This is a genomic window from Desulfotomaculum sp. (assembly GCA_003513005.1).
GTDB lineage: Bacteria > Bacillota > Desulfotomaculia > Desulfotomaculales > Nap2-2B > 46-80.
Genome location: DOTD01000014.1, coordinates 1 through 57,671, shown reverse-complemented (window position 1 = coordinate 57,671; position 57,671 = coordinate 1). Strand labels below are relative to the sequence as shown.

Sequence of the window (57,671 nt, the reverse complement as noted above, 5' to 3'; positions counted from 1 at the left end):
TTCGTCCAGCCGATATTTCCATTTAAAAATAACTGTGTCAGCGTTGACTTCATCAATATATTGGTTAATACGCAGCTTTAATTCTTCTTTTGTGCCGACTCGCAAAGACCGAAGAAAAGAGCGTGTCATTTTATTAAAAAACATTTCAATCATATTGAGCCATGAGCCATGTTTTGGAGTAAATACAAATTCGAACCTGTTGGGATATTGCTTTAGCCATTGCAGGGCTTCCTTTGATACATGAGCAGAATGATTATCAAGAATAACCCGTATTTGCCAAGCCGGGTCATAGTGTTCGTGTAAGGCTTGCAGAAATTCGGTAAATTACTCCTATGGCGCTCGCGTATTATTATAGATAGAATGAAACCATCATGTAGATCTATTCCAGCCAGCAGGGATAATGTGCCGAGTCTACGGTACTCATAATCTCTACCCCAACTCCTATATTTACCTGGCTCGGGCGGGAGATCTTTGGCTATCCCAGCGATCGCTTGGATTCCCGGTTTTTCATCATAACTAACAGTTACCTTTTTATGTTCAGAGTATAAATTGACATCATCATTGAATTGATTTACTTCTTGGTAAACCACAAGTAACGTTATTTGTGATACTACATACTAGTGAAGCAGATAGGTACGGCAACGTTCGCCATTACTCTGATGCTTAAGCGCTGACAGCAGTATGTTCTCCAATATCCTGTACAGCCCATCTTTCCTCTCAGAACTCATCTTCCATCCATTTCATTGATTACGGCTGGAACTCTCATCGAAACGAGCACACAACCCTTTGCTGATTGCTGCCGGCTTTGCCGACCGGTTCATTACTGTTCCTTGGCTGGAGAATAAACTTCTTAACATTAAATTTGTCTGAATGAGCAACCCATTGGATACCACATTTTACTAAATGTTAGCCCAATTAAGGGACCGTGGAAATCGAGGCTAGTACATAAAAAGGCAATCGGTATTTAACTAAATGGTGTATGTTACGTAACCAATGAGTATAGTTGCAGGAAGGACTTATCAGGGTCCTTCCTGCTTTGTTTATTACAAATAAAAGCTTCATTAAAAACCACCCTGACAGTCAGTGAAGGGGCGTTGTTTGACAATTTACTGCGGCCGCAACGCCGTTTAGAGGGCCAGAGGACGGTTCATTAGCTCGGAAAAGCTTATTCTTTAAATCGGTTCCTGGTAGCCATGGTTATATGAATTAAGATCAAGCCACAGTCATTAATTTAATTCACTAACTAATGTCAATATCTGGATTTGACGGACAAACCGTGCCATGCTACAATTTACTAAGAATGGAACAACGCAACCGGGACTTGTTATTTTGAGTTGTCTTTAAATAGTACTAAGGTGATCATTATTTTTTAGCTTAATTGCGCCGACTTACTTATTATGTATAGATGTATCCCTCTATACAAAATAAGTAAAGAAAGGAGGGATAGTATGAAAAAAGAATGGTCCACGCCACGGCTGAACGAAATCGAAATCAAAATGACTGAAACCACTAAGGGTTATACTGGGAACGATGGTATGGGTTGCGGAGCAGGGCAAGGATGCGACCACCCTGGCTGGACTCCTCCTGCTTATTGTTGTTGTTCGTAGCAAACTACTAAACATACGGTTTAAGGTGCAGAAATAAATATGAGTTCAGTATGTGGAATCTATTTTCTCGATGGCAGGCCGGTTACCGCTGAAACAGGTGAAGCTATGATGCGGGAATTAGGCGCCTGCCACGCAGATTATGCTGGGACATGGTATCGGGGGCAGGTGTTTCTTGGTTGCCATGTCCTTTTTTTTACACCGGAGTCAATGCTTGAGGTTCTGCCATCCTATGATTCTGCCACCGGTCTGACAATTACGGCGGACGCAGTAATTGATAACCGTGCTGAGCTGTATGATCAGTTGAGTATTGAACCTGTCCGCAGAGAGAACGTTACTGACAGCCAGTTGATTTTACTGGCCTATCAAAAATGGGGACGGGACTGCCCAAAATACCTTTTAGGGGATTTTGCCTTCGCCATCTGGAATGACCGTTGCCGGACGCTTTTTTGCGCAGTAGACCACACCGGGACAAAATCTTTTTACTATTACCAGTCGGGCGGTTTTTTTGCCTTCTCTTCACTGCTCAGGCCGCTTTTTGTTCTTTCCGGGATTTCTAAAAAATACAATGAAACCTGGATTGCAGATTTTCTGGCTTTACCCACAGTTATGCATCAACTGGATCCCGAACTGACTATATATAAGGATGTTTATCTTTTACCAGCCGGGCATACCTTGACAGTTAAATCTGAAAGAGTAGATAAACAGCTTTACTGGCAAGTTGAACGGCAGGCTGAACTCAAGCTGCCCTCGGATAACGAATACGAAGAAGCATTCCGGGAAGTGCTGGGTGAAGCAGTACGCTGCCGTCTGCGTAATATCCGCCGCGTCGGGGCAATGATGAGCGGTGGGCTGGATTCCACCTCGGTTGCCTGTCTGGCTGCACGGGAACTAAAGTCCAGGAACGATCAGCGGCTGATATCCTTCAGTTCGATACCGAAACATGGTTACCGGAACTGGCTTGCAGACAAATGGATCGCTGACGAAACACCCTATATCGAAGCAGTAAGGCAACATAATGGGTACATTGATGTTGTTTACTGCCGCGCGGAAGGTAAACATCCGCTAAACGGTACAAGCCGCCTGCTGACAATATTAGAACAACCTTATAAAATTATTGAAAACCTGTTCTGGATCGACGACATCATGACCAAAGGAAAAGAACTTAATGTTGGTGTTATTTTATCGGGAGGCGCTGGTAATGCTACAATTTCCTGGGGTGAGCTCACGGCATATCTGCTTTCGCTACACCGGATGGGGAAGTGGTCCAGTATGTGCCGCGAAAGCTGGAGGTTTGCCATGCTCCAGGATAGCCCACTCAAAGCATTATATAAACTATTCAGAACATTATTTCCTTACAATAGACAAAATATTCTTCATCCACAAGTTGATCAACAATGGCAAAAAATTCTTAACTTATCGGTTATCAACCGTGATTTTGCAAAACGTGTCAGTGCCCATGAACGGTTTCGCCAGTTCCGATATTCTCTGTTCAGGCCAATGGACTCCTGGGAAACCAGACAAACGTTGCTCAGCCCTGCAGCTTTCAGCCATTTTGGTGTAATCAATACAAAGCTGGGACTGGCCAATCAAGTGGCATTGCGTGATCCCACTATGGACAAGCGGGTGATTGAGTTTTGTTTAAGCGTGCCGGAAAACCTATATATATGTAACGGCAAGGAAAGATATTTAATCAGGCGGGCGATGGCTGGGATCGTCCCTGACAAAGTATTGTCTAACGAAACTGTGCGGGGTGCACAGGGCGCCGACTGGGTCCAGCGAATGGAGAACAATTGGGTGGAATTGAAAGATGAAATTTCAAGAATTGGCTCATTGGAAATAGAGCGTGAGTATCTTGATATTGCCAAAATTCAAGGATCGCTTAATAAATACACTAAACTGGACGATGCTGTGGCAGGTGAATTTAACCTGCGCGTATTAGTACGCAGTTTGATCTTCAGCAGGTTTTTGAGACAAAATTAATAACACGCTCCATATCAAGAACACAGAATATAATATATAGTTTCGGCATTTTACATGGCTCATTTTGTCATATTTATAATACGCCTTCATAATTGCAATTAAATTAAAAACATCCCAAACCGCATTGGGTTATGGTATATCCCCACTCGTCACATACGCTGCCGATTAGAAACAGGCTGACTTTGAGTTTACCGGCCATTTTGCGGGCTTGCTCACAGGTTATCTGTTTGTCCGGATAATTGGTCTCCAACGCCGATTTCACCCTGGTCCTGTTTTCTAAATAGGCTTCAAAAAGCTGGCCCAGGATACTTTTTAATTCACCAGAAATGCCCTCCTGCAAGTTTTCTCTGAAAACAAGAAGTCCAGGCCGATACTTTTTTATCTGATCCTGCGCTTTCTTATTCGTCTCCCCGTAATGTGTATTCAGGATAAAGACATCAGCCTGGTTTATTATGGTTCGTCCGGGCACATAATCCGGTTCAGGTGAATTTAGAATAAAAACTTGCATAGCCCAGGGAAAGTTCAGCATTCCTCTGCAGTCCTCCAAGAAAACACGATCTAATCTTTTATCCGGATCAAAAAAGAACATATAGCGGACTGCTTTTTGCAGTTTGTCCTTCAGCCCCCGGAGTTCAAGAATGTTTTGGGAGGAATCCCATTTTTCTGATATATTTTTTGCCAGTTCATCATACTGCTCATGCTCACACAACTGTAACGGCCCACTCTTTATTTTTTCAGAGGCAATAGTCCGGATCACCTTAAAACCGCAAAATGTCTCCAGAAACAAAGAGCCCCAGCCTTCCTTCGGATATAACCCAACTGTATTTAACGCCACCGCCAACATATAATTCCCCCCCTCGTATAGTCCACACCCCTACTTAATGGAAAATGAAGTCTAAGTACTAACCTAATTATGTTAACATATCCAAAAATAATTGACATGCTATTTTAACATGCATATACTTAACATAATAAATTGTTTGTTTCCTTAAGTTTATATGCAGGGGTGAACGTTTTTTGGAGGAAGATTCCTTATCACCATCTTTAGAAAGGCTGGAAATAACACTTCAACAGCTAATTCGCCGTATACACGAAAAGATGGATGTTTTTATGGCGCAAGGGGTAACAGGCAGCCAGTTTTTTGTCATGAAAAGAATACATGAAAGAGGAAAGATGACCGTTTCTGAGGTCGCCAACGAACTGAACGTTTCCCTGAGCGCAATTACAGCCCTGACAGACAGGCTTTTTAAAATCGGATTAATCAAACGTGACCGGGATGAAAAAGACCGCAGGCTGGTTTGGCTGACGATGACCCCTCAGGGGGAAAAAACATTACAGGACTGTGGCGCAAACAGACAGGAAGTGTTTAAAAAGTATCTTGGGGATCTTACCCAGGGGGATCTTACCCAGGAAGATCTTACCAGCTTAATAAACATCTGTGATAAAATTCTGGCTTTAATGAAAAAGGAACAATAAGGAGTTGTCTGTAATATGGGTTTGGAGCTTGCCTGAAATTGCGTGTAAATATTTTAGATGCCTGGATTGATGCTTTAAGCATAGATGAAATAGAAAACAGGATCAGTCATTTTGTTTCCGAGCCAGGACCTCATCAAATAGTTACTTTAAATCCCGAGATTCTTTACAGGGCACAAAAAGAGCCTGCGCTTCTCAAGTTGATCAATAGCTCAAGCCTGGTAACGGCAGACGGTGTGGGTGTGGTCTGGGCTTCTAGGATTGCCCGCTGTTCCGTACCGGAACGGGTAACCGGAATTGACTTAATGCTTCGTCTTGTGGCAAGATGCGCAAGGGAAGGCTGGAGTATTTACCTGCTGGGGGGTAAGCCCGGTGTGGCTGGCGCCGCCGCTTCCAGGCTGGTACAACAGTACCCGCAGCTAAAAATAGCGGGGACACATCATGGATACTTCAACAGCATAAAAGAAGTTGTTCAAAAAATAAAAGAATCCCGCCCTCAAATCCTTTTTGTTGGAATGGGGGCGCCCGGACAGGATTATTTTGTTCATAAAAACCTTTCTTCTCTCGGTGTACCTGTAGGAATGGGAGTCGGGGGAAGTTTTGATGTTATCGCGGGAAAGGCAAAGCGGGCGCCTGCATGGCTTCAAAAAGCGCATCTTGAGTGGTTATACCGTTTTATAAAAGAGCCCAGCCGTATCGGAAGAATGGCTATTTTACCCAAGTTTGCCTGGCTGGTCTTGCGCCGTTACTTCCTGAATAGTTAATATAAGCGAATTTTTGCAGGAAATGGGCGGCAGTTTGTCGAATAATCTTTTGAAAAACGGCTGACCAGGGGGAATAACTAATGTTCAGGCGTAAATCAATACTAGTATTATTGCTGATTATAACCATAGCCGGCGCCGCCTATGCCGGGTTTGCGATTGCTGCGGATACAGGGGAACCGGGCTCACATCTTGACCCCCTGGTTACTAAAAGCTTCGTTGAACAATATGTAACTGACTTTGTAAAAAAAGCTTTGGACACAGCGGGAAATTCGGGAACCCAGTGGCGCATTAAATCAATTGCCCAGGGACAGGATGTCATCCTCTCAGAAGGCACAGAGTTTATTATTCGATCCGGAAAAGCTGTGATTATTGACCCGGTTGGAAGCGGCATTACCGATCTTACTGCAGGAACTTCCACCGGCAGCGGACAACCGGCTGCCCGCGATCATCTCTTTCTAGTACCGCGTTCGGACGGACGGGGAATTCACGCACAGTCGGCAGTAACCTTTATGTACCTCGGCAGCCTGTCGGATTAAACTGTCTTTAAGCAGGTGTTTTTAAAATGAAAATAAAACCTAAAAGAAGATTAAAGCGCAAAGGAAAATTTTTCTTTTCTATCTTTTTGGTCTTTGTTCTTTTAGCGGTGTGTTTCCTTGTGGCCAACGCCTATTTGTTCCAATTGCCTGGTGTGCCTACAACCCTGGATGCTTTGAAACCCACTCCCAAGTCTATGACAGTCCTTTTGCTTGGCGCCGACTCGCGGCCGGGTGAAGTCACCGGAAGAACGGATTCTATTATTGTTGCTCATGTGGATACCACTCAAAAGAGGCTTTCTTTATTATCGGTACCCAGAGATACCAAAGTAGAAATACCTCGGCATGGAACAGATAAAATAAACTGCGCCAATGTATATGGAGGACCGGCTTTAACAGCCGATGTTGTTTCTGATTTGATCGGTACTCCAGTCAAGTATTATACGCTTGTCAATTGGGACGGTTTCAAGGACATCGTGGATATCCTGGGAGGAATAACCATTGATGTTGATAAAAGAATGTACTATTACAGCCGTGCTGACGGTCCCGAATATGCAATTGATCTCCGGCCGGGCGTACAGCGCCTGGATGGGAAAAAGGCCCTCCAGTACGTTCGTTGCAGGAATGACGCCCTCGGTGATATATCCAGAACCCAGCGCCAGTTGAAGTTCCTTACAGCGCTGGCCCATGAAGTGATCAAACCCGAGACAATAATAAAACTGCCTAGGTTAATACCTAAAGTGAACGAATGTATGAAAACCAACCTTTCTACAGGGCAGCTTATTGAGCTTGCCTCAATGGCTAAGAAACTGGACCAACTGGCGACAGTCGCCCAGACGCTGCCGGGCAGTTTCTCCAATCAAAATGGAGTAAGCTACTGGGCAGTAGATTACGAACAGGCCAGACAAGTCGCCAAGGCTCTTTTCGAGAACGGACAGGTTGCGAAGGTCATCCAGGATAACGCTGGGGACAAGTCTTCCGGAACAACAATGGTTTACCAGGAAAAAGATAACGCTCTGCCTTCTCCAACCGCCGAGCAAAAGAACGTACAGGATGAAAATGCCCAGGAACAACCCGGGGGAACTCCGGAAAATGACTGGGGTGATAACGGGGAGATATACCCCTGGCCCGATGATTCTACCAACCCGCCGGACAATGAATCAGGTTTACTTAGTCCTGACCAGCAGCAGGATTCTGCTCCGGAAAACGGACAGGATAATAATGGACAGAATAACTCAGATGAAAATAATGACGGCAGTGATTCGGACGGGATAGAATTTATTCCAATTCCAGACGACAGCGCGACAGGAAACATATAACAGAAGAAACCGTTTCCAGACAGGAAAGGGCAGAATAGTGAAAAAAAGCTGGTACCTCAGACTGCTTATCTTTTTGCTGGCTGCAGGTATAATAGCAGCCGGAATGGCGGCAATACAGCGGTACAGGGCCGAGGAAAATTACCGGACAGTAGAATTGGCCATGTCTTATGACGAACTGCAGTCACTGGCCAGACAGACTGGTAAAAGTGTTCCGGAATTAATGCGTGTTTTCCGGGAATCCGGACTGACAACTGTGTTGTTTAAAGAGCCCGGAGCAGACGAAATCAGCAATTACGGCAATTTTGACATAATGACCGGACAGGAAGTCCTTGCCGTAAGCAGGCTGGGCGGAAAATCCCCGGGGAATATAGCAAATATCATCGGGGACAGTGAAATTAAAGCTGATCATACTTACTTTTTCACAAACAAAAAAGACGAAGCCCTTCAACTTTTAGAACAGCTAAGGGTAAAGACCGGGAAAGTAAAGCTTTACCAGGATAAGGATTATTATATCATCAGCACAAGCGCGGATTACACCACATTAAAAACCACAGGCCTCGGCTTCCCCGGCGAACCTTTGAGGGAAAGCGCCCGCTGCGGTCTGCTCGCTGTCGTGCAGCTGCGCAACTGGCAGGGAGTCAATGAAAAGAGTATAACCGGTGTATTTAAACCCCTTAAAAGTATCCCCAACCTATCTGCAGTAGCCTTTAATGATCCCAGCGTGCCGGGATATCCAAAGCAATTACCCTATCTGGCAAAAGAAATACGCTCTTTGGGCGTTCCGGTAACTGAAATCGAATTTTTTGCCCAGCGGGGTTTGACAAAGCTTGCTATACTTCTTGACAAGCATCTTGTCCGGCTGCATACGGCAAAGATTGAGGAAATGCCCAAATACGAAACCGCAGATTTGGAAAGCCGCTTTATTCTGGCTGCCAGCGAACGCAACATAAGAATTCTGTTACTTCGTCCCCTTACTTATTTAAAAACAGGCGACCCCCTGTCCGAAAACGCTTTGTTCATCTCAAGCCTTAAAAAGGATCTTGAACAAAAAGGCCTCAAGACAGGAAAAGCTTCTACTCTGCCGCCGATAGCTGTTTCACGCTTCGGACTGTTTATTATGGGGCTAGGGGTTATTTCCGGAGGATTGCTGCTTCTGGAAAAATTGGCGTACCAGATCAAATGGTGGGTTTTAGGGATAGCTGCGATTATAATCTATGCCGTTTTACTGTTTATCGCTCCCGACCCGGCCCGTAAGCTAATGGCCTTTGCCGCTGTTATTGTTTTCCCTACTTTGTCCCTGTTAACATTTGTGCGCAACCGCAGGTTAACAGCCTGGCAGAGTATAATCATGCTGGCGGTTACATGTTTATATTCATTAATCGGTGCGCTGTTTACTATCGGACTGCTGTTTGATTCGGCCTATATTTTGAAATTGGATGCCTTTATGGGCGTTAAAGCAGCGCATATTTTGCCTTTGGTAATCATAGGACTGGTCTTTTCAGTTTATTCAGGGCCTCCTCCTTTAAAAACGGAACAGGCTGAAACAAACTTAAACAAGTTCCGGAACGGCTTGGCCAATCTTTTAGACCAGCCCGTATTGCTTAAACTGGCTCTTGCCGGCGCTGTATTCCTGGCTATTCTTGCCGTATATGTAATGCGCACGGGAAACGAAGTTGTTGTACCCCCGTCAACACTCGAACTGAAATTCAGGGCGCTTCTGGATCATTTTCTGGGGGTTCGCCCGAGGACCAAAGAGTTTTTGCTGGGACAGCCTCTTTTGCTGCTGCTCTTCTACACAGGGTACAGGGGCAATGCCTATCTTCCCCTTCTTTTACTTGGGGCTATCGGGCAGATTTCCATAGTCAACACTTTTGCTCACCTTCACACACCACTTGCTGTTTCGATGCTGCGTTTTTTTAATGGATTCTGGTCCGGAATTATAATTGGGCTTGTTTTAATCCTGCTTCTAAACCTGGCCGTACGTTGGTGTAAAGCTCATGAACACTGCAAAGATACCGGGTAAACCGCATTTAGTCATTTCAGGGTATTACGGCTTTGACAATGCCGGCGACGAAGCAATTCTGCTCAGCCTGGTCACCGCTTTCCGGACTATCTGCCCTGAAGTTCAGTTAACCGTATTATCCAGCAACCCATCGAATACGGCGAATCTATATCATGTGCAGGCATTAAACCGCTGGCAACCGGGGGAAGTGTACCGGGCTTTAAGAGAAGCCGACATGCTGGTCAGTGGCGGTGGAAGCCTGCTGCAGGACGTTACCGGTTTAAAGAGCCTCGTTTACTACCTCGGGGTAGTCTGGTTGGCTCTCAAATTAAAAAAACCCGTTGGTTTTTGTGGACAGGGTGTCGGACCGGTTACCAGCGGGATTGGCCGCCGGCTGATGAAAAGCATTGCTGATAAAGTCGACCTGATCACGGTCCGGGATGAGCAATCGGCAAATGACCTGCTTGAAATGGGCATAACTTCGCCACCCGTATATGTTACTGCAGATCCTGTTTTTGTGCTTAAAAAAAATGATTTCAGCCCTGAACAGGAAAATAAATTCCTTCAAAGTCCGCATCAAGATAATCAGAGCGGCAAAGTCCAGTCAACAGCCGGCATATCCATAAGAGAATGGTCTTTATTTAACGAAAAAGATCAACTGGTTGTTGCAAAACTGGCCGATCATTTATCAGATTCAGGCTGGCAAATAATCTTTCTCCCGTTTCACTATCCAACCGACTTTACTGCCTGCCTCAGGGTAAAGCAGTTGATGAAATCCCCTGCGCAGGTTATAGATAAAGTACTTACCGCCCGTGAAGCAGGTTCAATAATAGGAAGCCTCGATCTGTTAATCGGCATGCGCCTGCATTCATTAATTTTGGCGGCTGTAGCCGGAGTGCCTTTTATAGGCATCTCCTATGATCCAAAAATAAAGCGCTTTTTAAACCAGCTTGGCCTTCATCCTGCCGGGGAAGCGTCAAGCCTTGAGTATTCCAAGTGCCTTTCAGCGGTAAATGAAGTGATCAGTAATCAGGATGCCTTCAAAAACAAGATATGGCGTGCGGTTGAAATTTTACAGCCGAAAGCGCTGCTCAATGCAAGACTGGCCTTGGAATTGGCTGGGACGCTTAAGGAGAGTTAAAATGAGGTCTGTAATTATTAAATTTTTAGCTGTTGCTTTATCGTTATGGCTTGTCTTTACAGGTGTAAATTACAGCACGCTGTTGGCTTCAACTACCGGGTCCGCCGCGCCGGCAGCACTTTCTGAAAAAGAACTTGCAACGCCTCCCCAGATACAACCCGGCGGAGAACTTATACCGGGCGGCGTCCAGTCGTTTGCGGGGTCTTCTAAAAACGCGCAGGAAATATCCCCGGGAGTGATTTACTACACTCTTGAGGGGCAGAACTGGAAGAAAAAACCTCTTCACGGTTACGTCGTGGAAGCAGATCCCTCTTTGAATTTGATGGAACTCCGTGTGGCGACCGGTCAGGATACCCTGGGCAAAAGGGAAACATTAAGCAGTATTGCCGCCAGGCATGGGGCTGTTGCAGCCGTAAACGCCGGTTTTTTTGACGGCAGCACAGGCTGGCCTATTGGGCATCTTATGCAGGACGGCCACATGTTGAATTCCTGGAATATTTTAAGAACATCGGTGGGATTTACTGACCAGAAAAAGGCTGTTATCGGCTATTTTGCACCCCAGGTTACAGCCCAGTTAGGCGATACTGTCCTGGATATTGAAGGTGTTAATTATCCCGCCGCCGAAAACGAAATTATACTTTACACTCCTTTTTTCAGCTCCGATGTAAAAATACCGTCCGGCGGGACCGGTATAATTATCGCCCCTGATGAAAACGGCATCCTCTCTGTAAGCGGCATGACAACAGACACAACTGCGGTACCTTCAAACGGCTATGTGCTTACTCTGCGGGACGACAAAAAAAGTCTTATTGCCAGCCTGGATCCTGGTTCGGCTGTTAAAATTAAAATAGACTATGACCAGCAGTGGAAAAGCCTTAAGCATCTGGTTACCGCCGGCCCGCTGCTGGTTGAAGACGGGCAGCCGGTTTTTAACGCCACTTTTGAAGGATTCCGGGGAAGCATTCTCGAACCGGCTGCGCGAACGGCGGTCGGTATAAATAAGGAAGGCAGGATAATTCTGGCGGTTGTAGACGGCAAGAAAGACTGGAGCGCCGGCCTTACCCTGGAGGAACTCGCCTACCTGATGACCGATTTGGGATGTATAAGGGCTGCTGCCCTGGATGGCGGAGGTTCCAGCGGCATGTGGACTAAAGGAAACCTGGTCAGCGCCCCTACCGACGGCAAGGAAAGGACGGTTGCCAACGCAATACTTGTTCTTTACCAGGTACCGGTTTACCTGAACAACCAGAGGATCTTTTTCGACGTGCCGCCTTTATTTGAAAACGGACGTGTGCTTGTGCCCCTGAGAAAAATATTCGATTCTTTGCAGGCGCAAATAAAGTGGGATCAGGATTCCAAAACAGTTACGGCGACGAAGAACAATAAAACGGTAGTCTTAACCGTTGGAAAACAAAACGCTCTGATTGACGGAAAGGTCTATTCCCTTGATGTCCCCGCCTGCATAAAAGACGGCAGAATAATGGTTCCCCTCCGCTTCGTCAGCAGTTCTCTCGGCGCAAACGTCAAATGGCGCAGTAAACCTCCCGGAGTTTTTATAACATCAAATGCAGGGTGATAACATGTTTAGAGTTTTATCCGCTATTTCAAAACGTATAGTCTTTTTACTTATATTTATCCTTTTCTGGGCGCCCTCCATTCCAGCCAATGCCCAGGAAGCGCCGAGTTTTTCCGTCGAGTTCGATTACAGGGATGACATTACTTACAACCATCCCAATTATGTGGAGCAGCTTCCTGACGGCAGCATCCTTGCCTGCCGGGTAGGTTTCCGGGAACCGGCGGTTGTACAAATCTCCCCCAGCGGGACGGAAACCGTTCTTGTGAAAGGGATTCAGGCTTCCTGCGTCAAACTGCTGCCTTCCGGCAACATGCTAATTGCTGAATCCGGAGCGCCCGGCAAACCGTTTACACCCCGCGTTTTTGAAGCGGCGCCCAGTGGTTCGGCCGTCTGGGAGTACAGCCTGCAGTCCCTTTCAAGTTCTCCTCGATATGTTGAACGGCTGCAAAACGGCAATATTTTAATTACCCTTCCCCATAAAATCATTGAAGTAACCAGAGATAAAAAGATTGTGTGGTCTTACGGCTGGGGAAAACCTGTAAAACCTGATACACGCGGGTACCTTGCCAACACCGTTCAAGCCACACGCCTTGAAAGCGGCAATACTTTAATTGTCGACTGCGGCACAACCAACGGTACTGTTTTTGAAATAACACCAAAAAAAGATATCGTCTGGCAGTTTGGTTCTTTTACAGGCAAATGCCCCTACAGTGCAGATAACACGAGCGGGCAGGATACGGCAAATACAGCGGCTGAAATACCGGCCTGTATATTTTCCCCCATGGGAGCCTTACGTTTACCGGATGGAAACACTCTGATCGCGGACAAAGCCAATTTACGCCTGGTCGAAATCGGCCCTTCCGGCGCTATCCTGCAAAAAATGTCCTGGAAAGAGAGTCTTTCCGGCCAGTCGGTAATGAACCAGTGGATGGTAAGCCCCCAAAGTGATTACAGCGTAATTATCCCCTGCACACTGACAAGCTCACGATCTTTAATCAGGATCATCAAATTTGACAATATGGAAACCCTTGATTAAATATTTTCCTCCTTAGCAATTGCGCCGGTAATCTCGGCAAACATTTCCACCAACCTTTACACAAGGCTGTTAAAAAAAGCCATGAACATGTCCAAATAAAATTATGCAAGAAAACAAATTTTAGTTTACAATATAATATGGGAAAAGGGTAATGTCACTTAAAAGGGGTGTACGGTGTGTCCGACAAAAAAAGAATAAATTACGAGGAAATCGCCAAGGAACTGCTGATAACTTACCTTGAAGAATATAAAGTTGATGAATTAAAAAACCCAATCAAGGCAGCAGCAATCATTTCAGAAATGTACAGGATAATTCTAAACAGGATTAGCCAGGATGATAATGAGGATGTTCCCGAGCTAAACGCCGGAAACGAAGACCAAGAAGGAGCAGTTAAGTTTTACAGATTTTTATTAAATTACAATGTTTAGTTTAAATTTACTGGCTAACCTCAGCTTACACCTTTCCCGAGCCCGTTATAATTGCCTTATCATTAAGGGGGTATAAATGAAAAAGTATATCCTTATCTTGTCACTTATTTTTCTTTTGATAATCTTACCCGGTTGCGGCAAAACGTCAAAGCCCGAAGTTGCTCAGCCAAAAGAGCAGGCGGTAGAATCAAATGAGGCAGGTGATAATCAAATAAAACCGGACCAGTACCAGCTAGATCCTCCAGAAAAAGGGGATACTATTGCCATTATTACAACTACGTTGGGCGCTATAAAAATTAAATTTTTTCCCAAAGAAGCGCCCAAAGCCGTAGAAAATTTCACCGGACTGGCATCTTCAGGTTATTATAACGGCTTAATCTTCCACAGAATAATTAACGATTTCATGATTCAGGGTGGTGATCCGTTGGGAAACGGCACGGGAGGCCAGAGCATCTGGAAGAAACCTTTTGAAGATGAATTCAGCGAAAATCTGCACAACTACAGAGGAGCGCTTTCCATGGCCAACAGCGGGCCCAATACAAATGGAAGCCAATTCTTTATTGTACAAAAAAATAAGGTTGAAGATAACCTCCAGTTATGGATGCGCCAGAATGGTTTTGACCAGGAACTTATTGACAGTTATATGAAAAACGGTGGAACGCCGTGGCTTGACAACAAACATACTGTTTTTGGACAGGTTTTTGAGGGAATGGATGTTGTCGATCAAATAGCTGCTGTTAAAACAGATGCTAATGGAAAACCTGCGCCGGACATTAAAATAGACAAAATTGAAATCACAAAACAGGGGTAGAAAATTTTATCTGCAGAGGGTCCCTGGTTATCCGGGGACCCGGTAAAAATAAAGTCATGGAATGCTTCAGCGGCAAAATTATTCATCCAGCTTCGATCGCGAATAGCATATAACTCTCTGTTCAGGTCAAGGTTATGAACAGTGATTTCCTTGATCAGTCCAAGCAGCAGGGGTTCCCTGGCGGCCAAAGATGAAACAACACTTACCCCTAAACCAGCTTCTACGGAGCCAATTATAGCCCGGGTACTGCCCATTTCCATAACAACGCTTAATTTTTCTTTTAAAATACCACTCCTGGCAAGGCTTGCTTCAAAAGTTTTCCGTGTTCCCGAGCCGCTTTCCCTCAATATAAAATTTTCCTTGATTAGATCATTAATCTTTACCTCTTCGCCGGCTTTCCAGCGATGATCCGGCGGGGCAATCAAAACCAGGCGATCAGTTAAAAAAGGCAGACACTCTATTCCCTTGCCTGAAATCAATGTGCCGCACAAACCCAGATCTATTTCGCGGTTTAAAAGCCACGCTTCAACCTGTGCGCTTCCCGCTATCCGCACATTGATTTGGATACCCGGAAACCGCCGGTGAAAGTTCCCGATTAATCTCGGCAGCACATATTCACCGGGAATTGTACTAGCTCCAATTGTAAAAGAACCGGTTTTTAATTCTTTCAGATCATTGACGACCGATTTAATTTTATGAGAATGGGCAACTATTTGCTTTGCCTGTTCAAATAGCAGTTTCCCGGCTTCAGTAAGAATAACGTTTTTTTCATTTCGCCAGAAGAGTTTTACCCCAAGTAATTCTTCTAACGACTGGATCTGAAAACTGACCGCAGGCTGACTCATGTACAATCTTTTGGCAGCTTTAGTAAAACCCTTTAACTCGGCAACCCATAAAAATACTTCCAACTGTTTTAAATTCATTTTTCACCTGAAAAAGCATATTTTTATAACCTATAGTTTTATTATAGCTTTTTCTCACCTCAATTTAAAGATTAAAAAAATATCCCGCGTATTCCCGATTGTAATAGACAGTACAGAAGGGCTTGAAATTACTGCTGTAGAAAAACGGTCACTTAACGGGAAACAGAATTGCGTTTCTTCTGTTTTTACTGCCGGCGTCGCCAATTCGCCATCCCGCTGTTGTTGTCTCGGCAAAATAATACTTTGTTCCCTCATAATCGTAATACAAAGGTTCCCGGTCAACAGGAACCTGATCATCTTCAAAAGCTACCCCTACAGCAAAGTGATCCGGAAACTCCACCAGGGCAACCTTATAATCCATGCTTTTCAGGATGGCAGCCAGCAGAATAGACTTACAGTCACAATCACCATTTTCAGCAAGAGTCTGAACCGGCAGCTGGACATCAGCAACTTTGTATGGGATAGCGCCCCCGATAAAACTCAGTACAAATTCTGCCCTGTGAAAATAATCATATTTGGAGGCCATGTCTGACAGCGCCTCTCCCATGTACCCGGCAAACTTATAGTTTTTTTCTTCTGTCACCCAGGGGGATAAATCACCGTTTGATGTTGCTCTCAAAGAACTGATCAGGCTTCTAAGAACGGTGTCGGACCTTATAAACATGGCTCTTTGTGAAGCGCCGTCACTTTTATAGTACTCCTGAACAATATCTTTTATATTCCTGCTGTACTCAAGCAAATCTTCAGGAATACCTATATTCCAGCTATATGTAACTCCCTGGTAACTCCAGGTAAAGCTCTTGCTTATACTTTTTTCGTTAAAGGAAAGCGGTTCTACCGACTGCCGGACTTCAGGAATCGGCAGGACAGATGAATCGTCACTCACGGGAATTAACGAAGCGAACATAACAACACAAAGGATAGCGGCAACAAGCGCAATAAAATATTTAGATATTGACTTTTTCTGTACATGATCTATTTCATCCAGATACCCGTCCCGGTATACTGGCACGCAGGGGAAATCAGGATCAAAAAGCCAGTGGCCGCATTCTGTGCAGGTATTGGCTTCCTTAGAGGAAATAGTATTGCATACAGGGCACCTGTAGCCAAAAATGGCTTCGCTGTTCATAATCTATACCCAATTCTTTTTTACAGTAAATATTCATCACTGCCGGGCTAACTTCCTTTATTTAAAAAAAACATAAAATGTCAAAAACCCTGCAAAATTCTGCAGGGCAGCTGCCTTAAAGACATTTCTGTTTTTCAAAGAGGTATACTTACTAAGAATGTGTGGCCTTGATAATATTCTGGCGGCTGATTATTCCCAGCACTCTTTTATTATCATCCAATACCGGGACACGGTTGACTTCTTTTTCCGACATAATTTTGATTACTTTCTCAATCGGGTCTTCCGGCCCGACAGAATATACCTTTTGGGACATTAACTCGCTAACCTTCAGGGCAATAATGCGTTTTAATTCTTTATTGAAACGGCTGGGATTTTCCAAGTAAATAATACCGCCAAGAAAAACAGTCATCGCCGGCGCTTTTATTTCTTTGTCCTGAATTAACAGGTCGCCCTCGCTGATGATACCTACTAATTTTCCTTCCCCGTCTACCACGGGCATACCGCTGACGTGGTGATTCAACATCAGTTGGGCCACTTTTTCTATAGTATCATCTGCATTAACTGTAATGACTTCTTTGGTCATTATATCTTTAGCCAAAACTTTTCCTGCCATGTGATTACCTCCAAAGGTTCTTTCCTCTACTCTACAATGTTTTTCATGACAGCACAAGTTCTAATCCAGCATTTAACGGCGCTTGTTAAAGCAAGGGTGACAAGGGATTGTTTTGTAGCCCTGCAGAAAAAAACATAGCTGATTAATACAGCTGTTGTTTTGCCTTTTTTATTATCTCACTTCTTTAAATTATGTCAGGCTATATTAATAACCTTACTGGACTTTGTAAGCTCTTCGATTATTTCTAACATGTTGCTGACCTTTCCAACGAGCAGCTTTTCCGTAAGCTTGTAATAATTCAGGCATGTGCCACAGGAAAGGATCTGTGCGCCCTTTTGGACCAGGGAATTTATTTGTTCGATTACCGGCGAACCTTCGGTTGTTAGGTAAACTCCGGAGTTTATAAAAATTAAAGATTCCGGGCACGGCTGTTCAATTAAAGCAGTAAAGAAACTCTTCAATAGAACCTCGCCTAAATCCGGGGAACCCTGACCAAATGAGTTTGTGGTGATCAGGTAAACCGGGCTTGTATTAATCAGGCAGGCCTGGCCTTTTTGATAAACGCTTTCAACCTTTTGATCACATTCAGTACTGCACTGCAAGTCCCCGTATTTGTTTTGTGCAGTTATCTCCAATACGAAATCACCGCTGGATTCCTTTACGTCCACACTATAACCTGAATTTTCGGCAAAAGCGGTAACATTTTCTCTCGCAGTCTTATTATCAACAATGACGGTGAGAACAGCCCCCTGTTCTATTTCTTCCAGCGCCTTTTTAGTGTTTATTACCGGCTGGGGACACGCTAACCCGCGGCAATCCAAATTTTTATTCATCTGCCTTCCTCCTCGTATGATTTTTCGGTATTTCTATTTAAAATAACATGAGCCTGGAGAAAAAGGTAAGCGGCTTAAGCTCTTAAAACCATGCCAAACCTGCTTCGCAGCCCTTTTTCAGAAATTTAAAGTGTGATTACCTGGTCCAGCTCAACCTGACTCAGGGCGGCATACAGGTTGGGGAAACAGCCAATCATGGCTCCTGGTATAAGCCTATCGTCGATATGCCTTTCTATGGCGCATTGATCACAGGCCATTAAAAGCATTCCGGTGGCTTCGTGCAGTCCCTGAAGCCTTTCTCCCATTTCAGTTCCCTGTACGAGAAAGAAGGTATTATCCATAAAGAAAAACATACCCACTACATCCGCTCCATGCCTTTGATTCTCAAGCTGGGGTATAATCATTTTGTCCAATATTTTTTGAGAGTTCGTTGAAGTGAAAACATAAGCAACTTTCATTATTATAACCTCCTATTCAATTTCTTTTAAGAAAATCCTCTAAAAGTCCTTTGTTGTAAAGATACTCTTTCAACTGCCTGTCCCGGGGCCTGTCCATCGCAATAGCCAGATCCTTTACGATCCTCCCCTCGCAGGCGGAAAGAACTATTACACGATCGCTGAGGTAGACAGCCTCATCAACATCGTGAGTTACCATCAATACGGTTGTCTTATTCTTGCTCCACAGGGCTTCCAGTTCCTCCTGAAGCGCTTTTCTCATTTGAAAATCAACCGCTCCAAGCGGTTCATCCATCAACAGCACCTCCGGCCTGCCGGCCAACGCCCTGACAAAAGCCGTCCGCTGCTTCATACCGCCGGAAAGCTGGCTGGGATACAGCCGTTCTACACCTTCAAGCTGCGCCATAACCAGAAGCTCCTTCAAACGCTCCTCACGCTCTTTTTTGGGAAATCCTTTTTGTTTCATAGGAAACAGTATATTTTCCCTGACAGTCATCCAGGGAAACAAAGCGTAATCCTGAAAGACAAAACCCCTGTCCGGCCCGGATTTTTGCACAACCTGTCCATTTAACAGAATCCTTCCTCCGGAAGCTTTCTGGAAACCGGCTATGATAGTTAAAAGGGTTGTTTTCCCGCACCCGGACGGGCCCAAAAGGGTGACAAACTGACTCTCCCGCACAGTGAAACTGACTTCTTTCAGGACTGTGTTGCTATTCCTGTTGTTATGGAACACTTTGCTGATCTTCTCGACCTTAAGCTCCACTAATGGACAAACCTCCATTTAGTTATTGCCCTCTCTAAAGCCAGGATCAGCCTATCTATACCATACCCCACGAGAGCCGCCATAATCATTAACGCCATTAAAATATCTGTTTGCATTCTTGTCTGAGCTTCTACCATAGAGTAGCCGAAACCGGCACTCGTTGCTATAAATTCCGCTCATATTACAGACATCCACCCCAAACCGACGGCAATCCTGCCGCCGGTCAGAATATCAGGCAGAGAACACGGCACAATAACATTGGTAAAAATAGTCAACGGACCGGCACCCATACTGTGAGCAGCATTGTAATAATCCCTGGAGATATTCCGCACCCCGGCGATTGTATTCAAAATGATGGGAAAAACACCCGAAAAAGCAATCAGGAATACTGTCGGACCATCGCCCAGGCCAAACCAGACAATAGTCAGCGGGACCCAGGCCATTATTGGAACCTGCCTTATTGAACCAATAAATGGATCTAAAAGCTGCATCGCAGTCCTGGAATAGCCCATTAAAAGTCCTATGGGTATCCCTGCAATAAGAGCAAACCCAAAACCCGTCAAAACTCTTCTTAATGTTATGATTAGATTTTTAATCACTTCCGGATCATGAACGGCTGAAAATAAAGCCAGGGCCGTTTTCCAGGGGGCGGGCAGCAAAATGTCGCTGTGGTAGTGGTCAGCGGCCAGCTGCCAGATAAGATAAATCGCAGCTATTATAATTAGCCTGTACAGCGCCTTATTTAATATCAGCCACTTTGTCTTTTCTTCTAAAGAAACTTTACCCCCCACCTGATCCATTCATCCGCCTTTCCACCCGAAACAGGGATTTTTTTATACCTACTGATTTCCTTCCGGATTATTTCAGGACGGTTCAGTTCCTGAACCGCCTCTTGATACAATCTGGCAAATTCCTTGTAACGGGGATCTTTTTTAAAACTTTTCCGGACCATTAGTGTATATGTAACTACACCTTCATCCCGGGAGGACAGCGTCCGCTTGTCTCCCTTAAGAAACATCGCATCAATTGCGTCTGCCACGATAGCGTCAACCACTCCTTTTTCGTATGCATATGGAATTGCTCCGGGAAGCATTGGCGCCGCTATACAGTTTTCTCCATAAATTTCCTTAACAAGTTTCTCCTGATAAGATCTTCCCTGCGCATAACCGATTTTCCTTATTCCGGCAGAGGATTTTGAAACTACAATGTCTGAATTTACCAGGCACGGACCGATCATCTCATATTTATGATCTTTTTTTAAAAAGATATCGGCTGCATCAGGACACATTACCGCAATGTCAAGCCGCTCACTGCCCAGGGTCATCTGAAATGCGCCGGAACAGCAATCCTTAATCTCGTATACTTCATACGTGTTTATGGTTTTACAGTCACTTAACCCTTTTTGATCAACCAGGTAGTGAATCAACATCCCCCCGGCGCCGTCAGGGCAACCTATCCTCATTTCTCCCGTTCCCTTGCTCCCGGGAAAAGAGCAGCCTGCCGTGCAGAGCAAAACCGCTGCAAGCATGGCAGAAAATATTTTTTTGACTAATTTTTTACGCTGCCTTCCCTGCCAGATCGACAGCTTTTTGTTTCCACTGCTCATAGGTCATCCCAAGCGGGAAAACAGGGTCGACTTTTTCCTTGATAAACTGGTCAAAATCGTCCACACCACACTCATCTAAAAGCTTTGTTTGAATAAACTCTTCAACTTTCGGGGCTTTGTCCAGAGTTTTAACTCCCAAATCATAATTTATCTCGTCAGCAAAATTTTTGGGATCGACTTTCCACGTAAGAGTCCTTCCCTCGCCGACAGTCTTTTTGTAAACGGTCATCATTGCTACTTCTTCGGGCACAAAGTAGTTGGCTGCGAAAATCTTCGCTGCGCTGACAGGATTGGTATAAATATACTCCAGCGCCTTTGCATGGGCCAGGATCATTTTTTGGGCCAGTTCGGGGTGATTTTCGGCAAAATTCTTGTTCATTGAAAATACACAGCAGGAGCCCCAGTCCCCGTCCGGCAATTTTCCCAGCGCCTGGACAATATGGCCGCACTTATCGTATTCAGCCATCGAACCCCATGGGTCACAGGTGAGATAACCGGCAATTTTCCCGGATTTCAGGCTTAAAAATCTGTCTTTCAATTCCATATCATAGACTTCGTATTTTGATCCGGCTGCAGGTATACCGGCGTCGTTGGCAATCCTAATCCAAGACGAATTGTTCTTTTCCGGATCCGACCCCAGGGCCACTTTTTTACCTATCAGGCCGTCGGCATCCTTGATTTCGTTTGCGGCAACAAGGTAATATGACCCCCCCAGATGGTTGTTAGCCGCCACAAAAATGGGAGATCCTTTCAAGTACGCCCTCATCAGACCTTCAGTGCCGATATAACCCACATCCATCTTACCGGCAGCCATAGCTTCCGGGACGTGACCGTTGCCGGTTACGTTTACGTTTAACCCAAGCTGTTTAAAAATGCCCGCGTCCTTGGCTATGCATGCGGCAGTCATATGGTCACAGTTATAATAACCAAGCTGGACAACATAGTCTTTGTCTTTGTCCTGTACGGTCGCTTCTTTCTGCTCTGTTTTCTTGCTTGCGCATCCCGCCATAAGAGCCAGAATACACACAAAAATTAAAACAACACATCCTCGCTTTTTCATATTTTACTCTCCTCGTTCAAATTTCTAGCAACAATAATTCATTCCCCGTCCAAAAAGATCCTCAAGCAATGCCCCTTCAACCCTATATACGGCATAGCCGACCTTGGCGTCTTTCATCCCCTGGACTACGAACTCAACCGGTGGCTTGCGGTCGATATCCCTGAATGTAATTAACTGATTGGAAACCGGGGCCGGGAATGAGTTCGTACACTGGTATTTTCCAGGCAAATTCAAAACAACAAGCATCCTGTTTTTTTTACTGTTTTCTTTGTAAATCACAACCAGATCTTTTTTTCCGTCATTATTCAGGTCACTGCCGGAAAGGGTTATGATTTTTTTGTCCGGGAAGGTTTTTAAAAAATATTCAGCCGCCGGAACGTTTTCCGCCTGAATAACAGTTCCGGCATTATCCTGTAGGGAAGACTTTGTTTGGTAGCCTGACGTTAGTCCGAAAAGAAAGAACAAAGCACAAAATAAAACATATTTTTTACCACCGGTCATTGGGCAAACCCGGCCTTACATCTTTTAAAAAACAACTTTACGGATGGATAGAAGGCATAAAGCCCCATCGCCAGAACACAAACTGTGCATAGATATTTCACAGGTTTAGGAGCGGAAAAAGTAAGCCCATCGGCCATTTCCACTACCCCATGAGTTTTTTTAAAATCCAAAAAGGGTATAAAATCCGGCATCAAGAGCATATTCGTAAGGTAACCCGCTAAAAAAGAGAAACCAACCAGAACCGAGAAATAAATTACTGCGGCTCTTTTCCCAATTAACTTGTAAATACTGATTAATTCAGGAAGATTGGTAGCAACGCCGGTTATTAAAAACGTGATTGCCAGCCCTGGAGCGGCGCCGCTGGCCACAAGCGCTGCAATAAAGGGAATATGGCCCACTGCGCAGACATACATTACTGCCCCGAGAACAGCAATAGTGGCTATTGACAGCATGCCGGGGTTTCCCAAATACTTTTGGATAAAAGCAACCGGTACAAACGAAATTATCAGGCCAGCAAGAAGAATGCCAAAACAGACGTACTTGCTTACTGTCAGGCCGAGATCGATAAATCCCCACTGCAAACCGGACCACAGCTTCTCAGCTAGGCCGGACCGCTGCGAATCTTCCAGCTTGACCATCTCAACAGCATCGTCGATACCCGGAGCTTTTAATTCCGGACCGGCGAATTTATTTCCCGCCACCCCGATGATTAGAGGGATCATGAAACCACAAATAAGATATACAGTGGCAATCCGGGGTCCCAAAAAACCATAGGCCAGAAGAACAGCGGCAGGATTTATTATAGGCGTAGCCGTCATAAACGCCAAAGTCGGCCCGAGGCAGGCCCCTGAGTAATAAAGGCCCAAACCAAGCGGGATTACTCCGCAGCTGCAAATAGGCAGGAGCATTCCTGATACCGTTGCCTTAATTAGTGAAGAGATCTTTGTATTCCCAAGCATGTCCATGAGTCTTCCCGCGCTTAACAGGTTATGCAGCAAGCCTGCAAGAATAAAGCTGATTACAAGCCAGAGGGAAGCCCCATTTAAAATTTCAAAAGCGTTAAAAAGCACATTTTTAATAAGCCCCAATATCAATTCTTTATCGCCCCAACTCTTCTGCGATAGCTTTTTCAACAATTGACCTGGTAATATTATCGATCTTCTTTTTGCCGTTAACAATCATTGTTCCCTTTGTCACCATTCCGTATTTCCGGATGTAGTCCATGTCTTTGCCGGTGTAATATATCTTCACGGCAACCTCTTCGACGAACTTACCGGCAACACTTTCGATCATCCGCGCATATTCGTCGCATGAAGGGCAAGTGTTGATGAACTCAACCTGTACTTTTGCCATTTTTATAAACATTCCTTTCGCTGCGCTCAAGTCACAAAACGCTATAAAAATGATTGCTTGCGCGCTATTCTTTAATTGGTCGTGCAATTATACTACAGAGCACGTGGAGGTGAGTGCGTCACCCAACATTCCTTTCTTTGGGAAGACCGCATTTTTATATGTGCCGCTCTGCCCGGTCAAGCACAAATAAGTGTGGCATAGACCACGTAGATTTATCTTTGTATAAGCAATTCTTTGTTTGTAGAGGATAAGCAGTCAATGCTTGTGCGACCACTATACCATCTGCGAGAGGGAGTGTTTATGCTCAAAATTGTGTATCCTATCTGCTGCGGCATCGACGTTCACAAAACCTTCGTCGTTGCTACCGTCGCAGCTACTAATCACGAAAACATCACAACCTACCAAACCAAACGCTTTTCCACCTTTACCAAAGATTTAAAAGCCTAAGCGCTGTGGCTTTCAAATCATCAATGTGTGCATGTCTGTATGGAATTTACTGGCAAATACTGGGTTCCTGTTTACAATATCCTGGGACCTTCCTGCCGGATTACCTTGGCGCATCCCAAGTATGTCAGGGCAATCCGAGGTATGAAGACCGACAAGAAGGATTCCATCTGGATTGCAGACCTCCACAAACATGGACTGGTTCCCGGTAGCTTCATTCCTCCAGCAGATATTCGTGAAATTCGTGACTTGCTGCGCTGCCGTTCCAAATTGGTTTCCTTTGCGTCCAGTGAAAAGAACCGAGTGCAAAACTCCCTGACGGTTTCCAATATCATGCTTTCTAATGTGGTGTCCGATACCTTTGGCAAAAGCTCCTTGGCTATTCTTTCGCATTTGTTGAAACATCCTGATGATCAGGACTTTGATTTTCGGCCGCTTTTACACGGCTCAATGCTTAAGAATCAAGACGTTATTGCTTTAGCTATTGACGGCGCCATCAGCGATGTTCAGGCCGGTAAAATCACTCTATGCTTAAGCCATATGGATGTTATTAAACGCTGTATCGCTCAGATAGAAGCAACTGCCGTGCATTTGTCTTCCTCTTATTCCGGAAGCCTTTACTCGTTCAGTGCGCCAACTCAGCTATCAAGAATAAAGATTTCCCGCACTATCGTGGCCGCTATGAAGCGATTAAGCACCGTCGCTCTATATTTACAGCGATTTTAGTCTGACTTCTTCCCGGGCAAGAAGGGCCGCTCCCAGGGCGCCTGCAATCTGCGACTCCGGCACAACATGCAAATCTCTCCCGAGTTCTTTACACAAGAACTCCCTCACACCCTCATTTTTTGCCACTCCGCCGGTAAATACAATATGGGCGCCCTTACCCAGCCTTTCGGCCATAGCAGCCACCCTGGCCGCCACAGACTGATGGATGCCGGCTATTATTCTCTCTCTTTTCACCCCCTCCGCCAGCAGGCTGATCACTTCCGACTCGACGAACACAGTACACATATTACTTGTCTGGACGGGGTCGGCATCTTTGGACAGCATGGCCAATTCACTAACGTCCAGTCCAAGGGCGGCGGCAATTACCTCCAAAAATTTACCCGTCCCGGCAGCGCACCTGTCGTTCATCGCGAAGTCAGTGACATTCCCGAAACGGTCGATGGCGATCACCTTGCTGTCCTGACCGCCTATATCGATTACCATATCAACTTCTTTCACTAAAAAGTGAGCCCCTTTTGCATGACAGGTAATTTCCGTAACAGCTTTATCAATAAAGGGAACAGATATTCTTCCATATCCTGTTCCTACAATAAAGCCGATATCCCCGCGCTTAAGGCCGGCGTTTCCGAGGAGTTCCTCGAAAGCCTGTTTTCCAGCCTGACGCGGGCTGTAACCCGTCGGCCTGATCAAGCTTGTCCAGGAGGATCCCTCAACGAGAACGGCTTTTGTCGTAACAGAACCCAAATCCAGGCCAACAGTAATCATTGTTGTTTTTTCCTGCCCGCAACCTCGATAAACGCGCTGATCCTGGTTTGAAGCTGCTGCAGGTCCGAAGAGGAATAGTCGGTCTCCAGGTGTAAAAAGGGCAGGTCAAAATCCTTTTTTACAAAATCCCGAATCATTTCAGCTTCGATGTTGTATGTATGACAGGCCTGCCAGGTCAAGTCAACAACACCGTCAATCCTGTACTCGGTAATCAACCGGTCAAGAAGCTCAAACCGGCCGCTGTTTGGCGACATGCAGGAACAGGGTATACTCAGATACCTCTCGGCAAGCGCTTCCAGAGGATCCTTTTGATCGTTCTCTTCAACTAGGTATTCCAGCGTTTTAATCCCACCGCAGTTTTCCAGACAAACAACGCTCCCACCGCATTTTTCAATCAGCATAACAACTTTTTCAGACCCGAGGCCTACAGGGCAGCCGGTTAAAAGAATGCGCGGCGTACCTCTCGGAAATGGCGAAGTCCCGCTGCCGGCAATTTCGGCAACCTCTTCAATCAAACCGTTAACCAGTTCGATACCATCTTCCTTGTCCGCATTAAAGTCCTTGACCCAAAGGGCTGTCATCAGATCGAGGCCGGACAGGGGCGCCGGATCGATCTTGTTCATTTCGTGGAGACGCTTCATGGTCCGCCGTTCCCTGTTGGCAAGTTTAATAGCCTGCCTGAGGGAATCTTCACTAATCTCAACAGCCAGGTTCTTCTCCAGTTCATTTCTTAAGACCTGAAGCTCAGCCAGCCACCAATCAAATGCCCTGGTTCCTTCTGAGTTTTGAGGCAACTGCATTACGTGCATCGGTCTATAGCGGCGTAAAAACTCAAACATCTTTTTCTTGCCGTCACAGGTGGTTTCCGCAATTACATAATCTGACATCCGGAAGAAAGGACATGTATCCGTGATGGCAAAACCGAAACTTGATTTAATCAGCGGACAAAGGTTGCGGGGCAATACCTTTTCAGCTTCCGCGATGGGCTCGTTCTTTGTCCCGCAAAGGCTTACCGGAATAGCCCCGGCGGCGAGAACAAGTTCCTGAGGCGCAAATGCGCAGTACAAGCCAACGATTTTTATTTTATTTTTTTTTGCGTTTTCAAGATTCATTATGCTCAAATCGCGGAAACTTTCGAAAATCTTCATTGTAGCGGGTCGCAAATTAATCACCTTCAATTTGTAGTAAAATCAAATAAAATTATATATTATCACTGTCTATCCATTTTACCCGGTCTTTATCGCGGAATCTATAACTTCCAGGAAATACTCCACATCCTCCTCTTTATTATCTCTGCCAAGTGTAAGGCGTAAGGATCCATAAGCAGCCTGCGGCGGAATGCCCATTGCCAGCAAAACGTGTGAGGGCTCCAAAGAGCCCGATGTGCAAGCCGAACCGCTTGACGCAGCTATACCCTTCATATCTAGATTGAAGAGCATTGATTCTCCTTCAACGAATTCAAAACAAAAACTGGCATGGTTGGGCAGACGGGAAGTGGGATGACCGGTCAGTCTTACCTCCTTGAACCGGCTAAGGACGCCGCTGATCAACCGATCGCGAAGCGCTGTTAATCGCTTGCTTTCCTGCTCCATCCCGTTAAAAGCCAGTTCGGCGGCTTTGCCCAAACCAACGATACCAGGTACATTTTCCGTACCCGCCCTGCGCAATTTTTCCTGGGCTCCGCCATGGAATAAAGTCTGTTTAATACGTGTGCCCCTTCGTATGTACAGGGCTCCTATACCCTTGGGACCATATATTTTGTGCCCCGAAACCGAAAGCAGGCCGACGCCAAGATCATCAACTGTAAAGGGAATTTTACAGAAACTCTGTACTGCGTCCGTATGAAAGATAATTCCCCGCTGTCTGGCCAAATTTCCTATTTCTTTTATTGGCATGACAGTTCCAACTTCATTGTTCGCATGCATAATACTAATCAGGATCGTTTTATCTGTAACTGCGTCAGCAAGTTCATCAACATTAACCTGGCCATATTGATCCACAGGCAGGATCGTAATGTCGAAACCCTGCTTTCCCAAAGCTTTAACAGTGTTAAGAACTGCGTGGTGCTCAACTGCACAGGTTATTATATGGTTTCCCCTTACCCGGTTTGTACAGGCGATTCCATGTATGGCCATGTTATCGGATTCGGTTCCTCCGCTTGTAAAGACAATCTCCCCGGGATTGGCGGACATGGCTGCAGCGACCTTTTCCCTTGCCTCTTCAACGGCTTTACGGGCGATAGTCCCATAGTAATGCTGGCTGGTCGGGTTCCCAAAATTTTGACCTGTTATAAACCGGTTCATCTCCTCAGCCACCTGTGCGTGAACAGGCGTGGTGGCGCTGTGATCAAAATAAATCCTGCGCAATATTTATCCCCCTTGTATAAAAGACAATCAACCCGGGCCGGTTGAATTCCCAACACTGATAAAATAATTATATATGAGGCTTCGTTATATTTATAATTTAATTTTGTTATGGCTGATGCATCAATAAATAAAGATATTTTATAGCTTTTAAACAAAAGCAAGGCCTTGCGAAGGCCTGATAAGAAAATTTAGACCTCTTAAATGTACGGTTTCTACAGTTAGGGAAATGCTGCCGGCGCATAATTGGTATATAATAAGTTGAAAACGTTTTGCGCCTTGAAGGACGCAGTTCTCAATTTAATATAGAAAGCGTTGGAGGGAAAGTGGTTACTTTTAATATTCCGGGGAAAGGATCTGTCAGTTTAAATCATATCGTGCTCGATTTTAACGGAACGATAGCACGTGATGGTGTGTTGATTGACGGAGTAAAGGAAAGGCTGAACAAGTTAGCGGAACAAATGGAAGTTCATATTGTAACAGCCGATACTTTCGGTTCCTGCCGGGAATACTGCAAAGGCATTAAGAGCAGTATCCACATTCTTACAGCCGAGGCCGGCGCTCCTGAAAAGCTGGAAATTATAGAATCACTGGCGGCAGAAAACGTAGCAGCCGTGGGCAACGGCGTCAACGATACCCTGATGCTGAAGGCTGCCGCCCTGGGTATTGTTGTCATCGGACCGGAAGGAGCTTCAGCAAAGGCTCTCCGGGAAGCTGACGTAATAGTGAAGGATATCAACGACGGACTTGATCTGCTTTTAAATCCTAAAAGACTTATGGCGACTTTACGGGAGTAAACGTCCACGCCGCTGAAGCGACGCCGGCTTTAAGGATAAAAATTCATCAACAAAGGAAGTTCAATGCCTCAAGTGCGGTTTTAAGCCTTCATTCGTTAAAGATTATCCTCCACTCGTGCGCGGTTTATACTATTCAAGCATAGAATATAGAGGCAGCTTTAGAAACATAGAATTATCCGTCAATAACCTATAAGGAGAACTGCTGGATTTATAGATTCAATTAATTTCTAACTTCAAGTTGCGCTTTGAGATATATTAATAAATAATTAAATGAGCATATGTTCATTAGGTGGTATCGTGATGGTAAGGAAAAGATGTATAGGATTGGTAGATAACCTCCCCTGCTGTCAAAAATTTATTGCTGAAGGCCAACCAAACCCAAACCCGCTGGTACTTGGGATAGAAGAACTTGAGGCCATCAGGCTTAAAGATATGTGTGGTTTCGACCAGTCCGAGTGCGCCGGCCAAATGGGATTGAGCCGCCCAACTTTTCAGCGCCTTCTGCAAGCCGCCAGAAACAAAATAGCTTTAGCGCTGGTAGAAGGCAGGACGATCATGATCAGAGGAGGGAACTATGTAGAAAAACGCCGTTCTTTTGAATGCGTTAAATGCAGGCATACGTGGGATGAAGGAACCTTCTCTGAAAACGGTAAACGCGGCTACGAAATTTCCTGCCCCAAATGCGGAAGCATGGAAAAATACAGAGTCTTTGCAGGCGTGCAAAAAGTTACCTGCAACGAACCGGTTCATCAATTCAGACGCTGTCAGGGATTCTGCTGCAAGAACTTGTTAGACAGTGAGGAGGAACAAGAATGCCGGGTAGAGACAGGAAAGGACCTTTAGGGCTGTAATATATGAAGATCATCAACGTCTACACTGATTCTAACCCGTGAACCGCTTTGCAGGTTAAGCTCTTTCCATTCGTTGTTTGAAAGAATGGCTTTATATTTTCCATTTCCTGAACAAACGACCTCGAGGTGGGTGCTGAAATTAACGACCCGTTCAATGTGTCCGTACCAGTTGTTGGCTTTGCTTTCTTCATAACCATTCGCCCTGCTTAAGCTTAAATCCCAGGCGTGAATCAACAGGGCAACCTCATCCGGGTACTTTTCCGGAATCTTCTTTCTCTTCAAAGGACCAAATTCTACAGGGCTGCCGGCCTGCCTGAACCAGGCCTGACCTTCCTTCCATTCGATTCTACCCTGCAAAATGTTTTCTCCCATAAAGAAATCAGCCAAATATTTTGTTGAGGGCTGGAAAAATACGTCTTCTACTTTCCCCTGCTGCAGAATTCTGCCCTGATCCATAACCAAAAGATGTGTTCCAAGCTGCAGCGCCTCATTAAAATCGTGGGTAACATGAATAATTCCCAATTCTTCGTTGTCATGAATAGTCCGCAATAACTCTTTAATAGAACTGCGGGTCTGCGGGTCCAGTGAAGAAAGCGGTTCATCAAGTAAAAGCAGCGGCGGTTTGGACAGAAGGGCACGGGCAAGAGAAACCCGTTGTTTCTCACCCCCGCTTAAAAATTGGGGGTACCTGTCCAGCAAATGGGTTATTCTCATGGCTTCGGTCAACTCGTCCATTCTTTTCATTATGCTTGATTCCAGTCTGTTTTTATGGGACCTGACAGCAAAAAGAATATTATCTTTAACATTGAGAAAAGGAAAGAGCAGACTGTCCTGGTAGGCAAAACCAAATTTTCTGGATTCGGGAGCCAGTGAGGTTATTTCCCTGCCCCGGAGAAACATTTTTCCTCCCTTTGGATACCGCAACCCGGCCAGTGTTTCCAGCAGCATAGATTTTCCGCAGCCCGTGGGTCCCAGGATAACAAGATATTGACTCTCCTCCAATGTAAAACCAATATCACACAGTTGAAAATTTCCTTCCCTGACATGGAGATCCTGCACGGTAAAAAGAGCAGGTTTCAAAATCTTATCACCTCCTGTTTTAGAAAAAACTTCAAAGTAATCAGGGAAACCAGCGCCATCAGCAGCATGACAATGGCTGTTGAAATGGCGAACTTTAAATCCCCCATGGACATGTTCAAAAATATAGCTACCGAGAGGGTTTCAGTTTTCATCCGGGTGATACCGGCAAGCATTGCCGTAGCGCCAAATTCACCAATGGTCCTGGTCCACGTCATAATCAGGCCGTTAATAATCCCGTTTCTGGCTAACGGCAGAGTCACTTTTCCAAAAACATTTCCCGGCGTGTAACCCAAAGTACGGGCGATATTTTCCATGCGGGGGTCAATGCCGTCAAAGGCCTGCTTCATAATCCTCACTGCGTAGGGAGTAGCGATAAACCACTGGGCTATTACAACACCGGAGGAAGAAAAAACTATATCCAGACCCAGCGCAGTTAAAAAACCCCCTAGTACCGGCCCAAAAAGAATCAGCAGGGCTATCCCGCTGACTAACGGGGGAAGGACGATTGGAATATCCAGCAGGGTGTCTACAAAGGCTTTGCCGGGAATTTTGTATCGTGAAAGTATATATGCCGCCGGCAGGGCAAACAGTGCGGCCAGCCCTGTAGCCAGCACGGAAGTCCACAGTGTAAAAAACAGCGCAAAATGAAACTCTTCCTGCCGCAGAACTGTTTTAACCGTCTCCCAGTTGGCGTAGTTCATCAGCCCTCCGATCAGAAGCAGTATAAACAGGACCAGGAAAATGAATAACAGCCAGAAACAACCGATCAGAAGGCTCCGGCTGTTATTCCTGAATGTTGTTCTATTGTTTTGTTCTAAAGCCATATTTTGCGAATACCGCCGGTCCCTCTTCTGTGGCAAATTTCATGAAAGCGTCAGCCTGATCCTTATTGGCGGAATATTTCAAGGTGGCTACAGGAATCTCTTCGACCATATTGATCTTCGGATCGATTTCCACCACTTCAATTTTATCCTTTGACTTTACAGTGTTGCTTATCTCTACAATACCGGCGTTTCCCTGGCCCATCGTGATGGCTGTTACGACTTTGGCCGGAGTTTCCATGCTGGCCAGGATGTTCTTTTCCACTTTTGCGTCGATGCCCGCATTTTTAAAGATTTTAAAAGCAGTCTTACCGATAGCGGTAGCTTCCTTATCCGGGATCACCAGCTTAACTCCATCTTTGGCCAGATCCTCGACCTTGGTTATTTTAGCCGGGTTGTCCTTGGGAGTAATGATTACCGGGGTGACGTAGGCCACCGGCCCGGCCGTATTTTCAATATGCCCGGCCTGCTTGGCTTTATCTACAAAAGACATGTTCCCCGGCAGATAGATATCGCCTTTTTTAGTTGTTTCCAACTGGTTAAGCAGCGCACCAGAGTTGTTAAAGTTCATTTCCACTTTGACGCCCGTTTTTTGCTCAAATTTCTGGGCTAGCTCTGTAACCGGATCTTTCAAGTTCGCGCCCACATATGCATATAAGGATACTGCCTTGGTGGATTCCTCCTTGGGGGTTTCTTTATTTGCACTGCAGCCCGCAAGCGCTGTTACAAAAATAAGTAACAGCAGCATAGCAAAGATTTTTATTTTACTTCTCATATTGATTTCTCCTCTGAATCAAATACTCAATCGATTTTATCGATAACCACCTTAATATCCGCCGGTTTGCCAAAATAGACAGCGGTAGTGACAATGGCGTCAATGCCTGTCCCGGCATATTCACGGGCATTGTTCTGGTTAATGCCCCCGGCGGCAATGACGATGACTCCCGGATGCGCCGCCCTGATTTTCTCAACCCATCCCTTGAGATCCCCGGGGCTGGCTTTGTCGAACTGGATTCCGTCGGCCCCGGCGGCCGCTGCCCTCATGGCTTCATCAAAACTCTCAGCCTCAACAATTATCTTTTTTTCACAGGCTGTTTTTTTAATCTCGGCTATCTTTTCCAAAAGCTCTTCGTAGCTTCCCATAAAGTTCCAATGCTGCCTGAAGATAAGAATTGTTTCGGAAAGGCCCAGCCTGTGAGGATATGCCCCACCAGCCAGGATGGACTTAAGGGAGAGTTCCTTGGTGCCCGGAAATATTTTTCTGGTAGGCGCCACTTCTATAAATGGATTGACTTCCCTGGCATTGTTCAGCAATTGCCTTGTCCTGGTCGCGATGCCGCAGCAGTACTCCAGAATGTTCTGGCAAACCTTCCAGGCCATGTGCAGGTTTTCAGCCTTTCCTTCACCCACAATAATGATCTCCCCTTTTTTCATGACGGCTCCGCTTTCCAAAGACTGGACAGCCTTTATATCCAGCTTCTGAAATATCCGTAAAACTTCTTCCGAACCGGCTAAAACTCCATCCTCTCTCGTAGAAAACATAATCCTGCCCTGCTTCTTGCCAATGCCAAGAAGCATAGTGGTCAAGTCTATGTACGGCACGTCCTCCTTGATAAACTTGTTGATTGTTTCATCTGAGATAAAGACCACTATAAACCTCCTTTCGACTTATTACTTATAATGATATATTGCTCAATTAGCGCTTGTCAATTGTATTTACTGTCTTATGTTATGTTATATTATCCCTGGAATATTCACCATGTGCAGTCTGATATCTTTTCAACAGCATAAACAAACATAAATGCACTACATGAACTGGCTGCCAGGAGAGAAGCCGTTCTAAACATTATTTTTGACTTTTATTTATGATGTATTAGAATAAAACCGAAAGAGAATGTTGTTATACAAGGGTAATTTAATGGATTTTTTACGCTGTATAGTTGAACGAATAACATTTATAAACGAAGATAATGGTTTCTGCGTTATTAAAGTTAAGGCAAAAGGATTTAATAACCTTGTAACTGTTATCGGAACCATGGTTTCGGTAAATGCAGGCTCAATACTCTCCCTTAAGGGGGAATGGAAACACGATAGTAAGTTCGGACGTCAATTTGCAGCCTATGAATGGGAGGAAAGCCTGCCCGCTACCACTTATGGAATGGAAAAATACCTGGGCAGCGGCATGATCAAGGGAATAGGCCCCATATTTGCCAGGAGGATTGTCAAACAATTCGGAGCTGACACATTAAATATTATTGAAGCAGAAACTGTCAGGCTGACTGAGGTCCCGGGCATAGGCAAAAAGCGCATCCAAATGATCAAGTCCGCATGGCAGGAACAAAAAGAAATCAAAAATGTCATGCTTTTTTTGCAAGACCATGGGGTCAATACCTCTCATGCTGTCAAGATATATAAAGCATATGGCAACAACAGCGTCTCCATAGTAAAAACCAATCCTTACAAGCTGGCTGACGACATCCGGGGTATTGGTTTTAAAACCGCCGATAAAATTGCCGCTAAGATGGGATTTGACAAAGAGAGCTTTGTACGATGCAGAAGCGGTATCCTATATACTTTGAACGAGCTTGCGGATGAAGGCCATTGCTATGCGGCAAGAGACCAACTGATTAAAACCGCTAACGAATTGTTAGAGATAGAAGAATGTATTATATCAATCACTCTGGATCACATGTTAAAAGAAAAAGACGTTATATTTGAAGATCCTGACGCAATATATATACCGCCCCTGTTTTTCAGTGAAGCCGGTACGGCAAGAAGGATCTCTGAAGTTTTAAATACTCCCGGCTATAAACCAATCAATGATATAAATAGAATCATCTGCGATTTACAGAATAAAACCGGTATTATTTATGACCAGATTCAGATAAAAGCCATCAACTGCGCTGTGCAGTCCAAAATAATGGTCTTAACGGGCGGACCCGGCACAGGCAAAACAACTATCACATCAGCCATCATATCCGCATTTGCGGAGCGCTGTATGCAGATCCTGCTTGCTGCGCCCACGGGGCGCGCCGCCAAACGCATGACCGAAACAACCGGCAGGGAAGCTAAAACCATACACAGACTGCTTGAATTTAAGCCTCCTGACGGGTACCAGAGAAACAGCGATAATCCCCTGGAAGGCGATGCGCTTATCCTTGATGAAGCCTCCATGATTGATATTGTTCTTATGTATAATCTTTTCAAAGCAATACCGGACCATATGACTGTAATAATTGTCGGCGATGTCAATCAGCTTCCTTCCGTGGGTCCCGGCAATGTGCTGCGGGATATAATTGACTCGGGCGCAGTACCGGTTATTAAGCTTGAACATGTTTACAGGCAGGCAATGGGCAGCGCGATAATCAGGAACGCACACCGTATTAACAACGGAATTTTCCCTGATCTAAAGCCCGACAAGAACGGCAACTTCTTTTTCATTCAAGCCGATGATCCCGCCGGGATACCGGACCTTATAAAACAGCTCTGCACCACACGCCTTCCCGCATATTACAAGGTGGATCCCATTCGTGACATCCAGGTTTTATGCCCCATGCTGCGCGGTGATACCGGCGCCGTTAACATGAATATACAACTGCAGGCAGCGTTGAACAGCAGTACTTTGTCTTTAAGAAGAGGCGGCGCCGAATACAGGCTCCGCGATAAGGTCATGCAGATCAGAAACAACTATGATAAGAATGTATTTAACGGGGATATTGGCATAATATCGGATGTGAACTTGGAGGATAATACCCTTACTGTACGCTTTGACGGCGTTCCAGTTTTATATGACATTTCAGATCTGGACGAAGTTGTTTTGGCCTATGCCACAACTATTCACAAAGCTCAAGGCTCCGAGTATCCCATTGTCATACTGCCGCTTACCATGCAGCACTATATTATGCTGCAAAAAAATCTCCTTTACACAGGCGTAACCCGTGCAAAGAAAGTTGCAGTAATAATCGGAAGCAAAAAGGCTATTGCGTATGCTGTTAAAAATAATAAGGTTATCGAAAGGAACACCGGGCTCAAAGATAATTTAAAAAAATATGCACAACCTGACATAGGCTCCGGTGATAAGATTTTCTAATTCAGGGTAGACCCCATACTAATAATGCAGCGCCATCAGCGCATCTAAAGCTGCCGCATTGATTGGATAATTGACAGGCGAAGATGTAATCAGGGAATGCGCCGCAACCTGGAAAGTGTTCAGTTCATTGGCGGTAAGGCTTTTCTGGATGGCCAGGCCTAAAACATTGATCATTTCCCCCATTGAGTCGCCCCCGTTACCTGGGCGCCAATCAGCACACCCGAGGTCTTCATAAAAATCAGCTTTAAAGTTAACCGACAGGCCGGCTTCCTGCGCTAGTATGGAGTTCGGTGTTACAACTGTCGCCAGTATTACCGCCCCTGCCCTGACATTTACCCCATTATCCAGTTTGACCGCTTCAACCTTTCCCCGGCCGGTAATCTCACAGACTTTCGTTCCTGTCATTACTGCAATGCCGTTTGATCTCAGATCATCTTCCACTGTCCGGCAGACCTCGTCATCGAAAGCGTGCCAAACGCATCTTTGCGCCGCTTCTATCAGGGTAACCTTTTTACCTGCCTTTTGAAGCTGCTCGGCAAACTCTACGCCTGAGAGCCCTCCGCCGATAACAACCACATCCAGAACATCAGTCTTTTTCATTTTAACCTTCCTCTTTAGAGCAGCTTTTAAACAGATTAACGAGCTTTCGCTGCCTGTCCGCGCCAACATCCAGCGTAAAGATATCCTCATCCAGCAAAGCGAGGCCCATGGCGTTCGCTGCAACCGGCTCGTAAATGTTGATCAGAAGCCAGCGGTAATCAGGGCAATAACACTGCAGCAGCGAGATTACTTTGTCAACGTCAAAACTGCCGATAACCCGGTTTTCAATTAACAGACGTCCAAGATAGTAAAACGAATCCAGCAGTTCCAGTATGGTAAGTTTGTGGTAATATAACAATGCAAAAAAGCAGCAGCCGTCCATTAGATCGGTTGCCGCTTTTTTTTAACATTTATATATTAACATTTATATATACTGACAAAGCTTTCAGAAGCCGTCTGGCTTAACGACAAGGTTTTCAGCCTTGGCAAATCTGTAACCACGTATGGAAACGAATTCTATGTCCCCTTACGCACTTTCAGCGAACTGCTCGGAGCGGAAATTGAATACCGGGAGCCAGCAAACCTGTCCGGATAATCCTTCCTGACGAAAATGACAACAAAGTCGTGGTAAGCTTTGCCGGTGATACTGTACTTGCCTGTTCCCTTGAGAATATTGTCAAAGATAATTACAGCTATCCCTTTGCAAACCTCGCCTGTTTCAAAGATTCAGACCTTTCCATGCTCAACCTGGAAAATCCCATTACTGCAAGAGGCATAAAGGTTCCCAAGGAGTATAACTTCCGCATGCGCCCTGATTATATAAAAATATTACAGGACGGCGGCATTGATATTGTCAACCTGGCCAATAATCATACCGGGGACTATAGTACCCAGGGCATTGAGGATACTTTAAGGTACCTTGACGATGCGGGAATAAAACATGTAGGCGCAGGACTGGATCGGGCGGACACAAGAAAACCGGTTGTAATAGAGTGCAAGGGAATAAAGATCGGTTTTTTGGGCTACTACAACAACCCGGATTTTGCAGGCGGGACCAATCCGTTTAACGAAAGAGTTTTAAAATATCCGGCAAGATAATAATCACCGCTTAACACAATAATCGCTTACATCGCCCTGTGGCAATAAGGACATTCTTTTGCTTCGACGGCTGATACTGGTAATACTTCAGAAGCACGAATATGCACTCCCAAATAGACAGCCACACCCTGTGCTATTGCCCAGGCAGTGCGATCCTGAAACTCAGACTGCCTTAACAGCTTTTCTTCCTGTTCGTTACTGATGTAGCCTGCTTTTACAAGACAGGCAGGATATCTTACGGCCTCCAGCAAAGGAATGTTATTATCTCCATGAACGCCATTACCTTTAACGCCGTTAGCAGCCGGGAGCAAGGCATATATTTTATGCGCCAACTGGCGTGAGCGCCCGTCAAAGGTGCTGTATTTTATTTCAGGACCATGCACGGCATGATCTTCATTCTCATTGCAGGCGATGGAGATAAAATTACTGGGCTTTGCTTCTTCAATTATTTCCAGTGTTTCCAGCCACTTAAGAAAATCGGTTTCCTCATCGACACATAAAACCGTATCGTGGTTACATGGAATAATGACTTCCAGTTCGTCAGCCGTATCCAGATAGGCTTTAACACGCAGGGCTATTTCAAGATTTATGCTGCGATCCTTGGCAAAGTTCGGGCTTAAAGTTCCAAAATTCCAATCACCGTAGGCAGTATCAATCACAACAGTCTTTTTAATCTGAATCACCTTCCTTTTTTCAAAAATATCGGCACAAGTCACGAATAAATATACATGGAAAAGATTATTTACGGCCTCAATCAGCAATGATTAAATACCAGGAACCGCAATCCTGTTTGGGTGATATGAAAAAATATCCTTTGAATAAATATTGGGAAGTATGGTAACTATAAAGTATATTTGGAAAGGGGCAGACTATATGAAACAAAAAAAGCTTTTCTACATGTGCGCGGCTGTAATAATTCTTACTATGGCAATTGCTTATTCGGCATTTGCCCTGACCGCAGAAAAAGAAAAGAGCAAACAACAGGTTGTTGATGCTACAGAAATTGACGGTATTATAACAGGCATTAAAGGGAATACGGTTTCAATTAAGGGAGAGGACGGTTTAACAAAGTCTGTTACTTTTAATAATCAGACAATCTTCCAAATCGAAAGAATAGTACAGGCGACACCAAAGGATTTGAAAATTGGAGACGAAATAGAGGTAACAGGCAGCCCTGCTGAAGGATACGGGACTAACGCTGAACGTATCAAGATTGAGGCAAATGATGATCTTGAAGACAATAAAAAAGATAAATAAGATTTACCATTTTTACAACGGTTAAAAAGACAACCACCCCGCAATTTGATATGCGGGGCTTAGTTTTTTCTGGCGCGCTTTGTCTTAAGGGGCTGTGCGGCTTATTTAAATTGGAAATCCTCTAACAGACTGCACATACTGCAATTTAATTTCGGGTACGGGAAGATGGGTAAGGGTGTTGTTGCCGGGAGAAACTTCATCTGAGACAACACCTTTCCCGGGAGGTTTTGTATTGAACCATATTTGAGCTAAAAACGGTGTGTCGGAGAAATTTGTAACAGTATAGACATTTACAAAATCTTTTTGCTTTTTAAAATGATCTTCTTTTTCCGAATTACCGTCCGGCATAATAGAATTCCTCCATCATAAGATATGCAGTCTATATTATGGAGGTATACCAGTAATTGTTACTATTTAGGAAATACTGAGAAGCACACAGCCCAAGGCATCTTTTTTTCTTTTTTTTTACAAATTTAGAGGAAGAACCTTCCTTATGTAGAAATGTAGATTTAATACAAATTATCCAAGGAGGGGGTTCTTTTGGAGTTAAAATATGCCTGTGTCTGTGATTATGCCATAATGGATAAAATGGATAAATTGAGCATTTTAGGAATGTTTGATGGTATTACTTCACTACAGTTTCCAGCTACTCATTCCAGAATGTTCTTCGTTGCCCTATTACAAGCACACCCTTCTGAGATAGGAAACCATCCGGTAAGAATTACTTTAGTAAATGCGGATGGTGAACAAGTTATAGATCCGTTTGAGCAAGAAATTACCGCGACACGGGATATATTAAATTGTAATCTGCTTATTGAAATGGTAGGAATTACTTTTCCAACAGAAGGTACATATTCTTTTGATATTATTCTGGACAATCGTCATGTTGGTTCAGTTCCAATAGCATTAAGATCATCTTGAATTTAAATATGTACAGGCACTGTACCCCAGAACATCGTCATGGTGAAGAAAGCATAGTAATCCGGCAGATTGATAATGAAATCCGGTGAATCCGGCAGGCAAAGGCGCTGGAAATCTGCCAGATCACCAGGTGCAAGTATAGTTTCTACATTTGACCAGCGTTCCTTAAAAAGCTCTGCCAGAGCTCCTTTTACTTCATCATTCAGAGGCGCGCAGACACTTTCAGCAAAGACTCCGGCCTTGACTTCCCTTAACCCCAACTCATTGAACCAGCCCAGCGCACGTAAAAAGTGCCGCTCCGGTTTCGTTCCCTGAACAAAAGGCGCAATGCCGGCTGATGTTGCTCCCAGCCGGGCTTCCAATACGGGATATCCTGGAAGCAGCTTCTCGGAAGACCAAAAAGCGACGGCTACAATACCACCCGGTTTTACGACGCGTACCAGTTCCCTCAATGAGGAAAGCGGTTCCGGAAGAACCAATCCTGCGCAGTCAACGCTCCATGCCCAGTCGAATGTGCTGTTATCAAACGGGAGGCCGGTTATATCCCCTTCCTTAAAAGAAATCTGTTCCGACAGGTCAGCCTTTTTAACCAACTCGTGGCCATAATCAAGCATATCCGCGGATATGTCGAGGCCGGTAACATGTCCGGCAGGCCCTACCTCCCCGGCCAATAACAGGCATTGAAGACCGATTCCGCACCCGGCGTCAAGCCCCCGGCTTCCCTTCGGCAGCCGCAGCGCCATAACCATTTCAGCAAGTATTGACCTTCTTAAGGGATTAGACACCAGCAGGCTCTGTATATAAGACCCGGCAGCCATTATTACCTCCCTTACGGCACTTTTCATATCTACAACTATACGCGCCATGTGAAGGAGTTATACTTATTTTAAAACATTGTTTTCATAAGCGGGCAACCATAAAAAGCTCCTTAAAATCCTTTTTCTACGCAATTATTGCAAATCCCTTTGAAGATATATCTCAAAATTCAAGAAAAACAACTCCGCAAATACGAACCGGGTTCTGTTCAATCCTTGCGGTTTCTTCGCTTAAAAAGCAGGCATATTCCTATATTTAGTAGAAATTTGGGGAAATAATACAAAGTTTAGAGGAAAATAATTTCTTGTGGTGAAGTTAACAAGAAGCGATTTTTTACCAAAGAAATGGATTTCAAAGGGAGCAACCTGAATGTCAACCAGTATCAACATAAATGAAAAAGCCAATCTTATCTGGGCCATTGCGGACAAACTGACCGGGCCTTACAAACCGCACGAATACGGCGAGGTTATCCTGCCGCTTACAGTTATCCGCCGCTTTGACTGCATACTTGAAAAGACAAAGGAAGCCGTAGTACAGAAGAACAAAGAACTGAATATTGCAGTAAAAGATCCTCTTCTGCGCAAGGTATCCGGCTACTCGTTTTATAACATCAGCCCCTTCACCTTCGGCAAACTCCTGGATGACCCGGACAACATTGAAGCAAATTTCAGAAGCTACCTGAACGGCTTTTCTGAGAACGTCCGCAATATTATCGAACGGTTCAAGTTTGACGGCCAGATCAGCTACCTTTCCGAAAAAAACCTTTTATATATCGTCCTGAAAGAATTCACCGACCCCAAAGCCGATCTGCACCCCGATAAAATTTCAAATATTGAGATGGGATACATTTTCGAAGAAATTATCCGCCGGTTTTCAGAAGCTCACAACGAGGACGCCGGGCAGCATTACACCCCCAGGGAAGTAATCGAGCTGATGGTCAACATCCTTTTTGCCGAAGACAGCGGCCTGTTATCAGGAAACGCAGTCGCCAAAACAATCTATGACCCTGCCTGCGGCACCGGCGGCATGCTGACTGTTGCCGAGGACCGCTTGAGAAGCCTGAACAGCAACGCACAGTTAATCTGTTTCGGGCAGGAGATCAACCCACAGACTTATGCAATCTGCAAATCTGATATTCTGATTAAAGGCGCAAACGCCGACTACATCAAAGAGGGCAACACGCTTTCCGACGACCTGTTTAAAGACGATAAATTTGACTACATCCTGTCCAATCCGCCTTTCGGCAGGGAATGGAAAAACGAGAAAAAAGCTGTTGAAGATGAACAGAAGCTCGGCTTTGCCGGCAGGTTCGGGCCGGGAGTCCCGGCAATAGGCGACAGCCAAATGCTCTTTTTGCTGACGGCTATTTCCAAAATGAAAGACATAAAAGACGGCGGCAGCCGCCTGGCCATCATCCACAACGGATCGCCCCTGTTTACGGGTGACGCCGGGAGCGGTCCCTCGGAAATCCGCAGGTATATTATTGAAAATGACCTACTGGAAGCCATCGTCGCCCTGCCCAATGATCTTTTTTACAACACCGGCATCGCGACCTATATCTGGGTGCTGTCCAACAAAAAAGCACCGCACCGCAAAGACAAAATTCAATTAATCAACGCCAACGGGATGTATGAAAAACGCCGGAAGTCGCTGGGCAATAAACGAAACGATATACCCAAATATCATATTGAAGAGATCACCAGAATCTACGGCGATTTTAAGGAAAACGAATTTAGCAAGATATTTAACAACGAGAAATTCGGCTATGCCAAAATAGTGGTTGAGCGGCTGCTTTTGGATGAGGACGGCAAACCTGTCCTAAAAAAAGGAGAGAAACAGCCCGACACAAGTTTGCGGGACACTGAAAATGTGCCGCTGACCGAGGATATCGACACCTACTTTGCCAGGGAGGTCCTCCCTTTTGTCCCGGACGCATGGATAGATAGAAATAAAACCAAAATCGGCTACGAGATACCGTTCACCAGATATTTCTATAAATACACACCTCCAAAGCCGTCAAGCGAAATAATGGCTGAGATTTTAGAAATAGAGAAGGAATTAGACGGCTCGCTGAAGGCGGTGTTTGAATAATTGACCAGGGCGATGAAAGACAGCGGAATCGAGTGGATTGGGAAGATACCTGAAGAGTGGGAAGTAAAAAAAATAAAATATGTCAGCAGTATCACAATGGGACAGTCACCTAACTCAGACGATTATAATATTGAAGGCATCGGGATTCCTTTTTTACAAGGAAATGCTGATTTTACAAATAGATATCCTTTTGAAAAAATCTATTGTGTCAATGCTAATAAATTTTCACAACCATTAGATATTCTCTTTTCTGTTCGTGCTCCTGTTGGAGCAAAAAACATATCAGACAAAGTTTATGCGATAGGACGCGGCCTTTGTGCTATTACGCCAAAACAAATAAACAATAATTTGATGTGGTACTTAATAGATATCATAAATTGTGAGTTTAGTTTCAACGCAAGAGGCTCGACTTATGATTCAGTTACAATTAATGATGTAAATAATTCAAAGATTCCTATTCATTCCCCCACTGAACAAAAGGCTATTGCGGATTTTCTTGATAAAAAATGTGCAGTTATTGACGATACAATAGAAAAGCAAAAGCTGGTTATTGAAAAGCTACATCTTTATAAACAATCTCTCATCACCGAAACCGTAACAAAAGGACTTGACCCCACAGCTAAAATGAAGCCCAGCGGTATTGAATGGATTGGGGATATTCCACAGGATTGGGATATTAGAAAACTTGGAACTGTTGCATCAGTACAAACAGGTCCTTTCGGTAGCCAATTGCATAATAAAGACTATGTTGATGAAGGAACGCCAATCATTACAGTTGAACATTTTGGAGAAATGTATATTATTCATAATGATTTACCCCGAGTTTTAGATGAAGATCTAAAAAGATTAAATAAATACTCACTTAAAACGGGTGATTTGGTATTTAGTCGCGTTGGTTCGGTCGATAGAAGTGTGCTGGTAAGAGATACTGAAAATGGATGGTTATTTTCGGGTCGTTGCCTCCGTGTACGTTTTGATAATTATATAGTTCCACAGTATATAAATTACTGTTTCTGTAAATTAACGTTTAAACAATATATGGGTTTAGTTGCTGTAGGATGTACTATGCCATCAATTAACACAACAATCTTGAATAACATACGAATTGCTGTACCGTCTTTTGCTGAACAGCAAGTCATTGCCGATTATCTTGATACTAAATGTGCAAAAATTGACAGTATAATTATTGGTAAACAAAGACTAATTAGTAAACTAACCGACTATAAAAATTCCCTGATTTATGAATGCGTTACCGGTAAAAGGGAGGTTATCTGATGCCCGACTTTGACCACAAAGAAAAAAAGCTTGAAGAGGCAATAGAACATTACCTGATCACTGAAGGTGGATATGTCAAGGGAAACGCAGGCGCTTTTGACAGGGAACTTGCGCTTGACACAGACACTCTTTTGTCATTCATTAAAACCACCCAGCCGAAAGAATGGAGCAAATACCAGACCATCTACGGCGCCGGCAGTGAAAGGGCATTTATTGAACGATTTTGTAAAGAGGTAAAGCAGTCCGGTCTAATCCGCATACTACGTAAGGGAATCACCGACCGAGGTATCAAATTCCGAACTACTTTTTTCAAGCCGGAAACAAAACTGAATGAGCAGACCATAAAACTCTATGAGCAGAATATTCTTTCTTGTATCCGCCAGCTCCATTACTCAAGCCGCAATAATAATTCCTTAGATATGGTTCTTTTTCTAAACGGCATCCCCATTATTACAATGGAGCTTAAAGACCAGTTTACCGGCCAGGATGTGTCGGACGCTCAAAACCAATATAAATATGACCGTAGCCCCGCGGAACTCATTTTCGACTTCCCCAACCGGGCGTTGGTTCATTTTACGGTTGACCTTCAGGAAGTATATATGACAACACGTCTGGAAGGCGGCAACACCTATTTCCTGCCCTTTAACCAGGGTTCCTGCGGGGCCGGCAATGTCGGCGGGGCGGGCAACCCTACTGCAGAAGATAACTTTGCCATAGCCTACCTCTGGGAAAACGTCTTATATAAAGACCGACTGATGGAAATACTCCAGAAGTTCATACACCTGGAAAAGAAAACGAAAAAAGACAAGTCGGGCAAGGTAACCGAGAAAAAGAGCGTTATTTTTCCCCGTTATCATCAGCTTGACGTTGTCCGCAAACTGCTTGAAGATGTCAAGGACCACGGTCCGGGCAAAAATTACCTCATTCAGCACAGCGCCGGCAGCGGCAAGTCCAATTCAATCGCCTGGCTCGCTCACCGCCTGTCCGGACTGCATGATTACGGGGACCATAAGATTTTTAAGTCGGTTATCGTAATTACCGACCGCAAAGTACTGGACACACAGCTTCAGGATACCATCTTCCAGTTTGACCATAAACTCGGCGTGGTTGAGAGAATCGACAAGAATTCGAAGCAGTTAAGGGATGCTATTAATTCCGGCAAGGCGATCATCGTTACTACTCTGCAAAAATTCCCGGTAATTTATAAAGAGGTTGCCGGGGGCAAAAACAATTTTGCTGTTATTGTTGACGAGGCTCATTCATCGCAGACAGGCGAAGCCGCCAAAAAGCTTAAAAAGGCGCTTGCCGACACAGAAAGCATTTTAGAAGAATACGCAAGGATGGAAAATGAAGATGAAGTAGCCAGGAAAGACGACCAGGATAAGATACTTGACGAATTGGCCACTCACGGCCAGCATAAGAACCTTTCCTTCTTTGCCTTTACCGCCACCCCCAAGAACAAAACACTGCAGGTATTCGGCGACAGGCAGCCTGACGGAAAATATAAAGCGTTCCATATCTACTCGATGCAGCAGGCTATTGAGGAAGAGTTTATTATTGACGTCCTTAAAAACTACATTACCTATAACAACTACTTTAAAATAATCAAAAAGGTCCAGGATGATCCGGAACTGGACAGCTCCAGGGGAGCGATAGCAATTAAAAAATTTGAATCCCTCCACCCCCACAACCTTTCTCAAAAGACTATTATAATAGTTGATCACTTTCGCTCCATAACTAAACATAAAATTAACGGCGGCGCCAAAGCGATGGTTGTTACCGCCTCACGTCTGCATGCGGTCAGGTACCTGAACGAGTTCAGGCGTTACATCAAAGAAAAACAATATGGTGACCTGAATGTCCTGGTAGCTTTTTCAGGCGCTGTCAACGACGGAGCAGAGTATACCGAGGAAAAACTAAACAAAACCGCTGACGGGAAAACAATCAAAGAAAACCAGCTACCCAAATACTTTGAGTCGGACGAATTTAATGTGTTAATCGTAGCCGAAAAGTACCAGACAGGGTTTGACGAACCGCATCTGCACACTATGTTCGTTGACAAAAAATTATCGGGCGTGAAAGCCGTCCAGACTTTGTCCCGGTTAAACCGTACCATGCCGGGCAAAGAAGACACATTTGTGCTTGATTTTGTAAATAATGCTGATGAGATAGAAAAATCTTTTGAGCCCTATTACAGGGCGACCATCCTGTCTAAGGAAGCAGATCCTAATTTAATATACAATTTGAAAAATAAGCTGGATGATTATCATCTCTGGCAGCAATCAGAGATTGAGCTTTTTGCAAACATCTATTATAAAACTGCGGAGCAGGAAATACCTGATCTGGGCAAGTTGGCGTCCTCGCTGCAGCCCGCCCTGGACCGCTTCGCCGCCAAAGACTCCAAAGAGCAGGACGATATAAAAACAGGACTGGGCCGTTTTGTGCGGCTTTATTCGTTTATTACGCAGGTATGCAGAATGTTTGATAAAGAAATACAAAAGTTCAGCGTTTATGCTAAGTTTTTACTTAAACTGCTGCCCAAGGGGAGAATCGAAAAAATATTAATAGATGATAAGATACTGCTGGATAAGTATAAACTGACAAAGGATTTCGAGGGCAGCATTCTGCTCAAGGATAGTCCCGAACTGTCACCCCCGGAAGGAAATATCGGCGGCAAGGGCAAGATAAGTGAGCCCCTGTCGGTGATTATCCGGAAAATCAACGAGCGTTTCGGCACCAGCTTTACTGAAATGGACAAGGTCCTGGAACAGTTGACCCAGGATTTTATGGCTGATGAACGCCTGGTTGACCTGGCTAGAAACAACCCTCAATCAACCTTTGAAAAAATATTCGAACAGCAATTCAAAGATATTGCCGCACTCCGTTATGAGCAAAACGATGAGTTTTTTATAAGGATGTTCAAGGACGAGGAATTTATGAACGAGGTAATAAAACAGATGCTACCAGAAATTTACCGTAGACTCAGAAAAAATAACAGAAAGATGTTCAAATGAAGAAACAACTATTCGGCGAGATAGCTATACTATTTTTAGAAATATACTGGAAATTTGCACACAGAACATGAGGAGTTGGAGCCCTAAAAAGAATGGTGAGTACCTAATCATCCAATTGTTGCCGCATTCCTTCTCGGCAAGCAGGTACCTATCCTTTTATTCAATGCTTTTACCCCCGGTGTAGTTGGCCTAAATCCTGCCCAGGGGGAACATCTTTTATTGTATTTTGCAAAACGGCTGGAGGAAAGCTTCAGCGACAGATCGTACTAGCCGGAATCCTAATCTCATGGACCATTCTATTAAAATGGAAGCATTTGCTGAAGTTATATGTATCTTCTAAGCTGATCATTTGTTGTAATAGTTTACTTTTCAATTCTGAATTGTGACTGATAATGCAAACCCAGAAGCCCCACGACCGATAGACGAATTCTCTAGTTTTAATTCTTTCGTTAACATTCTTTTTGCTGTCACTCTAATTTCATCACTTAACTGCTTTATGGGTTGTTCATCTTCAAACTAATTTCCTTCCGGAAAGCCTATTCTCAATTCCAAAATATCTGTATTCCTATCGCCCATTAATTAACACTCCCTTCGAAATAGAATACCTTTGGTTTTTAACTTGTATATTTAAGAATGTAATATTTAAAACAACCCCGCAAATCCTTGCGGGGCTTGGTTTTTCTGGTGCGCCCGGAGGGACTCGAACCCCCGACACGCGGTTTAGGAAACCGCTGCTCTATCCACCTGAGCTACGGGCACATTATTAAATTTATGATTTATTATAGCATAAAAACCCTGTACAGGCCAAGGTCGTCCTGACGTTATACGAAAATATGGCGGAGAACCGCCAGAAGAATTACGCCGGGAACCTGCAGCACACCTGCGGTAAGCATGGTTACGGGATTTATGGCCACTCTTAATCCGGCCTGGCTTAATAAAAAGTTGGAAACATATAGCAAAACGCCCCCGATAACAAAATAACTGGCTAAATGATAGACTAATTTTAAAGGCTTGAGCATAAACGGCCCCATTAAAAGCAAACCGAACAACCCGGCCAGGCAGATTAAGGCTATCTTCCATTCCATTTCCCGTCACCTCTGATAAATTTTTAGACAAGCTTTTCTTTATGTATGCTTATGAGGCGACTTGGAATATTATTCCTTAATCTACTCTATTTCACGCCTTCCTTCAAGCGCTCTGGTCAGGGTAACTTCGTCGGCATATTCAACACTTGCTCCCATGGGCAGGCCGTAGGCCAGGCGGGTTACTTTTATTCCCATGGGTTTGATTATCTGGGACAGGAATAAAGAGGTGGCTTCACCTTCAAGATTGGGGTTGGTCGCCAGGATGACCTCTTTAATTGTCCCCTCCTGTAGCCTGTTTAAAAGCTGTTTTACGGTAAGTTCGTCGGGACCGATATTGTCGCGGGGAGAAATAGCGCCGTGCAGGACATGGTACATCCCCTTGAAGCCCCTGACTTTCTCTATCGCTGAAACGTCTTTGGGTTCTTCAACTATACACAAAATATCCCTGTTTCTCCGCTGATCGCTGCAGATTTGACACAACTGGGTATCGGTCAGGTTGGAGCAAACGGAGCAGTAACGGATATTTTTTCTGGCTTCCAGCATGGCGGATGCCAGGTTTTGAGTTACCTGCGCAGGGGCGTTTAGCAGGTAAAGGGCCATGCGCTGCGCGCTTTTCGGACCTACACCCGGCAGACCGGCAAGTTCATCAATTAAGCGGGTAATCGAGGCTCCGTAATACTTCAAATTAAGACCCTCTCCTAAAAGAGCCCGGGCAGTTTAAGACCACCTGTAAGCTTACTCATTTCGTTGTTGACCATATCCCTCGATTGGTTGAGGGCGCCGTTGACCGCCGCCATAATAAGGTCCTGAAGTATGTCAACATCTTCAGGGTTAACCGCTTCCGGCTTTATTTCTATGGAGAGCAACTCCTGCTTCCCGTTTACTACCGCTTTAACCACGCCTCCGCCGGCGGTACAGTCAACCGTCCTGTTGCCCAATTCCTCCTGCATCCTGGCCATATCGGCCTGCATCTTCTGGACTTGTTTCATCATCTTGTTCATATTCATGGACACTGGCTATATCCCCCTAACAAATAAAATCATCTTGCATTCAATCGGGCTAACGCTTGTCGTCTATATTTAATCCAAACAGGCCCAGTGTGTCGCCGGTGCTCAACTCCTGTTCCCGCTTTGGCAGATTATAATGTTCCGGCGGTTTACCGCAGGTCAGGCGGAGATGCAAATCCTGTTTAAAGAAAGAAGTTACCAGTTTTAGAACCGCCTCCATTTTTTCTGTTGTTCCCAAATACTCCTTTAAAATTTCATTTTCTCTTGAAAAAGCGATTGTCAGGCAGCCTTCCTTATACTGTTCAGGCCAGCTTTTCGACAGGTACATGTAAATCGGCAAATTTGTTTTTTTGGTTATCTCAAGAAAATCAGCCCATTTTGAGGATATCTGGCTGAAGACTACTTTATCATCTGTGGCTTCAGGAGCTTTATTGATTTCCTCCTGTTCCAACAAGGGGTTTTCATCAACTCTAACTTCCTGCACCCTTTCGGCTGCTGCAGAAATTTCCAGTTCTGACAGGGATTTTTGATCCGCTCCGGGTACAGCCTGGTCAGACTGGTCCACGGGTGTTTTCCTGGCTGGTTTTTTCCGGCCGGCAGTTTCCTTCTTTGGAGGCTTGTCTTCCTTTATTTCCTTTATTATTTCTTCAACTATTCTCTCTGTTTTTTCTTCAACAGCCTTTTCTTCCTTGATGTCTGCTTTTTTAGCGGCAGAATATCCGTTGAAAGCGGATTTACGGATTAAATCAGAGATTTCCTCCAGTCTTACAACCCGCTGGACAAGGTCTAGATCAGGGCCGGAAGCTGCTGTCTGCGCGGCCCGGATCAGCGCTACTTCAAGAAGAATCCTGGGTTGAGAGCTCCATTTCATTTCCTGCTCGGTTTTGCCAAGCAGCTGCAGCAGGCCGAGCAGTTGCTCCCGTCCTAATATACCGGTTATGCCGGCGATACGTTCCCTTTCAGTTAAGCTTAACTCCTCCTTTGCATTGGGAGAAACAAGCTGTAAAAGTATTTTCCTTAAAAAGGCCATCAGCTCGCGGACAAAGGTGCGCAGATCTTTCCCCTGTTCCACCAGGGAGTTTACTATTTCAAGAAGGAGTTTGGTATCCCCCGAGCCAAGCGCACGGGCAGCCTTGTCCAGCAAATCTTCCCTTACCGTACCAAGAAGCTGATGAATGTCGTCGAGTGTAACTTTGCTGCCTCCTAAAGCGCTGACCTGATCCCAGATACTCAGGGCATCCCTTAAGCTTCCTTCTGAATAGCGGGCGATCAGGTAAAGGACGCCTTCTTCCGCCACGGCCTTGGTTTCCGCAATGACCTCCTGCAAACGGCCCAAAATATGCTGACTGCTCAGCCGGTGGAAATCAAACCTCTGGCAGCGCGACAGAATGGTCAGGGGAACTTTATTGGGCTCGGTTGTGGCCAGAATGAATACAACATGAGAAGGGGGCTCTTCCAACGTTTTGAGGAGGGCGTTGAATGCTTCCGTGGTGAGCATGTGCACTTCGTCGATTATATAAATCCTGTATTTGCCCGAAGCAGGCGAAAAACCAATCTTATCCCTCAATTCACGGATCTCGTCAATCCCCCGGTGCGAGGCGGCGTCAATTTCAATAACATCCATGGAAGCGCCTGTTGTTACCTCCCGGCAGTTCACACACACATTGCAGGGTTCAGCGCCGCTCCGCTGACGGCAGTTAAGAGCCTTGGCCAGGACTTTGGCGGTGCTTGTCTTACCTGTTCCCCTAGGACCGCAAAAAAGATAGGCGTGACTTGCTTTTTCCGCCAAAAGGGCGTTCTGCAGTGTTTTTGTAATATGCTCCTGGCCGACTATCTGCTCAAAAAGCTGAGGCCGCCACTTTCTATATAAAGCGAGATATGCCATATTAAAAAAATCCTTCCTCTTTCATCTTTAAAGGAAAGGAAGAGTTGCAAAAGGTACTATTATTACAAAGAACCACCTTTATAGGCAGCTCTTTTTAAAGATACTGGCCGTGCACCTGCCTCCGTGAAATGGCTTCCGGGCGAAACCTGTACTGGTTTTCTCTTGCCAGGCAACCTTGCGGCGCCCGGAGGTTCTTTCTTAGTGCTGCTTCCGTCAAGACCTGACACGGTTCAAAAGTCTCCGCCGCGCAAGACCCAACCGTCATCGCTCCTCGTAAACAGGCCGGACCCCACAAGTCATACCCTCGGGCAGGAATTCAACCCCGCTATAGCGGGTTGCGGGTTCAGGGCACCGCTACCTCCCCGTCTAGCACGGCCATATTTAATCAGTAACCTTTTACCAAAAAAGCTGTGGCGGAGAGAGAGGGATTCGAACCCCCGAGACAAGTTTTATGCCCGTCTACTCGCTCTCCAGGCGAGCGCCTTCGACCAACTCGGCCATCTCTCCACGTGGTCTACTATTGTTTTTAACCTTTTAATCCATCGTTTATTATACATTCGATTATGGCTAAATGCAAGTATTTGGCGCGCCTGTCGAATCTGCCGCAGTGTTCAACAAACTTGAATTTTTGTCCTTTGTGTAATAAACTTTTAGCAGAAAAAACCACCGGCATTGAGATGAAAAAATCCAGAAAGGAGCCAGACCGTGTCCGAAATCCTAGGCAAGCTTGAAAAACCGGAGGCTGAGCAATTCAAAACGGGGCGAAAATTATACCTGGTACCTTTGGCCTTTGCCAGAAAAGACTCACCGAAAGAATATGTTGAAAAGGTCGAGCAATATTGGAAACAGGTAGGAGAACACCTTGCAAACCTTGAGGGGAAGATCGGAAAGATAAAAAAAATCTACCATGAATCCAATTCCTTCAGCGGTGAACAAGGTTTGAGCACTATCCAGCAGATCAATGAAAAAGTCTACCCTTTGATTAAAGAAAAGTGTGATCAGGGCGCAGAAATGCAGGCGACGGAAGATCTGGAGCTATTTACCCAAAGTCTTGACTGGGGCAATTGCCTTCGTGTGGTGATGACCCAAACTGCATTCGAAAAAATTTCAGGGTTCTTCTGGGATATCAGTACAAAGAGGTTCAACCACATAGCTAAACAAATTGATGAAACTCTCGGGGAAAACGAAGCCGGCGCTTTGTTTATCAGTGAGGGACATTCAGTGCAATTTTCTTCCAATATACAAATATTTTATGTCTCACCGCCGGTTTTAGATGAAATACGCCGCTGGTTCCGTGATCAAGCAAAAGAAAATGACTTCGCAGATCAAGATTCATGACCTGCTGTAAAAGCATGACCGGACATAAAGTCTATAAAGAAGCGCCAGTATCACGGCGCTGGCAGAATATGTAATGCAGTCAATAATCAACGTTTTCCATGGTGGAAAATTCCATGGTGGAAAAATATCTTTGTGCTTTACTTTTTAAAAAAGAAAAGGTAAAATGGTAATGCTCAAATAACAGGTCTGAAGAGGTTTATTTCTCATCTGCCAACTGCCTTAAGCTAAGGAAGTCAAGGTCTGAGTGAATCCTCCAAACCTTTTGGGCAAATAATATTTAGGAGGATTCTAATGTACGAAGACAAGACCCTGACTTGTCGTGAATGTGGCGTGGAATTTATTTTTACTGCCTCGGAACAGGAGTTCTATGCGGAAAAAGGTTTCGCCAATGAACCAGGCCGTTGCCCCCAGTGCAGAGCCGCCCGCAAGCAGAGGAAGAATTCCGGCGGCGGTTTTGGCAGCCGCAACGCTCGTCCTAATCGTGAGATGTATACAGTAATCTGCGCCGCATGCGGCTGTGAAACACAGGTACCTTTCCGTCCAAGTGAAGACCGGCCGGTTTATTGCCGCGATTGTTTCACTAAGAATAAGAACCGCTACTAAATTAAAATTAAAAAATCAGCTCCTTTACCACATGGTAAAGGAGCTTAATTTTTTTCCGGAAGAAAAAGCTTGATCAGCGGTTGTTTCTCTTCAGTCTTAAAGTATTCAGCAGACCTCCCCATTGCCCCAACTAAAAAATATAGTTTATAATTTACAAAACAAGACCTGAAAAACCAACATATTGCTCATAAATATTTATTAACAGGAGGATTTTATGCAGATAGGCCGTTTTCAAGACAAGACAGAAACATTCTATGGGGTGATCAAAGGAAACCAGGTATTGCCGTTGGATGATCCTTTTATTTCCTTGGAGCCCCGGACCGGAGAAAAATACAACCTGGAGGAACTTGAAATTCTAGCCCCGTGCCTGCCCAGCAAGGCTGTCTGCCTGGGCCTTAACTACCGCGACCACGCAGAGGAATTCAAGCTGCCGCTCCCTGAAGAACCGCTGCTCTTTTTAAAGCCGTCCACATCTGTGATAGGTCACCTTCAACCAATTGTCTACGCTCCCTGGAGCCACCGGGTGGATTACGAGGCTGAACTGGCCGTGGTAATAAAAAAGACAGCGCATAATATCAGGGAAGCGGAGGCAGCCGAATATATACTTGGATATACCTGCGCCAATGATGTTACTGCCCGGGATTTGCAGGGCAAGGACAAGCAGTGGACAAGGGCCAAGTCCTTTGATACTTTTTGCCCTCTGGGTCCGCATATTGAAACCGATCTGGATCCCGACAACCAGGAAGTCTTTCTCTATCTCAACGGAGAATTAAAACAGCATTCTTCTACAAGCCGGCTGATCTTCCCGGTAGCGACCCTGGTCGCCTTTATTTCCAGGGTAATGACCCTTTTGCCCGGAGACGTTATTCTTACCGGCACACCTTCCGGTGTGGGCAAGATGAAACCGGGGGATGTCGTTGAAGTGGTTATTCCCGGGATAGGCCGCCTGAAAAACCAGATGGCTCCTGTGGAAGATATCCCGGATTAGTTCGAGTATTTTTTTAAATAATCTTCACGAATGGGGTAAAAGGCGTCAATTACTTTGCTGTCAGATATCGCCTTCGCTGAATGCTTTGCATTCGGGGGGATAATAACTACCGAGCCCGGTCCAAGCATCTTGGTAACATTTTCGACAGTCAGCTCAAATTCGCCTTCTATTACCGTTGTCACCTGTTCATGAGGGTGGGAATGCTCCTGCAGTGAAGAGCCTTCTACAATAGTCCAGTGCGCAAAAGTCATGTGCTGCGAATGGATGAACTTAACCCTGAAGCCCGGGATGACTTCTATTTCGGGTATTTGGCTGAGGTCTTTAAAATCCACAGCATTTTCTCCTTTAAGCTAGTTCTTCAGCTTCTTGACACGCTTTTCGATAATACTTCTTAATAGATTTCTGATTATCAGCGCTTAGGTCATCGACTTCCATCTTCGAATCTCCCAACGACTTGAAATATCAGCGCTTATCATTAATCAGCCATACTCTTACCGCCCGTCCGTCTTTTAATTTGTAGCAGCCCTCCAGTGATTTTACCTGTGAATTTCCTTTTGTTATCTTTGCAGAAACTGCTTCAACGTCAAGATTTATTTTAAAATCTGCCCTGCCGTCCCAGTCAAAATCCACTTCCTCACTGATGCCGGGTGGGAGATTTTTCAGGGGTGTCCAGTCAACCTGCACAAAGCCTTCTTTTTTCTCTCCAAACAGACCGTCAAAAACGGGCTGATGTATTTGCGTTTGATATCCTCCATGTTCAACGACGTGGATGACATCCCCGCCGTTCATCCAGGGGGAAACTTTTAACCCGGTTGCCGCAATTAGTCCGCGGGAGAAAAAATCCATCCCTACAAACGTGGCTATAGCAACCGGGATAGCCAGCGCGGCCAAACAATATCCTATTATGCTTAATGATATATATGGCGCCGAAGATTAAACTTCTATACCGCATTATCGAAAAATAAAGTCCTGCCGCCCAGGCAAGCAGGGCAAAAAGCAGGTATCCTGCCAGCCGCCCACCCAAAAACTGCCCCAGGAGGATATAATTTTTCGGTATCTTTTCCCCTTCTCCCAGAAGGTAGGGTAAAAACACCGGCGCACAGTTGGCAAGGCATGCGGTTCCGCTGGCCAATCCAAGAAAGAACCCTTGAACTACCATTATCTATCGCCGCTCTTTTTAATAATTAATTCAGTTAATTATATCACAGTTTTGTAGTTGGCTTGTTTCTATGCAGCACAGCGTTCTCACCAGCGTTAAACATTCTTCTGCTGCATGTTCCGTACTTTTACAAAGCTGTCTTCGGATTCTTCAGGGTTAAGGTAGTTAAGCGGCTTGCAGATAATTTCATTGGCCCTGAGCCTTCTAAGGCGCGGGGATGGCGCCGCCTGCATAACAAGCGCAGTATCGGAACCTCCGCCCGTGCCTGCGATGGCGATGACTTTTTCGCCGCTTGTTAATAGGCCCGCGTCCGAGGCCATCAAAGTTATCTCAAAACAAACCTTGACGCCCTGGCTAAAGCAGCGCAGTAGATTTGCCATCAACGCCGGAACGCCGGATCCATAAAAGTTATCGGTATGAAAAAGCATTGTGCCAAAATGCGCCTCGTGACCGGCTTCCTTGATGGTGTTGACCAGTTCTTCCGGAAAGTAGTTTTTTTCTCTGAAGCCGAACTGATGAGGAATAACAATTATTTTTACACCCTGGTCTTTAAAAAAATCCAGCGCTTTGACGGCGGTTGCGCCTGTGGTGGACGCTATAACCAATTTTTTTATATCCCCGCCGCGCAGCCTTTCCTCCACCAGTTCGAATGTCTTCAATGTATTTTCAGGCCCGATGTCTTCAAAATAAACTGTTCTGCTTTCCATCTTTAAGCTCCCTAAAAAACATACTTGGGGAAATTACTTGGAACTAAACACCTTCAAATCTTGAAAAGGATAGTAACAAGCAATAGCCTTGCCAATTATATTTTCCTCAGGGACAACTCCCCAGGACCTGCTGTCATAGCTTTCGTTTCTATTGTCTCCCATTACGAAATAACTGTGATTATCAACTTCATAAGGTCCAAAATCCGATCTCATTTGCTCCTTTAAATAGGGTTCGCTCAAAGGAGCGCCATTTATGAAAATACATCCGTCTTCAATACAAATCACGTCACCTGGGAGACCGATCACCCTTTTTACAAGATCTTCTTTCAGGCCGCTTTCCGGTGTGGGTTTAAAGACGACGATATCCCCTCTCTCCACATTCTTGAACACTTTTTCAACTATCAGCCTGTCACCTATATTTATGGTAGGGATCATGGAGCCGGACGGAACCCAGCGGGCGTCGGCAATATATGTTCTCACAACAAGGGAAAGGACCAGCGCAAGAACTATAGTCCCCAGGTAATCCAAAAAAATTTTTCTGTTCATACAAAGCGCTCCTTTATTCTGCGGGTATTAACTCTTCACATTATATCAAAACTTTGCTTAAAGAGGCCTTAAAATTTGTTTCTATACCAGGGAGGTCTACTGCCTACGTGCTTAATAACCGCCTCTTCTGCTTGTACGAACTCGTTCACCCTCGGGCTCGTTCAAACTTAAGCGCTTATGCGCCTCTAGAGTTGCATTAGCAGCATGGATGTCTATCTATTTCTAAATGTAAGGAACAGAAGCCGTATGTATGTAATCGCCGGTTTAGCTAATCGCGCTTCATCGCTTCTGCCCTGAGTTCTTTCGGCATAAGCTCAATTGCGTATCTTAACGCTGTCCGGGGCATTATTCTTTTATTTCTCACCACATAGTTAAAGACTTCCCTTTGATTCAGCCGGCTCGCCTCTTTTAACAACCATCCGTATCCTTTTTGGACCAAGTCATCATCATCCTGCAATAAATCATCTGCAATTTCAAAAATGTCGGCCAGATATTCCCCTTTCTTTGCCGGTATGATCAAAGAAACGGCGGCAGCTCTTTTCAGCCACCCGTTCTTTGATTTTGTCCAGTTCTTTACTTCTTTCAGGCTTTCCGGAAATTTTTCAATGAAGCTCCCCACGCTGTGGTTGCAAAATCCATCGCATTTTGCCCAGTTATTGATAAATTTTTCAATCCAGCTTTCAAAAGTTTTTAAATCTCCCGGTTCGAATTTATCTGCCAGCTTTGGGCGCCAGGATGATACAATAAATGCCTCTTCAGTAAAATCAGACATGTACAGTTCCTCGCAGAACTTAAAGATATCTTTTTTCTCAAGTGTTTTAACTTCTTTCCAGTATTTGTTGGCTATCTTCCCAACCAGACCCGTTTTCACTCCATAGCATTTTACCTCTTCCTTAAAAAACCTTTGGAAGCTCTTTTTTATTGAATCATCTGCGCTATTCTCAAGGTCAGCCCTTATTCTCTGAATAATATTGTTCACTTTGATCCTCTTTTCCGGTTTTTCTCTTGGAAACTTTCTCAAACAGGATGTTAGTGTTATTATAACTTAAAGCAGTAAGCATAGTTGATTATTAGAATTCTTATTGTACAATAAATTTAATTCCCGGAAAAACATCCGGTCTTTATTTTTTTCAAAAAAGGAGATTATCTGAGTTAATAATATGCTTTCCAAAAAAAATGAACTTAAGAAAACGCTCTTTTCATTGAAACCTCATGAACATATCTGTTTAATATTTGAAACACTGGAAGAATGGCGCAATATAATTATACCCTTTATCATAACAGGCCTGATGAAAGGTTAAAAATGTATCTATATCACCGACGTAAACAGTTCCAATAGAATCCGCAAGCTCGTTTATGAGGAATGGAGCAACGCTTCTATCGCAGAAGAATCAGGCCAGTTAGTTATACTTGAAGCAAAAGACTCATACACAAAAGATGGTCTTTTCGATCCTGACAGAATGATAGCGCTTTTAACTAGTACTACAGCGATGAGTAT

General features: G+C 44.8%; 62 protein-coding genes, 2 tRNA genes and 1 other RNA gene (1 of these 65 running past the window's edge). 25 read left to right on the top strand and 40 right to left on the bottom strand.

What is annotated here, in order from left to right; all coding sequences use genetic code 11:
* Positions 1 to 312, bottom strand: partial view of a hypothetical protein gene (locus DEH07_01295; GenBank protein ID HBY03189.1) — the 5' portion only. It extends 12 nt beyond the left edge of the window; only the first 312 of its 324 coding nucleotides appear in the window; its start codon is at positions 310 to 312; its stop codon lies off the left edge, out of view.
* A 1,334-nt stretch (positions 313 to 1,646) separates the two neighbouring features.
* On the opposite strand from DEH07_01295, the gene DEH07_01290 reads away from it, so the two are divergent.
* A complete protein-coding gene (locus DEH07_01290) occupies positions 1,647 to 3,587 on the top strand; it encodes a hypothetical protein (protein ID HBY03188.1) in 1,941 nt (646 codons plus the stop codon).
* Positions 3,588 to 3,690: 103 nt separating this feature from the next.
* On the opposite strand, the gene DEH07_01285 is transcribed toward DEH07_01290, so the two are convergent.
* Positions 3,691 to 4,431, bottom strand: coding sequence for a hypothetical protein (locus DEH07_01285; GenBank protein HBY03187.1), 741 nt, complete (start codon positions 4,429 to 4,431; stop codon positions 3,691 to 3,693).
* A 173-nt stretch (positions 4,432 to 4,604) separates the two neighbouring features.
* On the opposite strand from DEH07_01285, the gene DEH07_01280 reads away from it, so the two are divergent.
* The 10 genes from DEH07_01280 (at position 4,605) to DEH07_01235 (ending at position 14,670) form a co-directional block, all read left to right on the top strand.
* Positions 4,605 to 5,063: a transcriptional regulator gene (locus DEH07_01280; GenBank protein HBY03186.1), complete on the top strand. Its 459-nt coding sequence runs from the start codon at positions 4,605 to 4,607 to the stop codon at positions 5,061 to 5,063.
* Between the two features lie 38 nt (positions 5,064 to 5,101).
* Positions 5,102 to 5,824, top strand: a complete 723-nt coding sequence (locus tag DEH07_01275; GenBank protein HBY03185.1) for a glycosyltransferase — start codon at positions 5,102 to 5,104, stop codon at positions 5,822 to 5,824.
* Positions 5,825 to 5,904: 80 nt separating this feature from the next.
* The gene (locus DEH07_01270; protein ID HBY03184.1) at positions 5,905 to 6,360 is read left to right on the top strand and encodes a hypothetical protein; all 456 of its coding nucleotides are present in this window, start codon (positions 5,905 to 5,907) and stop codon (positions 6,358 to 6,360) included.
* A 26-nt stretch (positions 6,361 to 6,386) separates the two neighbouring features.
* The gene (locus DEH07_01265; protein ID HBY03183.1) at positions 6,387 to 7,676 is read left to right on the top strand and encodes a transcriptional regulator; all 1,290 of its coding nucleotides are present in this window, start codon (positions 6,387 to 6,389) and stop codon (positions 7,674 to 7,676) included.
* A gap of 37 nt (positions 7,677 to 7,713) precedes the next feature.
* Entirely contained in the window at positions 7,714 to 9,699 is a 1,986-nt protein-coding gene (locus tag DEH07_01260) for a hypothetical protein (GenBank protein HBY03182.1), read from the top strand.
* A complete protein-coding gene (gene csaB, locus DEH07_01255; protein ID HBY03181.1) occupies positions 9,674 to 10,819 on the top strand; it encodes a polysaccharide pyruvyl transferase CsaB in 1,146 nt (381 codons plus the stop codon). Before DEH07_01260 ends, csaB begins: the two co-directional genes overlap by 26 nt.
* On the top strand, positions 10,713 to 12,395 hold the full coding sequence (locus DEH07_01250; GenBank protein HBY03180.1) for a copper amine oxidase: 1,683 nt from the start codon (positions 10,713 to 10,715) through the stop codon (positions 12,393 to 12,395). The genes csaB and DEH07_01250 overlap by 107 nt, the downstream gene beginning before the upstream one ends.
* A 4-nt stretch (positions 12,396 to 12,399) precedes the next feature.
* Entirely contained in the window at positions 12,400 to 13,431 is a 1,032-nt protein-coding gene (locus DEH07_01245) for a hypothetical protein (GenBank protein HBY03179.1), read from the top strand.
* Between the two features lie 176 nt (positions 13,432 to 13,607).
* Entirely contained in the window at positions 13,608 to 13,859 is a 252-nt protein-coding gene (locus DEH07_01240) for a hypothetical protein (GenBank protein ID HBY03178.1), read from the top strand.
* A gap of 76 nt (positions 13,860 to 13,935) precedes the next feature.
* Positions 13,936 to 14,670 carry a peptidylprolyl isomerase gene (locus DEH07_01235; GenBank protein HBY03177.1) on the top strand — a complete coding sequence of 245 codons (735 nt, stop codon included), beginning with the start codon at positions 13,936 to 13,938 and terminating at the stop codon, positions 14,668 to 14,670.
* Here DEH07_01235 and DEH07_01230 read toward each other — a convergent pair.
* The 13 genes from DEH07_01230 to DEH07_01170 form a co-directional block, all read right to left on the bottom strand.
* On the bottom strand, positions 14,583 to 15,593 hold the full coding sequence (locus DEH07_01230) for a LysR family transcriptional regulator (protein ID HBY03176.1): 1,011 nt from the start codon (positions 15,591 to 15,593) through the stop codon (positions 14,583 to 14,585). The two genes, DEH07_01235 and DEH07_01230, sit on opposite strands and share 88 nt — an antisense overlap.
* A gap of 148 nt (positions 15,594 to 15,741) precedes the next feature.
* Positions 15,742 to 16,722, bottom strand: a complete 981-nt coding sequence (locus tag DEH07_01225; protein ID HBY03175.1) for a hypothetical protein — start codon at positions 16,720 to 16,722, stop codon at positions 15,742 to 15,744.
* A gap of 151 nt (positions 16,723 to 16,873) precedes the next feature.
* Positions 16,874 to 17,335 carry a hypothetical protein gene (locus DEH07_01220; protein ID HBY03174.1) on the bottom strand — a complete coding sequence of 154 codons (462 nt, stop codon included), beginning with the start codon at positions 17,333 to 17,335 and terminating at the stop codon, positions 16,874 to 16,876.
* A gap of 194 nt (positions 17,336 to 17,529) precedes the next feature.
* Complete coding sequence (yedF, locus tag DEH07_01215) at positions 17,530 to 18,168, bottom strand: sulfurtransferase-like selenium metabolism protein YedF (protein HBY03173.1); 639 nt, start codon at positions 18,166 to 18,168, stop codon at positions 17,530 to 17,532.
* 125 nt (positions 18,169 to 18,293) lie between these two features.
* Positions 18,294 to 18,626, bottom strand: a complete 333-nt coding sequence (locus DEH07_01210) for a sulfur reduction protein DsrE (GenBank protein HBY03172.1) — start codon at positions 18,624 to 18,626, stop codon at positions 18,294 to 18,296.
* 16 nt (positions 18,627 to 18,642) lie between these two features.
* Complete coding sequence (locus DEH07_01205; GenBank protein ID HBY03171.1) at positions 18,643 to 19,386, bottom strand: ABC transporter ATP-binding protein; 744 nt, start codon at positions 19,384 to 19,386, stop codon at positions 18,643 to 18,645.
* Complete coding sequence (locus DEH07_01200) at positions 19,386 to 19,523, bottom strand: nitrate ABC transporter substrate-binding protein (protein ID HBY03170.1); 138 nt, start codon at positions 19,521 to 19,523, stop codon at positions 19,386 to 19,388. Before DEH07_01200 ends, DEH07_01205 begins: the two co-directional genes overlap by 1 nt.
* Positions 19,524 to 19,562: 39 nt before the next feature.
* Positions 19,563 to 20,105, bottom strand: coding sequence for an ABC transporter permease (locus DEH07_01195; protein HBY03169.1), 543 nt, complete (start codon positions 20,103 to 20,105; stop codon positions 19,563 to 19,565).
* A gap of 50 nt (positions 20,106 to 20,155) precedes the next feature.
* A complete protein-coding gene (locus DEH07_01190) occupies positions 20,156 to 20,992 on the bottom strand; it encodes a hypothetical protein (GenBank protein ID HBY03168.1) in 837 nt (278 codons plus the stop codon).
* Positions 20,943 to 22,052 carry a periplasmic-binding protein-like II family lipoprotein gene (locus tag DEH07_01185; GenBank protein HBY03167.1) on the bottom strand — a complete coding sequence of 370 codons (1,110 nt, stop codon included), beginning with the start codon at positions 22,050 to 22,052 and terminating at the stop codon, positions 20,943 to 20,945. The genes DEH07_01190 and DEH07_01185 overlap by 50 nt, the downstream gene beginning before the upstream one ends.
* A 24-nt stretch (positions 22,053 to 22,076) precedes the next feature.
* Positions 22,077 to 22,553: a hypothetical protein gene (locus DEH07_01180; protein HBY03166.1), complete on the bottom strand. Its 477-nt coding sequence runs from the start codon at positions 22,551 to 22,553 to the stop codon at positions 22,077 to 22,079.
* On the bottom strand, positions 22,550 to 23,647 hold the full coding sequence (locus DEH07_01175; GenBank protein ID HBY03165.1) for a hypothetical protein: 1,098 nt from the start codon (positions 23,645 to 23,647) through the stop codon (positions 22,550 to 22,552). The genes DEH07_01180 and DEH07_01175 overlap by 4 nt, the downstream gene beginning before the upstream one ends.
* Before the next feature lie 4 nt (positions 23,648 to 23,651).
* The gene (locus DEH07_01170) at positions 23,652 to 23,906 is read right to left on the bottom strand and encodes a thioredoxin family protein (protein ID HBY03164.1); all 255 of its coding nucleotides are present in this window, start codon (positions 23,904 to 23,906) and stop codon (positions 23,652 to 23,654) included.
* Positions 23,907 to 24,392: 486 nt separating this feature from the next.
* Here DEH07_01170 and DEH07_01165 point away from each other — a divergent pair, with 486 nt between their 5' ends.
* Positions 24,393 to 25,076, top strand: a complete 684-nt coding sequence (locus DEH07_01165; protein ID HBY03163.1) for a hypothetical protein — start codon at positions 24,393 to 24,395, stop codon at positions 25,074 to 25,076.
* On the opposite strand, the gene DEH07_01160 is transcribed toward DEH07_01165, so the two are convergent.
* The 3 genes from DEH07_01160 to nifS form a co-directional block, all read right to left on the bottom strand.
* Positions 25,062 to 25,841, bottom strand: coding sequence for a 2-hydroxyglutaryl-CoA dehydratase (locus tag DEH07_01160; GenBank protein ID HBY03162.1), 780 nt, complete (start codon positions 25,839 to 25,841; stop codon positions 25,062 to 25,064). The genes DEH07_01165 and DEH07_01160 overlap by 15 nt on opposite strands.
* Positions 25,838 to 26,989, bottom strand: a complete 1,152-nt coding sequence (locus DEH07_01155) for a hypothetical protein (GenBank protein ID HBY03161.1) — start codon at positions 26,987 to 26,989, stop codon at positions 25,838 to 25,840. Before DEH07_01155 ends, DEH07_01160 begins: the two co-directional genes overlap by 4 nt.
* A 78-nt stretch (positions 26,990 to 27,067) precedes the next feature.
* Positions 27,068 to 28,207: a cysteine desulfurase NifS gene (nifS, locus tag DEH07_01150; GenBank protein ID HBY03160.1), complete on the bottom strand. Its 1,140-nt coding sequence runs from the start codon at positions 28,205 to 28,207 to the stop codon at positions 27,068 to 27,070.
* 323 nt (positions 28,208 to 28,530) lie between these two features.
* On the opposite strand from nifS, the gene DEH07_01145 reads away from it, so the two are divergent.
* Both DEH07_01145 and DEH07_01140 read left to right on the top strand, forming a co-directional pair.
* Positions 28,531 to 29,001, top strand: a complete 471-nt coding sequence (locus DEH07_01145) for an ATPase P (protein ID HBY03159.1) — start codon at positions 28,531 to 28,533, stop codon at positions 28,999 to 29,001.
* 300 nt (positions 29,002 to 29,301) lie between these two features.
* The gene (locus DEH07_01140; protein ID HBY03158.1) at positions 29,302 to 29,844 is read left to right on the top strand and encodes a hypothetical protein; all 543 of its coding nucleotides are present in this window, start codon (positions 29,302 to 29,304) and stop codon (positions 29,842 to 29,844) included.
* Here the strand turns inward: DEH07_01140 and DEH07_01135 are convergent.
* Genes DEH07_01135 through modD form a run of 4 tightly spaced genes read right to left on the bottom strand, consistent with a single transcriptional unit; the run spans position 29,841 to position 33,403 of the window.
* A complete protein-coding gene (locus DEH07_01135) occupies positions 29,841 to 30,935 on the bottom strand; it encodes an ABC transporter (protein ID HBY03157.1) in 1,095 nt (364 codons plus the stop codon). The genes DEH07_01140 and DEH07_01135 overlap by 4 nt on opposite strands.
* Entirely contained in the window at positions 30,929 to 31,756 is an 828-nt protein-coding gene (locus tag DEH07_01130) for an ABC transporter (protein ID HBY03156.1), read from the bottom strand. The genes DEH07_01135 and DEH07_01130 overlap by 7 nt, the downstream gene beginning before the upstream one ends.
* Positions 31,734 to 32,528, bottom strand: coding sequence for a molybdate ABC transporter substrate-binding protein (modA, locus tag DEH07_01125; GenBank protein HBY03155.1), 795 nt, complete (start codon positions 32,526 to 32,528; stop codon positions 31,734 to 31,736). The genes DEH07_01130 and modA overlap by 23 nt, the downstream gene beginning before the upstream one ends.
* 26 nt (positions 32,529 to 32,554) lie before the next feature.
* Entirely contained in the window at positions 32,555 to 33,403 is an 849-nt protein-coding gene (gene modD, locus DEH07_01120) for a ModD protein (protein ID HBY03154.1), read from the bottom strand.
* 268 nt (positions 33,404 to 33,671) lie between these two features.
* On the opposite strand from modD, the gene DEH07_01115 reads away from it, so the two are divergent.
* The gene (locus tag DEH07_01115) at positions 33,672 to 35,843 is read left to right on the top strand and encodes an ATP-dependent RecD-like DNA helicase (protein HBY03153.1); all 2,172 of its coding nucleotides are present in this window, start codon (positions 33,672 to 33,674) and stop codon (positions 35,841 to 35,843) included.
* Positions 35,844 to 35,861: 18 nt separating this feature from the next.
* On the opposite strand, the gene DEH07_01110 is transcribed toward DEH07_01115, so the two are convergent.
* Positions 35,862 to 36,533 carry a hypothetical protein gene (locus tag DEH07_01110; protein ID HBY03152.1) on the bottom strand — a complete coding sequence of 224 codons (672 nt, stop codon included), beginning with the start codon at positions 36,531 to 36,533 and terminating at the stop codon, positions 35,862 to 35,864.
* Positions 36,445 to 36,765 carry a hypothetical protein gene (locus tag DEH07_01105; GenBank protein HBY03151.1) on the bottom strand — a complete coding sequence of 107 codons (321 nt, stop codon included), beginning with the start codon at positions 36,763 to 36,765 and terminating at the stop codon, positions 36,445 to 36,447. The genes DEH07_01110 and DEH07_01105 overlap by 89 nt, the downstream gene beginning before the upstream one ends.
* Before the next feature lie 48 nt (positions 36,766 to 36,813).
* Between DEH07_01105 and DEH07_01100 the strand changes: the two genes are divergently transcribed.
* On the top strand, positions 36,814 to 36,978 hold the full coding sequence (locus tag DEH07_01100) for a hypothetical protein (protein HBY03150.1): 165 nt from the start codon (positions 36,814 to 36,816) through the stop codon (positions 36,976 to 36,978).
* Positions 36,948 to 37,481 (top strand): hypothetical protein, encoded by a 534-nt coding sequence (locus tag DEH07_01095; protein ID HBY03149.1) that lies wholly within the window; start codon positions 36,948 to 36,950, stop codon positions 37,479 to 37,481. The genes DEH07_01100 and DEH07_01095 overlap by 31 nt, the downstream gene beginning before the upstream one ends.
* A gap of 26 nt (positions 37,482 to 37,507) precedes the next feature.
* Here the strand turns inward: DEH07_01095 and DEH07_01090 are convergent, their stop codons facing one another.
* A complete protein-coding gene (locus tag DEH07_01090) occupies positions 37,508 to 38,242 on the bottom strand; it encodes a hypothetical protein (GenBank protein HBY03148.1) in 735 nt (244 codons plus the stop codon).
* A gap of 112 nt (positions 38,243 to 38,354) precedes the next feature.
* Here DEH07_01090 and DEH07_01085 point away from each other — a divergent pair, with 112 nt between their 5' ends.
* Complete coding sequence (locus DEH07_01085; GenBank protein HBY03147.1) at positions 38,355 to 38,738, top strand: hypothetical protein; 384 nt, start codon at positions 38,355 to 38,357, stop codon at positions 38,736 to 38,738.
* A gap of 105 nt (positions 38,739 to 38,843) precedes the next feature.
* On the opposite strand, the gene DEH07_01080 is transcribed toward DEH07_01085, so the two are convergent.
* Complete coding sequence (locus DEH07_01080; GenBank protein ID HBY03146.1) at positions 38,844 to 39,086, bottom strand: hypothetical protein; 243 nt, start codon at positions 39,084 to 39,086, stop codon at positions 38,844 to 38,846.
* 192 nt (positions 39,087 to 39,278) lie between these two features.
* Here DEH07_01080 and DEH07_01075 point away from each other — a divergent pair, with 192 nt between their 5' ends.
* A complete protein-coding gene (locus DEH07_01075) occupies positions 39,279 to 39,659 on the top strand; it encodes a hypothetical protein (GenBank protein HBY03145.1) in 381 nt (126 codons plus the stop codon).
* A 2-nt stretch (positions 39,660 to 39,661) separates the two neighbouring features.
* On the opposite strand, the gene DEH07_01070 is transcribed toward DEH07_01075, so the two are convergent.
* Positions 39,662 to 40,477 carry a methyltransferase type 11 gene (locus tag DEH07_01070; protein HBY03144.1) on the bottom strand — a complete coding sequence of 272 codons (816 nt, stop codon included), beginning with the start codon at positions 40,475 to 40,477 and terminating at the stop codon, positions 39,662 to 39,664.
* A gap of 367 nt (positions 40,478 to 40,844) precedes the next feature.
* On the opposite strand from DEH07_01070, the gene DEH07_01065 reads away from it, so the two are divergent.
* The 3 genes from DEH07_01065 to DEH07_01055 are packed head-to-tail and all read left to right on the top strand — an operon-like array spanning position 40,845 to position 46,855.
* Entirely contained in the window at positions 40,845 to 42,566 is a 1,722-nt protein-coding gene (locus DEH07_01065; protein HBY03143.1) for a restriction endonuclease subunit M, read from the top strand.
* Positions 42,567 to 43,841 carry a restriction endonuclease subunit S gene (locus DEH07_01060; GenBank protein HBY03142.1) on the top strand — a complete coding sequence of 425 codons (1,275 nt, stop codon included), beginning with the start codon at positions 42,567 to 42,569 and terminating at the stop codon, positions 43,839 to 43,841.
* Complete coding sequence (locus tag DEH07_01055; GenBank protein HBY03141.1) at positions 43,841 to 46,855, top strand: restriction endonuclease subunit R; 3,015 nt, start codon at positions 43,841 to 43,843, stop codon at positions 46,853 to 46,855. Before DEH07_01060 ends, DEH07_01055 begins: the two co-directional genes overlap by 1 nt.
* Before the next feature lie 682 nt (positions 46,856 to 47,537).
* Here the strand turns inward: DEH07_01055 and DEH07_01050 are convergent.
* From DEH07_01050 to DEH07_01020, 7 genes are all read right to left on the bottom strand, one after another.
* A tRNA-Arg gene (locus tag DEH07_01050) sits at positions 47,538 to 47,614 on the bottom strand.
* Positions 47,615 to 47,676: 62 nt separating this feature from the next.
* Positions 47,677 to 47,940 (bottom strand): SigmaK-factor processing regulatory BofA, encoded by a 264-nt coding sequence (locus DEH07_01045; GenBank protein ID HBY03140.1) that lies wholly within the window; start codon positions 47,938 to 47,940, stop codon positions 47,677 to 47,679.
* 81 nt (positions 47,941 to 48,021) lie between these two features.
* Complete coding sequence (locus DEH07_01040) at positions 48,022 to 48,624, bottom strand: recombination protein RecR (GenBank protein ID HBY03139.1); 603 nt, start codon at positions 48,622 to 48,624, stop codon at positions 48,022 to 48,024.
* A gap of 14 nt (positions 48,625 to 48,638) precedes the next feature.
* Positions 48,639 to 48,947: a YbaB/EbfC family nucleoid-associated protein gene (locus DEH07_01035; GenBank protein ID HBY03138.1), complete on the bottom strand. Its 309-nt coding sequence runs from the start codon at positions 48,945 to 48,947 to the stop codon at positions 48,639 to 48,641.
* Between the two features lie 52 nt (positions 48,948 to 48,999).
* Positions 49,000 to 50,832, bottom strand: coding sequence for a DNA polymerase III subunit gamma/tau (locus DEH07_01030; GenBank protein HBY03137.1), 1,833 nt, complete (start codon positions 50,830 to 50,832; stop codon positions 49,000 to 49,002).
* A 107-nt stretch (positions 50,833 to 50,939) separates the two neighbouring features.
* Positions 50,940 to 51,207: signal recognition particle sRNA large type (gene ffs, locus DEH07_01025), an RNA gene on the bottom strand.
* A 36-nt stretch (positions 51,208 to 51,243) separates the two neighbouring features.
* Positions 51,244 to 51,339 (bottom strand) — tRNA-Ser (locus tag DEH07_01020).
* A 198-nt stretch (positions 51,340 to 51,537) separates the two neighbouring features.
* Here DEH07_01020 and DEH07_01015 point away from each other — a divergent pair.
* The 3 genes from DEH07_01015 (at position 51,538) to DEH07_01005 (ending at position 53,761) form a co-directional block, all read left to right on the top strand.
* Positions 51,538 to 52,170, top strand: a complete 633-nt coding sequence (locus DEH07_01015; protein ID HBY03136.1) for a hypothetical protein — start codon at positions 51,538 to 51,540, stop codon at positions 52,168 to 52,170.
* 291 nt (positions 52,171 to 52,461) lie between these two features.
* Positions 52,462 to 52,773: a zinc-binding protein gene (locus DEH07_01010; GenBank protein ID HBY03135.1), complete on the top strand. Its 312-nt coding sequence runs from the start codon at positions 52,462 to 52,464 to the stop codon at positions 52,771 to 52,773.
* A 214-nt stretch (positions 52,774 to 52,987) separates the two neighbouring features.
* Positions 52,988 to 53,761 carry a hypothetical protein gene (locus tag DEH07_01005; GenBank protein ID HBY03134.1) on the top strand — a complete coding sequence of 258 codons (774 nt, stop codon included), beginning with the start codon at positions 52,988 to 52,990 and terminating at the stop codon, positions 53,759 to 53,761.
* Here DEH07_01005 and DEH07_01000 read toward each other — a convergent pair.
* The 6 genes from DEH07_01000 to DEH07_00975 form a co-directional block, all read right to left on the bottom strand.
* Positions 53,758 to 54,093 (bottom strand): cupin domain-containing protein, encoded by a 336-nt coding sequence (locus tag DEH07_01000; GenBank protein ID HBY03133.1) that lies wholly within the window; start codon positions 54,091 to 54,093, stop codon positions 53,758 to 53,760. The genes DEH07_01005 and DEH07_01000 overlap by 4 nt on opposite strands.
* A 130-nt stretch (positions 54,094 to 54,223) precedes the next feature.
* Complete coding sequence (locus DEH07_00995; protein HBY03132.1) at positions 54,224 to 54,550, bottom strand: hypothetical protein; 327 nt, start codon at positions 54,548 to 54,550, stop codon at positions 54,224 to 54,226.
* On the bottom strand, positions 54,519 to 54,920 hold the full coding sequence (locus DEH07_00990; protein HBY03131.1) for a hypothetical protein: 402 nt from the start codon (positions 54,918 to 54,920) through the stop codon (positions 54,519 to 54,521). Before DEH07_00990 ends, DEH07_00995 begins: the two co-directional genes overlap by 32 nt.
* A 95-nt stretch (positions 54,921 to 55,015) precedes the next feature.
* Positions 55,016 to 55,627: a hypothetical protein gene (locus DEH07_00985; GenBank protein HBY03130.1), complete on the bottom strand. Its 612-nt coding sequence runs from the start codon at positions 55,625 to 55,627 to the stop codon at positions 55,016 to 55,018.
* Between the two features lie 33 nt (positions 55,628 to 55,660).
* Entirely contained in the window at positions 55,661 to 56,173 is a 513-nt protein-coding gene (gene lepB, locus DEH07_00980) for a signal peptidase I (protein ID HBY03129.1), read from the bottom strand.
* A gap of 268 nt (positions 56,174 to 56,441) precedes the next feature.
* Positions 56,442 to 57,152, bottom strand: coding sequence for a DNA alkylation repair protein (locus DEH07_00975; GenBank protein HBY03128.1), 711 nt, complete (start codon positions 57,150 to 57,152; stop codon positions 56,442 to 56,444).
* Positions 57,153 to 57,671: the final 519 nt, after the last annotated feature.

Coding starts and splice junctions, on each gene's coding strand:
- csaB (HBY03181.1), top strand. CDS start 9,674: ATGAACACTGCAAAGATACCGGGTAAACCGCATTTAGTCATTTCAGGG.
- DEH07_00985 (HBY03130.1), bottom strand. CDS start 55,627: ATGGAAAGCAGAACAGTTTATTTTGAAGACATCGGGCCTGAAAATACA.
- DEH07_01140 (HBY03158.1), top strand. CDS start 29,302: ATGGTAAGGAAAAGATGTATAGGATTGGTAGATAACCTCCCCTGCTGT.
- DEH07_01235 (HBY03177.1), top strand. CDS start 13,936: ATGAAAAAGTATATCCTTATCTTGTCACTTATTTTTCTTTTGATAATC.
- DEH07_01085 (HBY03147.1), top strand. CDS start 38,355: ATGAAACAAAAAAAGCTTTTCTACATGTGCGCGGCTGTAATAATTCTT.
- DEH07_01170 (HBY03164.1), bottom strand. CDS start 23,906: ATGGCAAAAGTACAGGTTGAGTTCATCAACACTTGCCCTTCATGCGAC.
- DEH07_01265 (HBY03183.1), top strand. CDS start 6,387: ATGAAAATAAAACCTAAAAGAAGATTAAAGCGCAAAGGAAAATTTTTC.
- DEH07_00995 (HBY03132.1), bottom strand. CDS start 54,550: ATGAACGGCGGGGATGTCATCCACGTCGTTGAACATGGAGGATATCAA.
- DEH07_01030 (HBY03137.1), bottom strand. CDS start 50,832: ATGGCATATCTCGCTTTATATAGAAAGTGGCGGCCTCAGCTTTTTGAG.
- DEH07_01035 (HBY03138.1), bottom strand. CDS start 48,947: ATGAATATGAACAAGATGATGAAACAAGTCCAGAAGATGCAGGCCGAT.
- DEH07_01110 (HBY03152.1), bottom strand. CDS start 36,533: ATGAGGATATCTTTACGCTGGATGTTGGCGCGGACAGGCAGCGAAAGC.
- DEH07_01080 (HBY03146.1), bottom strand. CDS start 39,086: ATGCCGGACGGTAATTCGGAAAAAGAAGATCATTTTAAAAAGCAAAAA.
- DEH07_01065 (HBY03143.1), top strand. CDS start 40,845: ATGTCAACCAGTATCAACATAAATGAAAAAGCCAATCTTATCTGGGCC.
- DEH07_01115 (HBY03153.1), top strand. CDS start 33,672: ATGGATTTTTTACGCTGTATAGTTGAACGAATAACATTTATAAACGAA.
- DEH07_01180 (HBY03166.1), bottom strand. CDS start 22,553: ATGACCGGTGGTAAAAAATATGTTTTATTTTGTGCTTTGTTCTTTCTT.
- DEH07_00990 (HBY03131.1), bottom strand. CDS start 54,920: ATGGTAGTTCAAGGGTTCTTTCTTGGATTGGCCAGCGGAACCGCATGC.
- DEH07_01285 (HBY03187.1), bottom strand. CDS start 4,431: ATGTTGGCGGTGGCGTTAAATACAGTTGGGTTATATCCGAAGGAAGGC.
- modA (HBY03155.1), bottom strand. CDS start 32,528: ATGAGAAGTAAAATAAAAATCTTTGCTATGCTGCTGTTACTTATTTTT.
- DEH07_01055 (HBY03141.1), top strand. CDS start 43,841: ATGCCCGACTTTGACCACAAAGAAAAAAAGCTTGAAGAGGCAATAGAA.
- DEH07_01290 (HBY03188.1), top strand. CDS start 1,647: ATGAGTTCAGTATGTGGAATCTATTTTCTCGATGGCAGGCCGGTTACC.
- DEH07_01005 (HBY03134.1), top strand. CDS start 52,988: ATGCAGATAGGCCGTTTTCAAGACAAGACAGAAACATTCTATGGGGTG.
- DEH07_01105 (HBY03151.1), bottom strand. CDS start 36,765: ATGGACGGCTGCTGCTTTTTTGCATTGTTATATTACCACAAACTTACC.
- DEH07_01130 (HBY03156.1), bottom strand. CDS start 31,756: ATGGCTTTAGAACAAAACAATAGAACAACATTCAGGAATAACAGCCGG.
- DEH07_01250 (HBY03180.1), top strand. CDS start 10,713: ATGCCTTCAAAAACAAGATATGGCGTGCGGTTGAAATTTTACAGCCGA.
- DEH07_01200 (HBY03170.1), bottom strand. CDS start 19,523: ATGGTAGAAGCTCAGACAAGAATGCAAACAGATATTTTAATGGCGTTA.
- DEH07_01230 (HBY03176.1), bottom strand. CDS start 15,593: ATGAATTTAAAACAGTTGGAAGTATTTTTATGGGTTGCCGAGTTAAAG.
- DEH07_01185 (HBY03167.1), bottom strand. CDS start 22,052: ATGAAAAAGCGAGGATGTGTTGTTTTAATTTTTGTGTGTATTCTGGCT.
- DEH07_01270 (HBY03184.1), top strand. CDS start 5,905: ATGTTCAGGCGTAAATCAATACTAGTATTATTGCTGATTATAACCATA.
- DEH07_01225 (HBY03175.1), bottom strand. CDS start 16,722: ATGAACAGCGAAGCCATTTTTGGCTACAGGTGCCCTGTATGCAATACT.
- yedF (HBY03173.1), bottom strand. CDS start 18,168: ATGAATAAAAATTTGGATTGCCGCGGGTTAGCGTGTCCCCAGCCGGTA.
- DEH07_01160 (HBY03162.1), bottom strand. CDS start 25,841: ATGATTACTGTTGGCCTGGATTTGGGTTCTGTTACGACAAAAGCCGTT.
- DEH07_01010 (HBY03135.1), top strand. CDS start 52,462: ATGTACGAAGACAAGACCCTGACTTGTCGTGAATGTGGCGTGGAATTT.
- DEH07_01070 (HBY03144.1), bottom strand. CDS start 40,477: ATGGCTGCCGGGTCTTATATACAGAGCCTGCTGGTGTCTAATCCCTTA.
- DEH07_01190 (HBY03168.1), bottom strand. CDS start 20,992: ATGAGCAGTGGAAACAAAAAGCTGTCGATCTGGCAGGGAAGGCAGCGT.
- DEH07_01165 (HBY03163.1), top strand. CDS start 24,393: ATGGAATTTACTGGCAAATACTGGGTTCCTGTTTACAATATCCTGGGA.
- DEH07_01220 (HBY03174.1), bottom strand. CDS start 17,335: ATGGCAGGAAAAGTTTTGGCTAAAGATATAATGACCAAAGAAGTCATT.
- DEH07_01210 (HBY03172.1), bottom strand. CDS start 18,626: ATGAAAGTTGCTTATGTTTTCACTTCAACGAACTCTCAAAAAATATTG.
- lepB (HBY03129.1), bottom strand. CDS start 56,173: ATGAACAGAAAAATTTTTTTGGATTACCTGGGGACTATAGTTCTTGCG.
- DEH07_01155 (HBY03161.1), bottom strand. CDS start 26,989: ATGAAGATTTTCGAAAGTTTCCGCGATTTGAGCATAATGAATCTTGAA.
- DEH07_01245 (HBY03179.1), top strand. CDS start 12,400: ATGTTTAGAGTTTTATCCGCTATTTCAAAACGTATAGTCTTTTTACTT.
- DEH07_01045 (HBY03140.1), bottom strand. CDS start 47,940: ATGGAATGGAAGATAGCCTTAATCTGCCTGGCCGGGTTGTTCGGTTTG.